Genomic DNA, 57,671 nt, shown 5'->3' with positions numbered 1-57,671 from the left:
AAATAGGAATGTTAGATTCTCATTTTGAGTCTCCACATGGTCTTGATAGTCAAAATCATTATTCAACAGCTTATGATTTAGCTATAGCAACTAAAAAAGCTAAAGAAAACCCTATTTTTCATGAAATTGTATCTTCAAAATCAATAGATAAATCAAAACATGGATTTACAAGGGATTATCAAAATATAAATAAACTTTTATATCAAATGCCTAACGCTAATGGCGTAAAGACAGGATATACTGGAGGTGCTGGAAAATGTCTTGTTTCATCAGTAAAAATGAAAGAGGGAGATATAATAATAGTAACTTTAAATTGTACTCCTAGATGGGAAGAAACAAGAAAAATTTTTAATTATGTAGATGAAACTTATGATTATAAAAAAGTAATTTCCAAGGGCGAAGTGCTAAAGACCATAGAAGTAGAAAATGGTGATGGAAAGCTAAATCTAATAAGTAGAAAAGATGTAATTCTTCCAGTTAAAGAAGATGAAAAATTAAACATAGAAGTAGATGTGCCCCAAAATTTAAAAGCGCCAATAAATAAAGAAGAAAAAATAGGAACTGTTAGAGTAAGTGATGAAAATGGAAAAATAGTTTATGAATATATGTTATCTCAAAATGAAATAGAGAAAAAACCTATATATAAAATAATAAAAGAAAAATTATTAAACTAAAATTATTAAATTGCCTTATATAAGGCAATTTTTTATTTTGTGGTTTTAGTTATAAAATGTAACAAAATACTTATGATGTAAATATTCTAATAGTAGAGTATTATAGGAGGTTTTGAAATGAGTTATGAACCTTATACTTGCATAGACTGCGGCAGTGAATTTTGTCCCTGTCATTTGGCGGAGTCTGGTAATTGTATACTATGTTCACATCTAGATGGCAAAGACTTTTGTGACTGTTGCAATTGGAATGGGGTTTGCATCTACCAAGAATTTGTTACAAATAATTTTAAAAGTAAACCGGGAAGAAAATATCAAAGATGCAAAGTTTTATATAAAGAAATATTAGAAGATAAAATATTGATATTAAAAATATCTGCTAGTGATAAACTTGTTAGTGAGCTTGCTAGTCCAGGAAGTTTTGTATTTTTACGAAGAGAAGATACAGAAAGCAATTATGACACACCTATTTCTATCATGGAGAATGATGGAGAAAATAGTACTTTAACTTTTGCAGTTGAATTAAAGGGATTAAAGACAAAAGAACTAGCAAAAGCTAATAAAGATGATTATTTATTGGTTAAAGGACCTTTTTGGAATGGTATTTTAGGTGTGAAATCAATTTTAGAAACTAAGAAAAAGCAATGTTTACTTATTGCAAGGGGCATAGGACAGGCACCTATGATTCCAGTTATAGAGTGGTTGCATCATAATGAAAACAAAATTATAACTATAATAGATAAAAGTCCATTTGAAAATATATTTATAAAAGATAAACTGACAAAATATTCAGATAAAGTTATAGAAAGTACCAGCATAATACCTGGTGGATTATTAAGTGGGAAATTTAAAAAAGTTTTAGAGAATATATTAAATGAAAATGATATTTCAATAGTACATTGCGATGCAGCAGATATTTTGAATTACCAGATTATGAGAATTGTAGAAGCCCATGACAAGGATATTAAGTTTTCTTGCAGTAATAATGAAAAAATGTGTTGTGGTGAAGGGGTTTGTGGTTGTTGTACAAGAATAAATAATGATGACAAACTAAGAAGATTGTGCAAAATACAAACTGAACCTAAGTACATTTTAGAGGGGAGGAGAACACTGTGAAAGTCGTTGTAATTGGTGGTGGATGGTCTGGAGTAGCTGCTGCAATAACAGCAAAAAAAGCAGGTGCAGATGTTACATTAATAGAAAAAACAGACTTATTACTGGGACTAGGAAACGTAGGAGGAATAATGAGAAACAACGGAAGATATACAGCAGCAGAAGAATTATTAGCTTTAGGTGCTGGGGATTTAATAAATATAACAGATAGAAATACAAGGCATAAAGATATAGATTTTCCAGGGCATAAGCATGCCTGGCTTTATGATGTAAATAAAATTGAGCCAGATGTAAGAAGATATGTTGAAGGGCTTGATATAGAGATTAAAGTTGTAACTAGAGTAGTAGATGTAGAAAAAGATGGAGATAAATTAAAAGGTGTTTATATTAATGATGGCTCCTTTATAGAAGGCGATGTTTTTATTGAAACCACAGGTTCTACAGGTCCAATGGGTAATTGTTTAAGATATGGAAATGGATGTTCGATGTGTGTTTTAAGGTGTCCATCTTTTGGTCCAAGAATAAGTATAAGTTATAGAGCAGGTATTGAAGATATAAAAGGTGAAAGAGATGAAGATGTTTATGGAGCATTTAGTGGTTCTTGTAAATTAGCTAAAGAAACTCTTTCAGATGAAATAGTAAAACAATTAGATGAAACTGGTGTTGTAGTATTAACAGTACCGAAAGAAGATATAAATTTAGACAAATTAAAACAAAAGGTATGCCAACAATATGCACTAAAAGAGTTTGCGGAAAATATAGTATTACTAGATACAGGACATGCAAAACTTATGACTTCTTATTATCCATTAGAAAAATTAAGAAAAATACATGGATTAGAAAATGCCAAATTTGTAGATCCATATGCAGGAGGAAAAGGAAATTCTATAAGATATCTATCAGTAGCACCTAGAAGTGATGATATGAAAGTTGATGGACTTTCAAATTTATTCTGTGGCGGAGAGAAAAGTGGGTTATTTGTAGGTCACACAGAAGCCATATGTACAGGAAGTCTCGCAGGACACAATGCAGTAAGAAATTACCTAGGAATGCCACTGTTAATACTTCCAAGAGCATTAGCAATAGGAGACTTAATAGCCTATGCTAATGAAAAAGTGAAAACAAAAGAAGGACGAAGAAATAGATATACCTTTGCAGGTGCAGAGTACTTTAATAGAATGAAAAAATTAGGGTTATACACTATAGATAAAGATGAAATATATAATAGAGTAAATAAACTTAATTTAGATGGAATATTTAATGAAAAGTTGATATAAAAAATATTAAATAAAAAGTAATAATAAGCCATTGCATAATTAACTAAAGTTAGTTGTGTGATAGCTTATTTTTATGAAAATAATTTTTATTTTTAAAATTATATATTATAGTGTAACCATAATATACATGACATTATAAAGGAATTTTAAAATTTTTATGGAAATAAGTATTATGATAAGGAGATTAGAATATGGGTGTTGTATTTTTAATAGCTAAAATTTTTGAATTTATTCATAGAATGCTTTTAGGTAGCGAAATACCAGTAGTTATTATAACAAAGGATTTAATAAATTTCAGTTTATGGTCTGTAGGAATATTAATTATTAGTTGTTTATATGTAAGAATAGCTTTAAAGAAAAATAGAAAAATTAATTGGAGTATTGATTACATAGGTGGAACTTCAGTAGTATTTTTTATAATTTGGTCATTAGATTTTTTGGATGCATTAAGATACTTTAGCGATAATATAAATGTTATTTTAGTTAGTTTTGTTGCCTGGATATGTACTACTATTAATTTATTACAATATATATTTTATAAATATAAAATAAAATATAAAAAATGAATTTCATATATATTTTATAAATATTATATAGAGTTCCAAGCATAGGCGTAAAGCTAAGCCTAAAAATTTCAAATTTATATAGGGAAACAAGCTCAAATTTAAATTTATTCAATAACTTTAAAATATTTTCATACAAGATACAGTGTTGAATTCTAAGTGATTCTGAGCATGTCTCACTATTTTAGGTATCCAAGTTTTGGAATGGATAATTTTAAAAGTCAACTTGGAACCCTATAGTATTAAAAAGTAATAATGAAGGAATTTAAAGTGCTAATCTGTGAAATCTTTAAAGAAACTCTAAATATATTTTCATATGATTCTTATGCCTACCCGGAGAAGGAAAGTCCTTGGATTAGGTCAAAAAAATCAAACAAAAATTTAAAAAGTGTAAATGTGGTGAGATTTATGTATTTTGAAACTAAAAGATTGGCTTTAAGAAATTTTGAAATTAAGGATTTAGAAGAATTAGTAGACTATAGAAGTAATGATTTATGCTCAAAATTTCAACGAGGTCAATTTAAAGATAATAAAAATTTAACAAAGCTTATTGAAAAGAGTAAAAATGATGATTTGTTTTCTATAGGCAAAAAGCGTTTGGCTATTATTTTCAAAAAAACAAATGAAATTGTTGGAGATATTTTTATTTCTATAGAAAATCGAACTATTTCACTAGGATATACAATTTCATATAAATACCATAGGCAAGGTTTTGCTTATGAATTACTTTCAGCATTAATTAAAGAATTACATAAGCATTATGATAAACATGAATTTGTGGCTTGCGTTGAAAAAGAAAATATTGCAAGTAAAAATCTCATGTTAAAGTTGGGATTTATAAATGAAGGTTATGAAGAAAAAATTAGTTCATTAGTTTTTAGTAAATATGGTCTAAAATAAATAGGTTTGTTATGAAATTTTAAATGTTAAGGAGAAATAAAGTGAAAAATTTTAGTATAAGGTTTAGAGAACTAAGTGATGATGAATTTGATAAATTCGCTGAATGGGACATTTTAGATTATTCAAAAGATCTGATAAAATCAGGTCTATGCAGTAAGGAAGATGCACTTGAAAGTGCTAAAAAAAGTTTCCATGGATTTTTACCAGAAGGAAAATATACAAAAGATAATTTTATTTATATGGTTGTAAATAGTAATAATGAAGATGTGGGAATTATCTGGTACCAAAAGTATCAGAAAGATATAGCATTTATATGTGATTTTTTAATATATGAAAATTTCCGTAGACAAGGATATGGAAAACAGACTTTACTTTTAGTTGAAGAAGAAGCAAAAGAAAAGGGACTTAAAAAAGTATTATTTAACGTTTTTAAATATAATAAAGCTGCTTTTTCATTATATAAAAGCTTAGAATACAAAATAATAGATGAAGTAGGAGAGAATATATCTATGTTAAAAAATATTTAAAATTAAATAAAATACGGGAAAAAGCTTAATATGATAAAAGTGGTAATACAATTAAATAAGGAGGTTATAATAATGAAAATGACAAATTCTGTAATTTATAGTGAAGCTATTTTTTCAGATGATGAAAAATATAGATATAAATTAACTAGAACTTGGGACAAGGATAAAAAGAAAGCTACAATTATAATGCTAAACCCAAGCAAAGCAAGTGAATTAAAAAGTGATAGGACTGTTATAAATGTAACTAATTTTTTGATAGATAATAACTATGGAAGTATAAATATCGTAAATTTATTTGCGTATATGTCTACAGAACCTAAAGAACTTTCACAAAGAAGTAATGAATTTGAGAAGTATAATGATAAGTATATAATAGAATCCTTAGAAAAATCAGATATAGTAATAGTTGGATGGGGATCTGATAATAAAAAATATATTAGTAGAAAGAGGCAAGTTGAAGAATTATTAAAACCACATATAAATAAAATAAAATGTTTTAAGGATGATAAAGGCAAAAAATCTAGACATCCTAGAGATTTAACAGAAAAATGGATATTAGAAAATTATGAATTTACTTTTAGTAGCTAATATAAAGAATTGTTTAATACAGATTTTTTTGAGTAAAAATTTGAAAACATTACTTAATATATAATATGGTAGAGTAAAAAGTATAAAGTGAGCAATTATATATCAGCAGGAATTGATGTTTCCAATTTATAAAGAATATAATTAATAAGGATGTGCTTATAAATTGAAAAATGAGTTTAAAGACTATGACGATATGGACTATAAAAAGTTAATTGATAAATTTTTTTGCTATGGTGTTTGTCTTATAATAGCAGGTGCATTTAATATTTTAGTTGTTAGAGATATTAATTTATTAGTTGGAAAATCTTTGTTAGATAGTTTCCCGAGAATAATGAATATATATGGACTGATATATAATTTAACAAATTTACTAATCCCAATATTACTTATTATAAACTTAAAATATATTTGTAATATAATATACATATTTATATTAATATTACGTAATAAAGATATTAAAAAATAGTATATAAGACAATTTTATGTATTTAGGGTAGCTCTTAAGTGGGTACCTTTACCATTTTGTATAATAAGATAATAATTATAATTGTTATTATCTTATTATAATTAGATAAATATTAGTATATAATTTAAAGACTTGTTTAGTACAGGTCTTTTTGTGTATAAATATATAAATTAATACTAAATTTTATATAAAAAATGATATAATAGAAAATGTAAAAAATATAAAATAAGGGGAATTAAAGAAGTGAATAGGAATAAAAAAATATTAATAATTTGCATAATTGCTATCATGATTATAAGTGGAGGAGTAGGTTATGGTATCAGCAAACATATTAAGAAAATAGAGCGAGAAGCTATTGAAAAAACTAAAATAGCAATGCAGAAAGAACAACAAGAGAAAGAAAAAGTTGAAAAAGAGAAAATCGAAAAGGAAAAGAAACAAAAAGAAGAAGAACAAAAAAAGAAAGATGAAGAAGCTAAAAAACAACAAGAGATAGAAAATGTGAAACAAATAGAAGAAGAACAAGCAAGACAGCAAGAGGAGCAACAACAGGTAGAGGAGTCTCAAGAGTTAGAGCAGCAGGAAGTATCAAATCAAGAGGCAGATAGCAAATTTAATCCTAAGCCATATTTTCCATCAGATATTGAAATTGAGAGTGCTATATTAAATTCATTTTCAAACTATATGAGAAGTAACTCAGAAATTATAGTGGAGATTGCAAAGAAAGATAAGAAAATTACAACATCAAGAAGTGTTGAGGATTTAGCTATACAATTTTTAAATGAAGTTAAGTCAACAGAATATTATAAAGAAGGTAAAGGTCAAGGAATTTTAAATTATATATATGAACAAACACCTGATTTTTTGTTGAATAATCTTTTAGTAGATATTCCAAGTACATAAACGTATATTTGAATTAGTTATTTATAGAATATTCATAATTTTATTTTTGAAATAGGAGATATAAATATGTCAAGTTTAATTAATAAAAATGTATTTAAAGTCTATAATCAAGATATATTTTTAAGGGATGCATGTGTTGAAGATATAGATGATTATATAATTTGGAACACAAAAGAAGTTGAATGGCAAGATTGGGATGCTCCTTGGGAAAAAGAAGAAAATGTAAATATAGGCGAATTAAAAATTGAACTATCAAAAAAACTAAACAAAGATTTACCCAAAATACGTAGTAGATTAGAGGTATGTTATGTTAATGGGGAACACATTGGTTGGGTTTCATCATATTTTATTGATGGAAATAAAACAAAGTTTGCAATAGGAATTGATATTGTAAATAATGAATTTAGAAATAAAAAGTTGGGTGAAGCTGCATTTTCATTATTTATTTCTTATGTATTAAAATCAAAACAATCATTAGATATATACACACAAACATGGTCAGGAAATGAGAGAATGATAGGACTTGCTAAAAAATGTGGATTTAAAGAAGTAAATAGAGAAATTAATATTAGGAAAGTTAGAGGAACCCTTTATGATGGATTAACCTTCAAATTAAATAAAGAATTATTTTGGAATAGGTTCAAATATTTAAAATAAGGTTATTTGCTTTAAGATTAGAATATAAAGTTAAATATATTTTAAAGGATGCTGTTTAGCATCCTTTATTATTTATCATAGAAATAAATTTAACTTATAATAAATTAAATTTAAGATTTATATATTTACGATTGATACCTTCACAATCAGCTATAGTTTCAATGCAAAAACCTTCATAGTTATTTAATAAATTATCATCTATTAATAATTCAGCAGCAAATTTATCTGCCTCACTTTCAAATTTATTTTGATAAAAAAAAGTATTTCTTTCTAAAAATAAGACATTTAATTTATAATGAAAGATTGCATGGCCTAGTTCATGAGCACAAGTTAATAATTGTGATTTACTATCTAACCTAGAATTAATATGAATAATTTTATTTCTTGGAGCATATTGAAAAAAACCATTAATGTTTGAACCTAAGTCTCCAAAAATAACCTTTACATTTAAATAATCACATAATTCAAATGGATTATTTGTTTTATACTTATTTTTTAAATACAAAACTTTTTTCTCAATAATTCTATTCAAAACCCCTCATCCCTTCAGACGTATTACTTCTTATACTTTTTAGGAGTATATTTTTCCTTATTTACCTTTTTAGCATATTCAAGACCAGTTTTTATAGCAGTCTTGATAAACTCCCAATCATCTGCGTCAACTGGATTTCCAGAAAGCATAAGGCCATCTTCTTTTTCTAATTGAGCTAAAGTTTTTTCTAAATTTTTTTCAATATCCTTTTTATCCTTATTTGTTAATTCAACTTCAGTATCAGATTTTAGTTTATTTTTTTCATCAATTGAAGAATGAAAAAAATCATTTACTGATACATTTAAAGCTTTAGCTAATTTCTCTAATGTAGCTGTTGTAGGGTTTACATTGTCGTTTTCAATGTCGCTTATTGTGGATTTGCCAACATCACTTAGTTGAACTAAATCACGAATAGTTAAGTTTTGTTCTTTTCTAATGAATTTAAGATTTTTGCCAATACTCAAAATTAATCACCTCATTTTGCAGTGTACGATATACCGTACATATATTATAACATTTTGTACGGTAAAGTAAACATAAATTAAAGAAAATAAAAGAAAGTCCGATTAAACGGAGAATAAGCACTATATTTGTCCGGAAAACAACTATATTCTGTATTGAAAAATGTCCGATAAAAAGGTACTATAAGTGCATAGGTTAGATTATTAAATACTAAGGGGGATGTGATGTGACAACATTTAGAGTTAATAAAAAAAGTAATTATACAGTTGTTGATAACTGCTTTATAGATGATTCAAGACTAAGTCTTAAAGCAAAGGGGTTAATGGTTATGTTTTTAAGAAGACCAGATAATTGGATTTTTTATTTATCAGAGCTAATTGAGTGTTGTAAGGATGGAAAAGACAGTATGGGAAGTGCACTTAAAGAATTAGAAAAGTGGGGATATATTACAAGAAAACTTAGAAGAGATTCTCTGGGAAAATTATTGGGTGGATATGATTATGTAATAGAAGAAGATCCGAATATTAAAGGGAAAAAATCCGAAATAAAAGAAATTCCAAATGGAGAAAACCCGAAAGTGGAAAAGTACTTAATAGGGAACCTACCTAATAAGAAAAATCAGAAACTATTAAATACTAATACAAATATAAATACTGATTTTAATATAAATACTAAAATTAGTACTACTAATAGTAATGATTTAAAAAGTATTTTTGAAAGTAATATATGCTTGTTAAAAAAGACTACAGAAATTCAATTTGACAGATATTTATTTGAATATGATTATAATTTTGTGAAAGCAGTAATTCTTTATTGTGTAAGATGTAAAGGTAAAAGTTTTGCGTACTTTAAAAAAACGATAGATAAGTATATAGATATGGGAATAACTACAGGACCAGAATTTTTAAATCAAGTTGAGAAGTTCATAAAAGAAAAATATAGCAATGTTAAAAATAAAAGTGGTTTTGTCAAAAAAGATGTAAATGCAGATGCATTTAATAACTTTGAACAAAGAAAATATGACTTTGAACAATTAGAAAAAGAGTTATTGGGCTTATCATTTGGAAATATAGATAATAATTAATGTAATTAAAAAATAAAATGAATATGTAATTTTAAATTTTTTATATAAATGGATTTAAGGTGGGGTATAAAAGATGAGTATAAGTAAAAATAATATATGTAAATTAACTGAAGAAGTGTTAGCTAACTACAATTCCATAAAAGCTGAAATAAAAAATATTGAATTAGATATAGAAGAAATTGAGTCAGAGTATGAAGGTGTATCAGCAGTTTCTTTTGAGGAAAAGACAGGAAAAACAAATAAATTCAATTCTAATGTGGAAAATGAAATATTAAAAAAGAAAAATTGATAAATAAGCTTAAAAGAGAAAAGGCAAGTAAAATAAGGTTAATAACTAAAATAGATAATTCATTAGAGGTTTTAGATGAAACTGAAAGAAAGGTAATAGAATACAGGCTTATAAAAGGATATAGTTGGATAAAAGTTAGTACATTATTAAATATTAATAATGATTATTGTGGTAAAATCAAGAAAAAAGCAATAAATAAAATTTCAAATAAAATATGGGTAAAAGAACAATATATTTAATAACAAAATTTCAAAAATAAAAATAACGGAAAAATAACTGATTAAAGTCATAAAGGTGACGTGAAAAGTTATATATCCATGTGTTATGATAGTATCATAGAAAAAATAAACAATAATTAATAAAAACATAACTTTAGTAAAAGCACTTATTTAGAACTTAAGTGCTTTTTTTATGTTCAATATTAATAATATAAGTTTTCATTGTAATCATAATTAAAAAAGTAATAAAATAAGTAATTTTATTTATAATGAAAGCTTAAATAAATGTTAAAGGAGGTGATAATATGACTGGTATAAATGAATTTAAGGTTGCAATAAATCAAATGTTAAAAAAAGAATTTCCTAATATAAATATATATGATAAAGATTTAAAGCAAGGTTTTGATAAACCTTGTTTTTTTATTAAAGTTTTAAGTTCATCACAGGTTAAAGAAATTAACAGACGATATAAAAGAAGTATTTCCTTTGATATTAATTATTTTAGAGATGAAGGAAATGTAAATTTAGATTACGCATATATAGTTGATAAACTATATGAAATATATCATTACTTAAAGGTTGATGAGAGTTTGTATAGGGCAACTGATATGAAACATGAATTTATAGATGGACAATTGCATTTTTATTTTAAAATTAATTATCACATTATAAAAGAAATCGAAGAAATTTCTAAAATGAATAATTTAAAAAAGGAGATATATTTAAATGGAAAAAGTCACAATGAAATTTAATAAAGATCAAATAATAGGGTCAAACAAATTTAAAACTATAGAAAAAGATATATTGAAAGTTGTATTAGAAGATAAACAATATAGTTTAGAGGAAGCAAATAAAATTTTAAATAAATTTAGAAATGAAGAGGTGAGATAAATGGCAGGAGGAACATGGACAAAACAAAACAAAATTAGACCAGGAGCATATATTAATTTTAAATCTAAAAAAAATGATGTAAATTCAATTGGTGAAAGAGGGGTAGCAACAATGCCTCTAACATTGCCTTGGGGGATGGAAAGACAAGTGCTTGAAATTCATAGTGATGATGATTTATATAAAAAAATAGGAATCAATATAAATGATGAAAATGCATTACTTATTAGAGAAATATTTAAAAGAGCTAAAATACTTTTATTATATAGGCTTAATGAAGGTGAAAAAGCTACTGCGACATTAGAAGAATTAACAGTTACAGCTAAATATAGTGGAACTAAAGGAAATGATATTAATATAGTAATTCAAAATAATATAGATAACGTATCTAAATTTGAGTTAATAACTATATTTGAAGGAAATAAAGTTGATAGACAAATAGTAACAGACATTAGTGAGTTAAAATCAAATGATTATATATGTTTTAAAGGAACTGGTAAGTTAAAAACTACAGCAGGATTATCATTAAAAGGTGGTACTGATGGTACTGTTACTAATGAAGATTATGTAGGTTACCTATCTTCTGTAGAGCCATATGATTTTCATGCTATGGGAATAAGTACTAAAGATTCTACTATAAAGGCAGTAGCTACAACATTTATTAAACGATTAAAAAGTGAAGGCAGACAAGTGCAATTAGTATTAGAGAATTATCCAGAAGCAGATTGTGAAAATGTACTTAGTGTAAAAAATGGAGTAATTCTAAATGATGGGAGAGAAGTCCATTCAGAAAAAGCAGTAGCTTTTATTACAGGTGCTACTGCAGGAGCAAATGTAAATCAATCAAACACTTATCTTAAATACAGTGATGCCATTGATGTAGATATTAAGTATACTGACAGAGAAATAGAAGCAGCTTTATTAAATGGTGAAATAGTTTTTACTATTAATAATGGTACTGTTGTTATAGAACAAGATATAAATACATTAAAAACATTTACTGAAGATAAGAAAAAAGATTATAGAAAAAATAGAGTTATAAGAACATTGTTTGAAGTAAATAATGGCATTAAAGTGTTATGGGATAAAAACTATATAGGAAAAGGCAATAACAATGAGGATGGTAGGTCATTATTTAAAAAAGATGTAATTAAAGCATTAGAACAATTGGAAAAAATTAATGCTATAGAAAATGTAGAATCAGAAGATGTAGAGATTAAAAGAGGAGAAGATAAGGATTCTATAATAGCAAAGGTTAAAGTACAACCGATAGATGCTATGGAGAAATTATATATGGACGTGGAGGTGTAATAAAATATGTTTTTAGATTTTAAAGATACAATAAGTGGACAAGAAGCAAGGGCATATGCAACTATAGATGGAAGAAATGAAGATTTATTTTATATAAAAAAGCTTGACTCTAAAATTGAAAAAGAAAAAAGTGAAGGAAAGACATTAGGTAAGAGAGGAACTCAAACTAAGGCTAAGGGGTATAAAGGTACAGGTACATTAACAATTTATTATGTAACTTCTTTATTTAGGGAACTTATGCTTAAATACATGAAAGAGGGTATAGATACTTATTTTGATATAACAGTTATTAATGAAGATCCAACAAGTTCTGTTGGAAAACAAACAGTTGTGCTAAAAAACTGCAATTTAGATGAATGTCCTATGGCATTATTAGATGTAGACTCAGATTCCTTAGAGGAAGAAGTTGCATTTACTTTTGATGATGTAGATTTATTAAGCAAATTTAATAAGCCAGTATTAAAATAAGAGGAGGAATATAAAACATGAAAAATTTTGAAGACTTTTTAATGGAAAGTTTTGAGGAGACATTAGAGGTGGAAAAGGAAATAACAATGGGTGGTAGACTAAGAAAAATGAAATTTAAACCAATAACTGCACCATTGGGAGATGAGATTAGAAGGAAATGTAGAAAAATTACTTTTATTAAGGGTCAAAAAATATTTGAAACAGATCAAGATAAGTTTATATCAAATTTGATAATTGAAACTACAACTTATCCAGATTTAAAAAATGCTGAATTACAATCATCTTGGGGAGTAGTTGGTGCAGAAGAGTTACTTAAAGCTATGAAATTAAAAATGACTGATGGTGAGTATGCTGAATGGTCTACCATTGTGAGTGAAATAAATGGATACAATAAAGGCTTACAAGAATTAGTAGAAGAAGCAAAAAACTAATTAAGGAGGGTGACGGTGAAGCAAATTATGCTCATTATGCTCTCCATAAACTAAAAATTCTTCCTCATAAATTAATGAGTTTACCAAGACAAGAAAAAGCTTTCATTTATGCTTCAATAGATATAGTTGTTGAGAAAGAAGCAAAGGAAGCCAAGAAAATTAAGAAAAAATAAAAGTAATATTAGATAAATATATTAAATAATTAAAAGCACTTACTTTAATGTAGGTGCTTTTATTATTGGTGAAAAGAGGTGATTTAATGGAAACAGTAGCAGTTACTTTGAAAATCTTTGATCAGATGAGCCAACCAATTCAATCTATAATAGAAGAATTAAATTTAACTATATTAGTGATGGATAATTTATCTAATATTATAGGAACTAGTTTAACTATTTCTTTTAAAAAAAGTTCAAATATAATTACTGCATTAACTGAAAAAGTTAAAGGACTTATTAAAAGTTTCTTTAGCTTTGAAACTGTTAAACAAGGAATGCGGATTACTGATGATTATATAAATCAAAATTCAAAATTAGGATTTGCTAATGATGGAATGCAAAGTCAAGCTAAACTTCAAGATAATGTATATCAAGCAGCTCAACGTTCTAGGGTATCTTATGGTGAAATGGCATCTTCAGTTTCAAAGTTGGATTCATTACCAAAAGATACATTTTCAAATAATACAGAAGCAATAACTTTTGCAGAACTAATGAATAAATCATTAAGAATGAGTGGTGCAACTTCATCAGAATCTAATAGTAGTATGGATAAAATTACAGAGATAATGGCTAAAGGGAATTTACAAGGAAGTGATTTTGATGCAATAGCTCAAAATAATCCCATAGCAGCTAAAGCAATTGAAGAGTATACAGGTACATCTATAACTGAATTAAGCAAGATGGAATCAAGTGGAACTTTAACGGCAGATATTATAAAAAATGCATTATTTACTGCATCAGATGATATTAATGCTAAGTTTCAAACTATGCCACAGACATTTGATGATATATGGAATAGTATAAAAAACAAAGCTATAACACAATTTGGAGACATAATGAATAAAGTTAGTCAATTTATTAACAGTGATGTTGGAATAGGGATAGTTGATGGAATAGTCAATGCAATAGGTATATTATCCGTCATCATTAGTGGAGCGATTGATTTGGTTATTGCATTTGCAACATTTTTTATAGAAAATTGGAGCATGATAGTACCTATTATTTTAGGTGTAATAGCAGCTCTACTTGTTTATAACGCAACTATGGGGATTGCCTGGTTAACAACACTAAAAGATGTAGCTGTAAAGATTATGAGAGCAATAGCCTCAGGGATAGAAACAGCAGCTATAATCGCGCTTATAATTGCACAAGATGGTTTAAATGCAGCAATAGCAGCATGTCCTATCACATGGATTATTATATGTATAATAATATTAATAACCCTTTTTTATGTAGCAATAGCAGCTATTAATCATTTTGCAGGTACTTCAATAAGTGCTACAGGTTTAATTGCAGGAGCATTTATGGCTGCAATCGCATTTATAGGAAACTTATTTGTAACATTTTATAATTTAGTTATAGATATAATAGTTTTAATCTGTAACCAATTAGCGGTATTTGCAGAGTTCTTTGCTAATGTATTTAATGATCCAATAGGTTCCATAATTAGACTATTTGCAGGAATGGCAGATACTGTGCTAGGTATACTTAGCGGAATTGCATCGGCAATTGATACAATATTTGGTTCTAATCTTGCTAGTGCTGTAAATAGTTGGAGAAGTGGACTTAGCAATGTAGTTAATAAGTTTGTAGGAAATCCTAAAGTTAAAGTTTCTAGAATGGATTCACAATCAATGCATTTAGATAGATTTGAATATAAACAGTTTTTTAATGCCGGATATAATGCAGGAGAAAAATTTGAATCTAGTATTTCTGATAAATTTAATGGATTAGGCGAAATAGGGAAAATGCCAGATGTTTTAGGAAAAGAGTTTTTAAACGGTGAAACTATGCCACAAATTTCCCCAATAGCCCAATCACCAGTAAGTGGATTAAATGATAATGCAGGAAAAGGTATAAATCAAGCCAATGATCATCTTAAGAATATTGATGATAAAATAGATATTTCTAATGAATATTTAGAAATGATGAGAGATTTAGCAGAAGAAAAAAGTATTTCTAATTTTGTTACATTAACACCTACAGTTCAAGTAACTACTGGAGATGTAAAAGAGCAAGCTGATATAAATAAAATAATTTCAGCAATAGAAAATTATATGGAACAAGAATTAGAAAATAGTGCAGAAGGGTTGTATGCATAATGTATAAAATGTATATTGGAATTCAAAATGGAGAAGAAGGCTTTATAATTCCAGTGCTCCCAGAAAAAATAGAAATAAATGAAGATGGTGACAACAAAACATATGATGTAATAAACTTAGGAGAAGTAAGTAAAATTAATAGTCCTAAATTGACAGAAATAAATTTTGAAAGTTATTTTCCATTAAATAATGGACCATATGTAAGCTCGGAACAAGTATTTGAACCGAGTTTTTATATTACTAAAATTAAAGAGTGGAGAGAGAAAAAACAAAAGTTAAGATTTATTTTAGTTGGTGGACAGTTAGAAATAAATGATTTATTTACAATAGAAAATTTTAAATATGAAGAACATGGTGGAGAAATTGGAGATATTTATTATTCAATAGAGCTTAAAAGATATAAAAATCATGTAGCTAGAAAAGTAGTAATAGTAAATAATAATTTATCTAAAGCTAAATCAAATAAAGTTAAAACAAAGTCTATTAGAAATACAGATAATAAAAAAGTAAAAACATACACAGTAGTTAATGGAGATACACTATGGCATATATCTAAAAAATTTTTAGGTGATGGTAATAGATATAAAGAAATAGCAAAGTTAAATAACATCTCTAACCCTAATTTAATATATGTTGGACAAGTTTTAAAACTTCCATAGGAGGCAAAATTGATATGCAAATACAACTATTAATTGATGATAAAAAAGGAAATATATTTGATATATCTGAACTTGTTAAAGAAGTTATATGGAAGACTAAGCGAAAAGACGGGCCATCAAGTTTAGACATAGAATTTATAGAAGATAGTTTATTTAAAATATCCAATGGTGATGTTGTAAGATTTAAAGTAGATAATAACAATGTATTTTATGGTTATATATTTAAAAGTAAAGGAAATAGTAGTCCTGAAATAAAAATAACAGCTTATGATCAAATTAAATATTTAATGTACAATGATGTATATGTTGGAGTAAATAAAAAAGCTAGTGATATAGCAAAAGAAATATTTAAAAATCTTAGCCTAAAGGTTGGGACTATTGAGGATACAGGCTATATAATACCAACTATTCAAGAAGATGATAAAAAGTATTTAGATGTTATTTATAGTGCATTGGATAAGACAGTTTCAGCTAATACTAAGACATTTGTATTATATGATGAATTTGGAACCTTGAACTTAAGGGATATAAATAATATGAAACAAAAGCTTGTTATTAGTGATGATAGTAATCTTGGAGATTACGATTGGGAGAATTCTATTGAAGAGAGCTACAATAGAATAAAGTTTGTAAAAGATAATGAAAAAAAAGGTGGAAGAGATGTTTATATTGCACAAGATAGCAATAATATAGCTAAATGGGGAAGATTACAATTATTTAAAAAAGTTGATGATAAGTTAAATAAAGCACAAATAGAAGAAATGGTTAATGGAAATTTAAAGCTTAAAAATAAAGAAACTAAAAAATTAAGCCTTAAAGATGTAATAGGTACTGATACAACTTTAGATTTGAAACTTAGAGGAGGATCAGGTGTATATGTAGATATTAAAAAAAGAGATATAAAACAATACTACTTAATTGAAGAAGCAACTCATAAATTTTCAAAGGATGGTCATATAATGGATTTTGATTTAAAGGTGGTGTAATTATGGGAATGATACAAACCATAAAAAAAGCTGGAGTAGATGCAATAAATGCAAGTAATCCTCTTAATATTGAGTTTGGCATAATACTAGATTCTGATAATTTAATCATAAAAGTAGAACAGAAAAAGACTTTATCTAAAGAATTTTTTATAGTTCCAGAAAACTTACAAAGATATGAGATAAATTTAAATCATAACCACACATATAGTAATGGTACAACATCTAATAGTCTAGAGAAAGTAGTAATAAGAGAAGGATTAAAAAATGGAGATAAAGTTGTATTACTTAGAATAAAGCAGGGAACTCAATATTTAATATTAGATAAGGTGGTGTAATATGAGTGAAGTAAGTATATTACCACAGGAATCAATTATATATGATTTTATTAATATAGAAGATGAAAATAGTATATCAACAAAAACATATAAAATAAAAGATGAAAGAATAGTTGGTTTTTGTGATGGAATAGAGGCATTAAAACAAGCTATAGAATTAATATTAAATACTGAGAGGTATGAATACACAATCTATAGTTGGAATTATGGAAGTGAGCTTAAAGAAATTATTGGACAGGATAAATTAATAATAGAAAGCGAATTTAAACGTAGAATAAAAGAAGCTTTACTTGAAGATGATAGAATAAAAAATGTAGATAATTTTGAATTTAACTATGAAAAAGACAGTGCTTTAATAAAGTTCACTGTCTTTTCTATTTATGGAGAGTTTATAGAAAGTGTGGTGAAAAAACCAATTGTTTGAGGCGAATACAGAAGAGATTATATTAAACAATATGTTAAATAAAATACCAGACGATTTTGATAAGAGCGAAGGCTCAATAATATATAATGCCTTAGCTCCTGCAGCTCAAGAATTAGGAAGAATGTATTCAGATATGGATAGATTTTTAGACTATACATTTGCAAGTGTAGATATGCCAATAGAGTTTTTAAATTTAAGGGTTGCAGAAGAGGGAATGAAAAGAGAAGTAGCAACATGCTCTATAAAGAAGGGGTATTTTTATAATGATGAAAATATTTTAATAGATATACCTTTAAATAGTAGGTTTTTTATAGATGATTTTATTTTTATTGCTACAGAAAAAATATCTACTGGAATTTATAAAATGAAATGTGAAAGTACAGGGGAAGATAGCAATTCTATATGTGGAACAATGTTACCAATAGAATATATAGAAAATCTAGCTATATGTAATTTAGGCGAATTAATTATTCCAGGAGAGAATGTTGAAACAAATGAAAAATTATTTAAAAGATATATTACACATTTAAATGAAAAAGCTTTTGGTGGGAATGTAGCGGATTATAAAGTTAAAGTTAAATCAATTGAAGGTGTTGGACCAGTTAAAGTTTTTCCAGTCTGGAATGGTGGGGGTACTGTAAAAATAGTGTTTTTAGATAGTGCTTATAATACACCAACTGTTGAATTAATAGATATAGTGCAAACTACTTTAGATCCAATAGAAAATCAGGGAAAAGGATTAGGAATTGCACCGGTTGGACATGTAGTAAAAGTTTTAGGCAGCAAAGATGTAGAGATAACTATTGAAACAAAGCTGTTACTTAAAAGGGATGTTAATATAGGACAAGTAGAGGAAGAAATAAAGACTACTATAAAAGATTACTTCTTACAATTAAAAAAACAATGGGAAGATGAAGAAAATATAATAATTAGAATCAATCAAATAGAAGCTAGAATATTAAATATAGATGGTGTTGCAGATTTATTTAATACAAAAATAAATGGAAAAGAAGAGAACTTAACTTTAGATGAAGAATCTATTCCTAATTTTAAAGAGGTGGTACTAAGTGAAAAAGAAATTAATTGATTTTTTACCATCAAAAATAGCAAATATAGCAGAGTTTAAAGAAATTATGAATGCTGAGGATATAGAGTTTGATTCAATAGAAAGTATGCAGCTTAAGATTTTAAAAGAAAACTTTATAGATACAGCTACTGATTATGGAATCAGTAAAAGAGAAAGCTTATATAAAATAAAACCAGACAAGAAAAATGAAAGTTTAGATTTTAGAAGGCTTAGACTTAAAAATAGAAAAATGGATAAAATGCCTATAACTCACAGAGCTCTTGAACAAAAGTTGGAGACTTTATTTGGTGAAGATAATTATAAAGTTGAAGTACAAAATGATGATTATCTTGTTAAAGTGTTTATAAATACTTTTGACTGGAATGCCTTTAATGAAATAACTGATAACTTTAGAAATATAATTCCCTGCAATATGATATTGAAATCATCATTAGTACAAAAAATTAAATCAAATATATATTTTGGAGCTTGTACAACTATAGGTGAAGAATTAACGATTTATCCTTGGAGTCCTAAAAGTATTGAAAGCAAGGGAACTGTTAAATTCGCACTTGGAAGTAATACTGGTGTAGAGAATATAACTATATATCCAAAGGAGTGATAATTAATGTCAGAACAGTTTTATACAATACTCACAAAAGTGGGAAAAGCTAAAATAGCAAATGCAACTGCACTTGGAACAAAGGTTAACTTTTGTAAATTTCAAGTAGGGGATAGTAATGGAGCATATTATAATCCAACAGAGGAACAAACAGAACTTAAGCATAAGGTATGGGAAGGAAATATAAATAATATTAGGGTAGATGATAAAAATCCTAATTGGATAATTATAGAGGTAATACTTCCTAGTGAAATTGGTGGTTTTACGATAAGAGAAGCAGCAATACTTGATGATGAAGATAACGTAATAGCTGTGGCAAAATATCCAGAAACATATAAACCACAAACAAAGGATGGAAGCAGTAAAGACATACTTATAAGAACAATCTTAGAAGTAAGCAATGCTAACTCTGTAACACTTAAGGTAGATCCTACTGTTATATTAGCTACTAAAAAAGATATAGAAGTATTAGAGCAAAAAATTAAAAATATTAAAGTTCCAGTTACTAGTGTAAACACTAAAACTGGAGATATAGTTCTAAAAGCAGAGGATATAAATTGCAATAATGGTAAGTCAGTTGAGTCGCATTTGGATGAAATAACGAAAAAACAAGAAGAGGTTTTTCAATCTGTCAGTAGTGGAAAAATTAAAGTAGCGGGTGCCATTACTGACAAGGGCATAAGTACGCTAGCTAACGATACATTTGATGTAATGGCAACTAATATAAGAAAAATAAAAACAGGGTATAACAGTGGGGACAATATACCATTAGATAAATTAAATATAGAATATACCAGAGATTCTGATCCGTTATTAATAAAACAGAAAGGAATTGGTTCTAGTATAAGAAATTTAACTGAAGTGCAAATATCTCAAGATAGACAATATGCATATTTTCGTTATTATGATACCTGGGGTTATTGTAATTTATTAATATATGATATAAAAGAGAATAGTGTTGTATATAGCATAACAAAAGATGATGGTATGTATTTTACAGTGGTAGATACTTTTATATTAATAGCTTATTATGATAGGAAATCAAAAACACCATATATAGAGAAACGTAGTCTTAGCGGTTCTTCAATATGGAATAAAAAATTAGAATATCCATCTGAGAAAATGTTTGTAGATTATTATAATGATAAAATTTATTCACCAAGATGTCTATCTGGCGGTCAGGTGCAGTATATAGATGTATTAAATCCTTCTGGTGCATTAATTTCTACGATAGAGGTTATTAATGCAAAACCTAGTTTAAGTTCAAGTGGAATCTGTGCTGTTTATAATAATAAACTTTATTATAATAGATTTACTGAAATATATAATTTAAATAACGATAATATTATTAAAGAACCTAATGAATTATTAGATTATGGATTAGACATTATAAGAGAAATTGAACAAGGAAAATATTTATGTAAAAAATTTGATAAAAAATTATATGAATATAATTTAAAAAATAATACATTGGTAAAATCTTATGATATGGGTGATTATTCATATAAACATGCAGATATTGATAAAAAAAATGAATATATTTATTTTTTACCTACTAATAATAATGGTTACACTAGTGCAATTGCAAAATATTCTATTAAAACAAATTCTTTGATTTATAGAAAAAGTTTAATAGGTAGTGAATCAGAATCATGTGCTATAGTTGTAGAAAATGAAGGAGATATATATAAATTTACTCATTATACCTCAGATCCTGTTATTATGCAATATGCGGAAGAAAGAAAAATTTTATCTTCTATATCAGTAAAACAACTCTTAATCTAATGTCTACAAGTTTATACGCAACTTATTATGAAGAAGATAAAGTTATTAAATCGGTATCTATAAAATAACACAAAAATAATTTAAAAATGTAGGAGGAATGAATAAAGATGAATTCAAATAAAATTTTTATAAGTCAATTTAAATCGACAGATGAAGAAAATATATTTATAATAGGGTTCACACACTATTGTCCTTTTCATGAGGAAGATGGATTAAATAAAACTGAAGAAGAATTATTACAAGAAGGTGTCTTAATAAACAAAGAAGACGTTCCAGAACCAGAAAATAGAGAAGGTTACAGAGCTGAATTACTTTATGATAAGAGAAACAATAATCTTGTATACAAATACTTTGAAATTAATGAAAAGGACTTACTTCATCCTGAATCAGTAGAACAAAAGGAAATTAGAGAATTGAGGCAAAAAATTGAAGAGCAAGAACAAGCTATCTTAGAATTAACTTCAATGATAACAGGAGGTAATGCTAATGCTTAAACTTAATGAAAATAGTGGATTAGTAAAAATTTGGGCAAGAAATATAAAGGAAGGAAATATTACAAGAGAAGATGTACCCAATTTAAGCAATTTAAGAGAAATGGTATTTAAGGTTTTGGATAATGATGTTACATCTTAGATAACTAAGACGAACTAAAAAATAATAATTAAAAGGCAATATATAAGGACCAACAAGGTTCTTTTTTATTGCCTATTTCTATATAGAAATAGCACTAAATGCAGTAAAAGGGGTAAATAAAATTAATAATAGAGATAAAATATTAAAAATTCAATCAAAAAGTTTAAGTTTGCTATTTATATAAAAATCTGGGATAATATGATAACTTGGACAATAAAAATAAGGAGGAAAAATAGTGAACTTAGGAAAAAATTAATGAACTTGGAGAGCTGGAAAATGAACTATAAAAATTAGAGAAAATTTACAATGCTAAATTCGGAAATAAAAAATTAAAAAATAGATAATTTGTCAATTGACTATAATTAATAGTCTTTATATGGGGGATGTAAAATGAACTGTAAAATGTGTGAAATGCAAAAAAATATTAAGGATGATCCATATTTTATTATGGAACTTGAAACAGGATATGTAGTTTTAGGATGGTTTCAAAGGTTCAAGGGCTATACCCTTTTCATTTGTAAAGAGCATGGTCCTGAATTACATAATTTAGAACTATCTTTTAAAATTAAACATCTTGAAGAAATGTCTATAGTAGCTGAAGCTGTTTCTAATATGTTTAAACCTGACAAGATGAACTACGAACTACTTGGAAATGGGTGTCCTCATATTCATTGGCATTTATATCCAAGGGTAAAAGGTGATACACCTATAGTTAGCTCAGTATATCAATTGTCAAATGAGGAATTGTTTGATGAATCTACAAGACCTGATGAGGAGCAAAGAAAAGAATTGAAGGAAAAGATTAAAAATGAAATTATGCGTATATGTTCAAAATAAGCATTAAGTAAATTAATTGTGTGATATGTAATAATTAAAATAGAAATATGTTTTATGTAATATTTATTATTAAATTATGTATGCTCAGGTAATATTGCTTAAATAGTATGTATAATACAAAAGTGTAATAGCAATGTTACTTCACATGATCCGAGAAACCTTAACTTGGATAATAGAAAAAGAGATTACTTTTCTATTGTCCATTTTTTATATAAAAATTAAGACAAAGTAGGGACTAGGTGATAGTCTTTTTATTTTGTCTATTTTTAAATGTTATATTGTAGCATTTAGGATTATAACTGATGTAACTAATCCAGATTATAGGCAAGTAGTAGAGGACTATATATTGATGCATAGTAGTATAATAAAAAAAGTTACAAAATAGTAAATTGTGTATACTATTTTATTTAAATGGTGTGGTTTTGATGATAATAAGTAAGGCTTTATTAGATGGTATAATAATTTCAATTGTTATATGTGTTTGGATTTCAGTGATACTAAAAGTTAATCCAAGGTTTGAAATGAAAAGTTATCCTTTAAAGATTGTTAATAGTGTTGAAAAACAAACAAAGAATGAGAAAAAGGGATTCTTAATGATGGCTCTTCCAATGTTGATATTAGTAATGCTTTACCTTATATTTTCTACTTTTTTTTCATATAAGTATGTCAGTATATCTTATTTAATATTATTTTTACATTTGTTTATTGTTTTTATGATATGGAATGCCTTTGATTTAATTATTTTTGATTGGTTAATTTTTTGCAAAATTAATCCTAATTTTATGATATTACCTGGTACTAAAGGACATCCTGCTTATAAGGATTATATGTATCATTTTATAGGATTTTTAAAGGGGATAGTCTTATCAATAGCTGGATCAGCAATAATAGCTGGAATAGTTTTCTTAATAAAATTTATTGTGTAGTATATTTTCATTTAACGATGTAAACTTAATTTATGTCGCTTTTGATAACTAATACGTATTTATAAGTATATATTTATACTTATAAATGGTTGTGAAAAAGGTATATGGAAAATATTGTAGTATAATATCCTTGAAAGGGGATTGTTTTTTTATGATTAAAAAGAAATTTAAAATTGTTATAATTACTCTACTTGTAATTGCTTCTCTTGCTAGCTATGGAAGTTTAACAACTCAAGCATCTGTAAATAAGAGATTTGACACACAGTATAATTCAGAATTTTCACAACTTGAAAATGACTATGATGTTAAATTGGGTGTATATGCTTTAGATACAGAAACAGGTAAAGAAGTTATATATCGTGCAGATGATAGGTTCGCATATTGTTCTACTTTTAAGGTTTTAGTAGCAGGTTCTGTTTTGAAACAAGATACATTAGAGCAACTTAATCAAGTAATTAAATATAACGAAGAAGATGTTATTTCTTATTCTCCAATTACTAAAAATAATGTTGAGGAGGGTATGACAATTGAGGAGATATGCAAAGCAGCATTACAATTTAGTGATAATACAGCTGCAAATCTCTTGTTAAATCACATAGGTGGAGTTAGTGGTTTTAAATTAGCACTTAATCAATTAGGGGATAATGTTACACAACCAGTGCGTATAGAACCAGAATTGAATGAAGCTATACCTGGAGATACTAAAGATACTAGTACACCAAGACAGTTGGCAATAGATTTGCAAGCATATACAATTGGAAATGTATTAACGGATGATAAGAAAAAAATTCTTATTGATTGGATGACAGGAAATACAACAGGTGATACATTAATTCGTGCAGGTGCACCAGAGAATTGGGTAGTCGCTGACAAGAGTGGAACTGGTCCTTATGGAATAAGAAATGATATAGCGGTAGTGATGCCACCAAGTAAAAAACCTATAATTGTTGCAATATTATCAACCCATGATACAAAAGAAGCTAAGCATGATGACAAATTAATTGCTCAAGCTTCTAAAATTGTATTTGATTTTTTTACAACAATTGAAGATAAGAATTAAGACAAATTTGTTTATATGACAAAGAAAGAGCACTACTTAATAGTGCTTTTTCTTTTAAAAATAATTCACATTGCTAATTGATAACCATTGTGTATAATTGATAACCATTGAGAAAAGTTAAAAACACAGGTTTTTAAATATTTATACATATTTTAACAATTACATAACTAATATTAAATAACAATAAGTAGTTAAGGCAATAGATTGGAACCAAAAAGGTTCTTTTTTATTGCCTATTTTTTCTTATATAAAAGGTGGTGTAATATGGATGAATTAATTAAAGCAGCATTAAGTCAAGGATTAGGATATGGGCTATTTGTTTTTCTACTATTGTATGTACTCAAAACAACAGGGGATAGGGAAAAAAACTATCAAAATACAATTGATAAACTTGCAGATAAATTTGGAGTAGTTGAAGATATAAAACAGGATGTTGAGGATATAAAAAATAAAATATTTAAATAGGGAAGTGGTGTAGATGGAGCAATTAAAAAACATGTTGCAGATTAAGAAAATTATAGCATTATTAACTACTGTAGTATTTTGTATATTGGTACTTAAAGGTGGAATAAGTAGCAATGAATTTTTAACTATATTTTTAATGATAATAGCATTTTATTTTGGACAAAGTTCCACTAGACAAGCTATAAAAGAAAATAATAGGGACGGTGAATAAATATGAAAATAGGAATTGATTGTGGTCATACCCAATATATAGGAAGTTATGATTATGGAGCAGTTGGGATAAGACCAGAAAGTGATTTAACTAGAGAAGCTGGTAATTTAGTAATATCAAGACTTAAACAATTAGGACATACAGTTATTAATTGTACAGTAGATACTTGTACATCGCTAAATGATAGTTTAAGTAGAAGAGTATCAGTAGCAAATAATAATAATTTAGATTTTTATGTATCTATTCATTTTAATTGTTTTAATAAAAATGCTCATGGAACAGAGGTTTTCACATATGGTGGGAAAAGTTATAAGCAAGCCAATGACATATTAAATAATTTAGTTGTACTAGGATTTACTAATCGTGGCATAAAAGATGGTAGTGATTTATATGTAATAGGTAATACAAGCTGTGAAGCTATGTTAGTTGAGGTATGTTTTTGTGATAATTCAAAAGATATGTCAATATTTAATGCTGAAAAAGTAGCTAATGCAATAGTAAAAGGATTAACAGGTCAAATGGTTGAAAATAATCCAATAAAATCTCATAGAAATGTAGTTGTATATGGTAATGATGTAGATAAAAGAGCAGCAGAATATTTAAATGATTGGTTGAATGTAAATAAACAAGATTCTATTTTAGCCCATAAAAAGGATTATAAAGTTGGAATGGGAAGAAGTGTTTATGCAGTTGGTGGTGGATTAGATGATATAAAGGCAAATTTATATTTAAAAGGTTCAGATAGATTTGATACATTAAAAAAGGTTATCAAAAGAATAGGTTTATAATTATTGAAGGTAGTTCTTAGGAGCTACCTTTATTTTTATATCTTAACATATAATTTGGAGAGAGTATTATATGTATTGGATTTACTTTCCTTAAAAAGACTGAAATTGATTTGCCACACAGTTATTATAGATGATAGAATTATTAAAAAAGGCTATAAATAAGAGGAGTGTAATTGTGGGATTTTTGAGTAATTTATTTGGTAAAGATAAAACTGAAAGTTTAAAATATGACAGAGATTTTATTATAGATTATTTAAATATAGATTATAATACAACATTAAAGGATGCAAAAGTTTTGTTTCCTTCAGATAGTAATCAAATAATAATTAATAATGAAAGTATGTATTTAGATTCAAGTTACATAGAAGAAGTTGGATATAGTAAAGATGGTTTATATAGGAAGATATTTACTAGAAAATTTGCATTTTGGATAACTCCAAGTGATTATAAACATTTCCTAAATATAATTAAAGACCGTGAAAAGCAATATAAAAAGAAAAAGAGGAAGATTTAATAAAATTGAAGCAAATATATGAAGAAGAGCTTGAGTATGATAGTATTGACAACGATATATATAGATGTTGTATTGTAAATAAAAGTGAAAATGATTTGGGAAACATTAATTGTGGAGGAAATAGGAAAAAGTTTTTAGAAATAGAAGAACGTATTTCAAATATATGCAGTGAGAATGATGGAAGATACTATAAAACTCAAGCGAAAAATGTTAAGTTTGCAATAATATTCGCTTGCAATTCAAGAACAGCACAAAATGTAAAATATCTTAGAGAAAAAGGTTATAAAGTAACTAGTTTTGACAATGTTTTAAAATTTTTAAAATTAACAGAACTATGGGATATAAATAAAATGAATGATGAAATCAAGCGAATAAATGAAGAAATAAAGTTGTTATAAATTATATATTAAATATAATAAATACAATAAATTATTAATAGGTGATGTAGAAATTTAAATATAGTATTATAGATATGGAATAGATAGTGTAATATAATTACTAATTTCATATCTTTTTTTATATACTATAAGTATAAATTATGTAGAGGAGAGTAAGTATTGAGAGTACAAGATGTAAAGTTAGAGAAGAAGCAAAGAAGATACTTGTTAGTTGATAATACTGGACTACCTATAATACCAGTAGCAAAATATTTAAAGTATATTTATAATAACGAAAAGACATATTGCTATTTTAAAAAACTATATTTTGAATATCTTAGAGAAACAGGTGTAGATTATAAAAGTGTGAATATAACATATTATCTGACTTTGAAGGATGGCTTAGAAACCCTTATGAGAGTAATAAAGTAGTTAATATAAATCCAATCAAAGCAAAGAGAACTTAAAGAACAAGTGAAAATTAATTATGCTGATATCTATAAAAAATTATGATTTCATGGGAATTATGTTATAATTATACATTATAATTAATTCGCAATTGTAAATTTATACGAAATAAATAAAAAAATAATGGAGGTAAAAATGTGTGGATAGTATTTGGTGGGATTGCCCTAATATCTACTTTTGTAAATCTTTATATGTATAAAGTAGGAAAGAATTATAAACTTGCTATGGCAATAGGATTATCATTTACGGCATTGACACTTTGTTCAGAATATACACTTGTATCTGGATGGGTAAAAGTGAATGACTGGACGGCTTTATTAGATGTAGTTCCTTATATGGAAACTGCATTATGGATTTTAACTATTATATCTATTGTACTTAATATAACACCTATACTTTTAGAATTGAAAAATAAAGAATAATCGCTTTTAAATTATATATACTATACATGTGTAATATATTATAAATATTATTTTTTCAAGTTTCTTTAAAATTACTCTTGATAAAAAAATACCTTGCCTGTTTTTCTTTTTTGGAGACATTAAGAATAAAAGAATATATTTATGAAAATAGTTTTTTATATTTAGTAGTATAATCTAAATTACGATGCTATTAGACGCATTAAGCGCAGTAATTATGGCACAAAAAAACAGTGTCCTATGATGAATTTGATTTTATAAACAGTGGATTAAAAGCAGAGAAGGTAATTACTATAGGATGAAAGGTTGGGTTTAATAGATATACAAGTTTTAAAGATGCAGCAAGTTTAGTCTGATTTAAAGGTAGTTCTTAGGAGCTACCTTTATTTTTTATATGTAAAATTAAAAAATGTCAAATCACGTTAGATTTATTCTAAGTTTGTCGAATTTATGTACAAGAACTATTTAATAAGTTAAAATTTTATATGAAATATAAATTTTTACATAAAAGGAGACAATATGGAAGGTTATATAATTTTATTTATTATAATTGATGGAGTGTTAGCAATTTTGCCAGCTAATGTTGCCAAAAGAAAAGGAAAGGATTTTGCTGCTTGGTATATATATGGATTTTTTCTTTGGATTATAGCTATGCTTCATGCTATATCATTACCAGAACAGAATATTTATAACTCCAATATAAGTAGTAACGATACCACAAATAATTTAGAATTTAAAGTTTTAAGTCATGGAAATTTAGAAAATAATATTGATTTAAATTCACCAGTTGAAGTTTTAGAATGGGATATTCTATCAAAAAATGATGGTAATATATATTTTAATATTTTATTTAGAAATTTACATCAAGGAATAATTTCAGCTATAAAATTAGAGCTACAAGGTTTAAATTCATTCAATGAGGTAGTAAAAGTTGAGGGAAAGGATACTTTTACATGCTATATACAAGATCTTGATGGACAATTAGGATGTAAATTTAATAATAGAAATCCTGTACTGTTACCAGAAAAAGATATCAGAAAATTAAATATTTCAATAAAAGAAATTGCTTTTATTGATGGAAATTTTATTTACAAAAACAAGAAAAATGAAATAGAAAGAGAAATTGGATGTATAACTGAAAATGAAGAATTGATGATATTAAAGAAACATACTAAAACAGGGGTTTGTTATGCTAAAGAAGAGAATAATTTATGGATTTGCGTATGTGGAAGACCTAATTATGAGAATGTAAAAAAGTGTGTACGTTGTAATTTAGATAAAGAATATGTATTTACGGAATTATCTAGGGAAAAAATTCTTGAAGAGATTGAAGAACAGAAAAAAATTGAGGCAGAGGAAGAAAAAAATAAAATTTTAAAAGAGCAAGAGTTTGTAGAGAAACAAAAAAAATTTAGAAAAAGAAAAGTTATATATATGAGCAGTTTTATAGTAGTATTAGTTATAGTTGCACTATGTTCTAGATTTTATAATAAATTAGAGACTACACCATTAACAAAGTTTGTTAAAGATGGAAATATGAAAAAGACAGAAATGTCTATAAAACTTGGAAATGATATTAATGAAGTTGATGACAATGGTGATACACCACTAAATATAGCGATAAAAACTAAAAATATTGGAATTGTTAAGAAGATTATATTAAATGGGGCAGATGTAAACAAAGAGGATGGTAACGGATATACTCCTTTTAGTATTGCTAATAAATTAAAAGAAAAAGATATAGAAAAAATACTGATAGATAATGGTGCAAATGGGTTTATAGAAGAAGATATTAAATTAATTATTAGCGATGGAATATATAAACAAGACAATGAAGATTATTTTAAATCTATTGTATCAAATAAATGTGAGATAACTTCAAAAGTAAGAAATTATTATGAAAAAGGAAAGGATACAAATAAAAAACAATATTATTTCCCGTTAAATGGAAACGAGTATATGTATGATGGGGAAATTACGGATAATTCGTTGAATGGAAAAGGAATATTGTATAGTAGATCATATGGTAAACATGGAGGATTTACTAAACAATATGAAGGAGAGTTTAAAAATGGAATATTCAATGGAAAAGGAAAAGTTTATTGGTCTTTAAATTATACAAATGGAAAGGACATAGTAGCAATAGAAGCAGATTTTGTTGAAGGTAATATCTATGGAGATTATAAAAGGTTTGATAGTTCTGGGAATGAATATGATACAGGAGTAGCTTATAATGGTGAAGTAACAAGCTATAATGCAAAAGAAAATGTTAAAGAAATAAGTGTAAGTAATCAAGAAGAAACAACACAAGCAAATACTAATCAAGCAATCTTAATTAGTAGAGAAGAAGCTATGGATATTGCAAATACTAAACTAGGAGGGTATATGTATATAGCCAAAGAAGGAATTATAAGCTCAGATTATTTTATTGTAGATGAAAATATATATGGACACTTAGGTTATTTTATGGTAGGAGAAGGTGGAAATGCAATATTGTATGTTATTGATGCAAATACAGGGAATGTATATAGTGCTGGTTTGAAAACGGATGATTGGAAACAAACATTAAAATTATATAAATAGATAGCTAATATGATTGCTTTACAACTAAATTTAGATATTTTTTTATTCTAAAGTTTATTAATTAAGTCTGATAGTTTTATAATCTTAGAATTATTTTTAATGTAAATAGAAATATTATGTTTCAAATCCAAAACTCCTTTTTATTTAGATAGTATTAAATATTAATATTTTTAGTTAAAAATAGTCTAAAAATTAATTGATAGGATATTTTTATTGTAAAAATAATTCTATATTTGTCGAAAATATGGAATTATAAGCATTGTTAATATATAGTTTATATGTAAATATAATATATATGAGTGAGAGAGTTGAAAAGAAAAAATATAAAAGGGCTATTGTCTCTTTTAATAGCATATACTTTAGATTTTAGTTCAACATCAATAGGGACTAATGCAGAGCAAGATGTTGAGAGTATATGGGGTATAGATATAAAAATTACTTAGTATGATAGTCATCTTAAATAATTTTTCAGTATGAGATTATAAAACATATGATATACACATGAGAAAAGAGGAAGAATATGATAGAAAGTATTAAGTCAATGATAACTAATGACAGTATACAAGTAATTTCAATAATTATGCCAGTATGGATAACATTTAGTATATACTTATTTAACTATTCATTAAAATGGAGTTTTGGGAAAATAGAAATAGAAAATAACGCAAATGATAAGTTAATACCCTTATTAATTAGCATTATATTTATATTTTTTACATTTTTAGGAGGAAGATATGCTTATAGTTTAAATAATAATTCAACAACAGATTTAATAGCAATATGTTCTTTACTAGTAATGTTAATAATATTATTAGTAATATATTTTAATAAACTGAATAAATCAAATAAAATTTTAGTATGTAAAAAAACGTTAGGATGTAATCATATATGTAAAATTGCATTTATATTTATAATGAATATTATCGTAGGAATTTTTATAGGGTTTGATGCTATATGTATAATTAAAAGTTCAAAAGATTTACATAGTATAATTTTTTGTATAGGTTCATTTATTTGGATATATTATTTGACTTTAATGACATCAGGATTAATATTTTGTGAAACTATTTTAAGTACATTAAAATTATACGAATTAGAATATAATGAAGAAAGTATACAATGTTATTAATTGGGGTATTTAATGATTTTTTAAAAATTAAAGATAGTAAGTACAATATAAGATTTATTAATAAAGATCAAATAAAAGAAATTAGGGAAATAAGTACTGTGGATGTAAAAGATAATCAAAAATTTAAATGGTTTAAAAAGTTCATTTGGGGTAATGAATATGAAATGCAAAAAGAAATAAAAAAATTATCCAAAGGTAATAAAGAGAATATTAGGATAACTTATAATAAAATATATAATCATTATAATAATAGCGAATATGAATTAGAACAGTATATTTGTAGAAGACAAAAATTAGATATTAAATCTAATGGAAAATATAATTTAATTTATGGAATAATGGGTGGTTTGATGGTGACTATAGGAACTGGAATAAAGAATAAAAGTAATATAGTAATTGTTGTTACTATACTTACAGGACTTATTATGAATTTTATATTTTTTAGACCGCGTTATAAATGTATAAGAAAAGATTTTTTAATTACTAAAGAGAAAGAAATATTAGATAAAAAAATAGATGAACTATTGAATTTGAATACTTCTTTGATATGTAAAGAAGTTGAAGAAAATGGGCATTTGGTAAAAGATAAAAATGAATTATCTAATAATAAAGAAAATATAAATTAATATATAGTATATATTTAATAAATATATACTATATATTAATTTATATAAAGGAAACTAAACCCATATTATAGATACAAAAAGTGATATTGTAGCTGTTAAAAATGAGCTTAAACAAATTCCTATACGAGATTATATGATGTATTAAAAAGAATTTTATACAATGCTAGGAATAAGTAAAAATACTTATAGTCAAATAGAAAATAACAAACAAAAAGGTAATATAGAAACAGTATTAAAAATATCTAAAGCTCTTAATCCACCAGTTGAACAAATATAGTTCATTGGAGAATAAGAGTTTTTTATTTAGAAATTATATAGAGGGAACCATTATGGATACTTTTGTAATTAGAAATGTAATAAAAAGGACTATATAGATTATTATTGAATAATAACTGTAAGTGTAAAAATTACAACAATGAGAAGAAAATTTAAAATTATAGATTGTTTTGGAGGGGGAAGATGATGAAAGACATTAAATTTTATACCATCTTACAAGAAGAGGTTAGTAATGAGAAATACAATAAATATCGTAGACGTATTGATGATATAAAAGATAAATATAAAAATGAGCTAAGTTTTGATTTGGAAAGAATACAAAAGGAAAAAAGAAGGATAGAAATGAAAAAACAATACGAAGAAAATCAAACAGTAATGGGATATTTAATTACAATAGTTGTATTTGTAGTTGGAATTGTTTTAAGTAATATTCCAAAAGGAAACAATGAAAAGTTTTTCTTTGGAATAATTATAATATATGGGTTAGCTATAATTTTATTTTTTGGATATTTCTTTATTAAAATAAATGAAAAAATTAAAATATATAGTATAATAATAGAAGCACTTATTGAATTAGAACAAGAGACGCAATCTATACAGAATGATTAAGGTAAAGAAAAGAATAATATTTAGGGAATTATTAAAGGTAAATTATAATTAATGTTGAAAAAATATTATTAGATGTAGAGGTATAAAGGAATGAGAAAAATAAGAAAAAAATGTTCTATTATTTTATTAATAGTTTTAATTAGTTGTGTTACTGGTTGTAGTAAAGTAAATTCAGATATTGAAAGTTATCTTAATACAGGTAGTAACATTGATTCAAATGCAAAGGATTTCATGCCTAAGTTAGATGACTTGCCTACATATAAAGATATAACATATAAGTACACTAATAAATCAATGGTTATATTTCAAGCTCATTCAGTTGTTCTTGTTGTAAGTTATGATGATGAAACATATAAAAATGAAAAAGCTAAACTAGAAGAAAAATATACTTTTTTAGATTCAAAAGTTAGTTTAGATCCAATGTATAATGTAGATGATGGTGAAGATAAATATGTTATACCAGAACATGAATTTTTGATAAATAGCTATAATTTTAGAGTTGTAGATGAAAATGAAAAAAATAATAGAAAATTTCCAAAAGCTTTTGGTATTATTGGAACATCTGATAAAGAAAAAAGTATAGCATACTTATATTTTTATGATCAAGACTTAGATTATATTGGAGATAAAGATGAAAAACAGCCTATGGCTAATTTCGTTAAAACTTATTTTAAATATAATTTTTAGTGATAGTACTTTTAGTAATGGTATTACTACAGATATATATTTTAGGAATAAACATGTAGTAAGATTTTAAATTAATTAAAATAGGTAATTAAAAAGACAAGCTGTATTAATTATTTTGATACAGCTTTCTTTTGATTCATAGAGTTCCAATTTGACTTTTAAAATTATCCATTCCAAAACTTCCTAAAATAGTTACACATATTCTGAATCACTTAGAATGCAACATTACATCTTGTATAACAATAGTTTAAGGTTATTGAATAAATTTAAATTGGAGCTTGTTTCTCTATACTAATAACCTATGCCTTGAACAATCCATTTTGTTTTATTTTTATCATTAGACCTTATTAATGTTATATATGGACCAACAACTTCATCAATATTAGTGCTTATACCATATATATTGTAAAATAATATATCATTCTCTGTGTAATCTATAAGAGTTTTTTTATATCTTTTTACCTCATACATTTTATATTTTAAAGTTTCTTCATTCATTTTAGTAGGTTTAACAAAAAAATATAACATTTATCATTTGATTTATTTCTCTCCTTAAAAAGATTTTCATCATGAGAAAGAAATTCAGTAGTAACTTTTTCATATAATTTAAAATTATTTGTATTAGTACTCTTAAAATATAATCTTATTGTATATTGTGGCATAAAAGGCATATAAAATGGAATTATAAAAAATAATATTATGAAAATTAAAAATATTAAAGATAATAATTTTAATTTTTTATAATTCTTTAATATACTCGTGATTGTGAATGGGGTTAATCTTTTCATAATACATATCTCCTAACTTAATTATCATATTCTAACTGGTTAATTATGAAGAAAATTTATGTAATTAGCTATTGTAAAGAATAGCAAAATTAATCGTTTATCATAAATTTTTTAATCAAAGGAATTTAGTTTTATTATAGTAAATAAATCTATATAAATAATTAAATTTTTATTGTGTTTCCATAAAGTTAACATATAATTAATTTTAGATTATTAAATAGATTTATACATTCAATCATAATAGTAGGAGTTTTAAGATGTTCTATTGAATTAATAGAAATGTTTATTGAAAAAAGCATAAAAAATGATATTAACTTTTTTCAATATTCTTATTAAATGATTCAAGTTTCTGATAAAAGATAAAAAAGGAAAAAAATGAGTAAAAAGAAAAAAATGGGGTGGAAATTATTTAGATGATTCAGAAGAGCAAAACTTAAAATATCCACTATTAAAGGAGTAGTATTTAATATTACATATTAGAATAAGTAAAATATCATATAAAAAATGGTCTGTATTAGAATAGAGTTTTATAACTTTATTCTAATACAGACCATTCTTTGTTTTAGCAATAAATTTAAAATATTCTCCTCTATAGGGTTCCAAGTTGACTTTTAAAATTATCCATTCCAAAACTTGGATACCTAAAATAGTGAGATATGCTCTGAATCCCTTAGAATTCAACACTACATTTTGTATGAAAAATTTTAAAGTTATTGAATAAATTTAAATTGGAGCTTGTTTCCCTATATAATGATAAAATCTTAAATAAAATTTACATTAAAAAATAGAAAAATAAATGTTTAGAATTATTAAAATGGGAATAATTCTAGATATATGGTTATAAATAGAAAAATATAAACTGATTTATGAATAGCTAATAAATTTTATGTTATATACTTTGGTAGCAATGGAGGATACATACTATGAATATGTTAAAACAAATTGATAAGAAGAGAAAAAGAATAGTTGAAGTTTTTCAAATAGTAGAAATTATATTTTATATGGGAATAATGCTTATAAAAGAGTTACTGCTTATATTTGTAAATGGCTCAATACAAAGAGTGAAGATGCTATTTTAATACATAGGAAAAATCATAAAATTGGGATGGGGAGGAGTACCTATGAAGATGGTGATGAATTATATAATGTAGAACTTAATGTATATTTAAATGGTACTAAAAAATTAATTAAAAGATAAGATTCTAATTATTGCAGGTGGTTTTTTGATACCTCCTTTATTTTTATTTTAAATTTAAAGATTAGCGAGCAAAGTACTAATTAAAGCATAGTTTATATTATAACACTTTAAAAAATAAGTCTAATAATTATTATACAAAGATATTTAGAATGAAAAATAAAACTATATATAGAATATTATCTTTTATTTTTAGTAGTTTTTTACTTATTTTAAAATTAAAATTTTTTAATAATCTATTTAAAATAATAGATAATATCATCACAATTGAACCAATGAATAGGCTAAAGGAGGAAGAACGACTTGAAATTAAAAGGAATAGATGTAAGTGAACATCAAGGAATTATAAATTGGGACAAGATAAAAGGTCAAATAGATTTTGCTATTATTAGGGTTGGCTATGGAGATAACATGACTAGTCAAGACGATAGTCAATTTAAAAGAAATATACAAGAATGTGCTCGTTTAGGTATTCCTGTAGGGGTTTATATATACTCTTATGCAGTTACAATAGACCATGCCAAAAGTGAAGCAGAACACGTTTTAAGAAATATAAAAGGTTACAAGTTAGATTATCCAGTATACCTTGATTTAGAGGATGATGGAACTACAGGAACTTTGGACAATAGTGTCATAGCATCTATAGCTAAAACATTTTGCGATATTATAGAAGCTGCTGGATATCATGTTGGAATTTATGCTAACACTTATTGGTTTAATAATAAACTTACAAGTGATATATTTAATAGATATGATAAATGGGTAGCAGAATATAATTCTAATTGTAATTATAGAGGTAATTATGGTATATGGCAGTTTACAGATAGTGGAACTTTTGATGGGATTAATGGACAAGTTGATACAAATTATTGCTATGTAGACTATCAATCTATTATAAAAAAATCTAGCTTGAATGGAAGTGAAAAAAATTTGAAAGTTTATAGAAATGTTGTTGTTTATGCTAAAGGATCAGACGCAGATGAATGTATAGCTAAAATTCTATCATGGAAACTAGAAGATTGCATTGTGGTTAATCATGAAGAATATGTAAAAGGTATGGGTAAAAGTGTTTATAGTGTTGGAGCATTAACCGGTGTAGAGGCTAATGTTTATATACGCGGTAAAAATAGAGAAGAAACTCTTAAGATTGCTGAGGAAAGGGTAGGGTTAAGATAAGATTAACTCTTAATTAAAAGTTACTAATATAGAATAAATAATATAAAAATACCCACATATTAAGCTTGTCTAGTTTAATATGTGGGTGTTATATTAAAACTTAATATTATATTAGATGATTTTTAGTTAGTGTAGAAAATATAAAATTATATTTATAATTATTTAACACCAAAATATCCAGTCAAATAGGCCACAGCCACAATCATCACAACAGCCATTGTTCCAATTATCACAACAGTTATTGTTCCAATCAGTTAAACAGTGGTCAATCCAATTGTTATTACAATCATTGTTGCAGTCATCCCAATTATCACAGCAGTTATTGTTACAATTATTATTACAGTTGTTGTTACAATCATTGCAGCAGTTATTATTCCAATTGTTACATGACATAAAAATCCCCCCAAAAATTAATATATATTTATATATTATAATATGAGATTATAATGCATCTGATATTCAAATTATGGGAGTAGATTAAATAGAAAGAGGGATAATTAAATAAATATAGAACATTTTAATGGACATTATGAAAAAATCCATTCAATTATTATAGTAAATGCAACTCCGGAAAAAACTTATTAATATAAAGTAATAGCATTAAAAAATCACAATAAATTTTATGTTATGTGGGAGGGATGATAATATGATATATAGATTAGCAACAGAAAAAGATATTCCGACACTTTCAGAAATGAGGTGGCAACACGAATATGAAGAAGAAGGAAATTTTCAGACTTCAAAAGAAGATTTTATTAAAGAGTGTAATTTATTTTTAATAAATGGTTTAAAAACTGGAAGTTGGGAATATTGGATAGCTAAAGATAATAATAAAATTGTTTCCAATATATATATAAATAGAATAAGAAAGGTACCTAAACCACAAAAGTTATTTGCAGAAATAGGATATGTAACAAATGTTTATACAAAAATAGAATTTAGAAACAAAGGTATAGGATCGAAGCTTATAAAAAAAGTGAAACAATGGGCATTAGATAATAAAATAGAATTGTTATTTGTTTGGCCAAGTGAAAGGTCGATAAACTTTTATAAACGTCATGGGTTTTTAATAGAAAATGAAGTTATGGAATTAGAAATATAAATAAAATATTGGTTTTTATAAAGTCAGTGAAAATATTGTAAAAATTGAGAAAAATTTGACAATTAAACAAAAAATAGTTAAAATAGTGTATGAAAATGATTACAGGCTTATTCTATTATAATAAATATATTTTTTATAAATATGTTTGTTAACTATGATTACAGGGGGAAGAAATAATAGTGGATACATCTATAATTGAAAAAACGGAAATATCATCAAAAAGGGGATTATCAGGAAGTACATTAAAAATTATGGCAATAATTTTAATGTTTATTGACCATCTTGCAGCAATGTTAATATTAATGGGTATATATTCTAAAAAAATACCTTATACCGGAGATATGAATACATTAAATGGCATATATTTAATGATGAGAGCTGTAGGACGTATATGTTTTCCAATATTTTGTTTTTTGCTTGTTGAAGGATATGTTCATACAAGTAATAAAAAGAAATATGCATTTAGACTTTTTATATTTGCCTTAGTTTCTGAAATACCTTTCAATTTAGCATTTGGTGATAAAATGTTTATACCAATTTCTAGATTAAATAATGTGTTTTTTACATTGTTTTTAGGAGTATGTGTAATGTATATAATTGAAGTCATTAATAGTAAAAAAATGAATAAAGTAGTTAATATAGTTTGTATTATAGCTACTATAGTGTTATTTGGAATAATAGCTAAATTTATAAAATGTGATTTTACTTATTACGGAATACTTTGCATAGCTCTTTTTTATATATTTAGACAAAAGAGATTGTTACAAATATTATCAGGAGCTATTGTATTTTTATATGAGGTACCATCAAGTTTGGGAATAGTATATCTCTCATTACTTGCAATCTATTTTTACAATGGAGAAAGAGGCTTGAAAATAAAATACTTTTTTTATCTTTTTTATCCAGCACATTTACTAATACTATATTTTGTAAGATTATATTTGACAACAAGGTAAATGAAGTTAATTTATAAGAATGTTTAATGAAAAACTAATATAAATTTAAAATAAAATATAAAAAATAATAGGGAAATGTCTTAAAATATAAACTTATTTTGGGACAATTCCTTTTGTATTTTAAAATAAAAACAAATAAAGGAATTTTAATCACTTTTTAGTGTTATGAACTGGAAATATGAAAATACTGGTGGTTTATTATTTGTAAAATGTTTAGTACAATTTAAATGTGTAAAAATAATACAATTTAACAATTAAATACTAAACATAATCAATACATAAAATATAATAAAGAGGTGTTAACAATGATAAAAAAGAAAAAAATTATGATTGGATGTATACTAGTTTGTTTGTTTTGTATTGTTGGTGGGTATTCATATGTAAATATTAATCAAAATAAGAATTTTAGTATAAATGAAATAGGTTGGAGTGCCCAAACAATAATGTGGACTGATAAAACTAAAAATAATGTTTATGATATTAAATTTCAAGAATTTGATGGAACAGAGTTAAAAGAAATAAGCTCTTTAAAGAATTCTTATAAAATGAAAATTGACTCTAATGTTGAACATGGAGATTTAAACATTAAAATTTATAATAATAGTGAAGTGTTATTTGAGGAAGATGGTACTGTTGATAAAACTATTTCAATTCCAAATAACAATGAAAAATTAAAAGTAGAAATTAATGGTGATAATGCTAAAGGTCATATTAAAATTAAATTAACATAAAAGTATCACTATGCATTATTTTACTGCAAAATAAATTTTAAGGGGATTTGTTTTGATGTGGGGGATATTGTTATGAACAATTTTGAAAAATTAATTTTTGTTTTTGTAGGGGGAATACTAATTTTAGCTTTAATAGGAAAAATAGAAGAAAAAGATATGGAGAAAAAAGAAGAGTTAGAAATAAAAGCTGAAATTAAAAGAAATAATAAAAATTATATAATGAAATTTACTGATTCACTTAGATATATATCAGGGTTTAAAGATAAAGGAAAAGCTATGCTACAATCAATGATTTTAATGGATAATGAAATTCAATTTGTATTTTCAGAAATAACTAAAATCATTAAGGCAGATAATATAAAAAATATATATGTAAGTAATGAAGAAGATATTAGTGAAAAAATGCCTTGGCAAAAAGCTATAATATTTAATGAAAAAGAATCAGCGACGAAACATGAAAAGAAAATGTTGAGAGAGTTTATTATGATTGAGTGTATATATAATAACTATGAAACTACTGTTATAATAGAAGGTATTGATGTAGAAAGTAAAGTTTATTCATTAAGATTTGTATATATGTAATTTGAAGAAAATTATGTTTTCAATAATTTCATACTTTTCTTATATAGGTTGAAAATAAGAACATTAATAAATATTGACTATTTTAATAAATTTTGATATATTAGGACACATAAAAATATATATGTCTTAAAAGTTTTATAGGGTTCCGCAATTTTAAATTAGAAATTGGTCTGGTCCAAGATAAAACGTACAGTTTAACTGTATTCACGGAAGGATAAAAGCCTGGGAGATATTTTACGTATCCACCTTGGCTTTTTTTATTTGTCATTAAAAGGAGGGGAATAGGTTTAAATTTTAAAAGAAATAGAGGAGATGTAAATTACATTTAATTACTTAATATTAGAAAGGAATGAAAATTATGCAATGGTTATTTTTAGTTTTAGCAGGTTTATTTGAAGTAGGATGGGCTTTAGGCTTGAAATATTCAGAAGGGTTTACAAAATTTATGCCAAGTGCATTTACTGTATTGGGAATGATAGCAAGTTTTTATTTTTATCATTATCATTAAAAAATCTTCCATTGGGTACTGCATATGCAATTTGGACAGGAATTGGTACTGTTGGTACTGTAATTTTAGGGATAATATTATTTAAGGAACCAATAAGTATTACTAGACTAATTTGTATTGGATTTATAGTAGTTGGAATTGTGGGATTGAAGTTAGTATCATCTCATTAATTGAAATCTTAACATATTTGAGATAGCTCGTGATTAAATTTGAATATTTACTCTTTAAACAATATTTAGTAAAATTATAATAAATATGTTAAAAGTTCAAATCAGTATAGGAGGAATATAGATGAGTGATGCAATTGATAGTGAAATTGTAAATAGTTAAGATGACATACTTATTATGTTGGATAGCTTAATGGAAAAAAGAGAGAACAAATGGTGGAATGATTTTTATTCTAATAAGGATAAGTCTGTACCGTTTTTTGAAAATATTCCAGATGAAAATCTTATTTCGTATTTTGAGTCAGGTATATTGAATAAAGGAAAGGCACTTGATATAGGTTGTGGAAATGGAAGAAATTCATTATATCTTGCACAAAATGGGTGGAATGTTATAGAAATAGATTTTTCCAATACTACTATTGAATGGGCTATTGAAACAGCTAAAGCAAGTTCTATAAATGTAGACTTTTTATGTAAATCCATATTTGAATTTGAGAATGAATTAGATAGCTTTGATTTTATATATGATAGTGGATGTTTTCATCATATAAAGCCACATAGAAGAAATCAATATTTAAATATTATATTAAAACATCTAAAAAAAGATGGATATTTTGCAATGACTTGTTTCAATTTGAAAGGTGGAGCAAATATTTCCGATTATGATGTATATAGAGATTATTCAATGCATGGGGGCCTTGGGTTTACTGAATATAAATTGAAAAAAATTTTGGAACCATATTTTGAAATAATTGAATTTAGGGAAATGAAAGAATCATATAATGATGATGTTTTTGGAAAAAGCTTTCTATGGACAATACTAATGAAGAAAAAATAAAGAGGTTTTTGGGAAAACTTATTTTAAAATTTGATAAAACAAATTAAAAATCATAATGTTTTTCATTGGTTTTGCTGCTATAGTGAAATAAGCCCTCATTTAAGTTTATTTTATACAAGATAGAATGTTCAATTCTAAGTGATTCAGAGTATATTTCACTATTTTAGGGATCCAAGTTTTAGAATGAATAATTTTAAAAGTCAATTTGGAATTCTATAACAGGGGGTGAGTAAGGTTGTGTTAAAACATAAGGGAACAGAAAAACTAGAAACTGAAAGACTTATTTTAAGAAAATTTAAAGAAGCGGATGCGTTAGACATGTTTAATAATTGGGCATCTGATTCGGAAGTAACTAAATATCTTTCATGGTCTGCACATAAAAGTGTTGAAATAAGTAAACAACTCATAGAAATGTGGATAAATAATTATAAAAATATGGAACAATATCAATGGGCTATTGAGTTAAAAGAAACTGGACATGCAATTGGTAATATTAGCTTACTAGAGATTAATAATAATGATGAAAACTGTGAGGTAGGATATTGTATAGGTAAAGCATTTTGGAATAAAGGTATTATGACAGAAGCATTATTAAAAGTAATTGAATTTGGTTTTAATGAAATAGGTTTTCAACGTATAGGAGCACGTTTTGATGTAAATAACCTTGCATCAGGACGAGTAATGGAAAAGTGTAATTTAATTTATGAGGGAACTTTAAGAAAGTTTATTAAGGATAATAGTTGTAACTTAGTTGATTGCAAGTATTATTCAATATTAAGAGATGAATATTATAAATGATACTAAAACTTAATAAAGTAGTCATATTTTATGAAATAAAGCTACTCATTAATTTTTTGAGTAGCTTTATATATTATCTTTCTATAAAATCCACATTCTCTGTTTTATAACTAAGCGTAGAATTACGTAATGAAGTTTCAATAAAGCCGGTTTACTAGGTAAAACATATAATTTAAGATACATAAGTTGCAAACTATTGTAAATGGCTGTAAAATATTGTTATACATCCCTAAACAGTTATTCTAAAATGTATGTCATCCATTTCATACTAAAAACAGATTTATAGAAAAAATTAATTTCTATTATAAAGTTGACTTTTGTATGGAAATAAAAGGGGGTAGAGATATGGAATATCATATTATTGAAAAACAAGAAATTAAGATTGTAGGAGCTATTAGAAATTTTGAAAAATGTACTACAAATGCTAAAATTAATAATTGGCAAGAAAAAAATATAGATATATGGTTATTTTGGGATGAATTTCTTAATAAGGGAATGGATAAGAAAATTGGAAACGAGTATAAGCTTTATCGTCCACCATTTTGGCGAATGTGTGCAACGCAAACATTAGACAATGGAGAAAATGTTATAGCTATTGGTGCAGAAGCTGATGGTAAGGATTATAAAGATTTAGATACATTTAAAATTCCAGCAAGTACATGGGTTGTATTCGAGACTAAGGAATTTTTAAGTAAGGACAACAACACTATAGAAAGTTTAATGAAGGTGATTAATACAGAGTGGTTACCTACAAATGGTTATGAAAAGTCAATGAATTATGAAATTCAAGTATATTGTCCAGAAGAAGAAAAATCAAATAAATGTGGTTTTGAAGTGTGGATTCCTGTAATAAAGAGGAAAATAATTAATTAAAAGTAATTTATTTAAACATAGAAAATGACATAAGGTTAGAACTTATGTCATTTTCTATGTTTAAACGGATTTAAGTATGAAAAAAATATTATTAATAATTACTTCAAAATTATATAAACTTAAATAAGATTTATAACAAAAGTTTTAAAGTAATTTGAAAAAATATTAAACTTAATATTTTGTATTTAAATTATTTATAGATGAACATATTTTAAAAAAAATGAAGATTTATCACATTTTTAATATGATATAATATTACATAATATTAAAAAAATGTAAAAGGGTGAGATTATGAAAAAATACTTAAAAACAATTAGCATTACGTTTATTGTATTAATAGTTATATATTCAATTAATATAAATACAGTTAATGCAATGCCAAATTATAAAAGAATATTTGGAGCGAATAGATATGAAACTTCAAAAGAAATATCTAAGAATGGATGGGAAAAAGCAGATTATGCTATTATAGCTAGTGGAGAAGGATTTGCAGATGCATTATCAGCTGCACCGCTGGCTAAAAAATATGATGCGCCTATAATTTTAACTGAATGTAAAGGATTAAATAAAAATGCAAAAGAAGAATTAGAAAGATTAAAAGTGAAAGAAGTAATTATAGTTGGAGGAATAGGGGCAATATCATCTAATATAGAAAATGAAATAAAAAATTTGAATATAAAAACAAGGAGAATTGCAGGAAACTCAAGATTTGATACAAGCTTACAAGTTGCAAAGGAAATAGGTTCAGAAAATGGAATAGTAGTGGTTAATGGATACAATTTTGGAGATGCTTTATCTATATCATCTATAGCTGCAAATAAAGGGATGCCTATATTGCTAACTAAACAGGAGAATTTATCAAATGATATTAAAACTTTTATTAATAACAGTGGATATAGTAAAAGTTATATTATAGGTGGTAATTCTGCAGTAGGAAAAAATGTTGAATATAATTTAAAAAATTGTAAAAGAATATGTGGGTATGATAGGTATGCTACTAATGCAGCTATATTAAATGAATTTGTAGATGAAATTAATTTAGAAGGTGTATATGTAGTGTCTGGAAGTAACTATCCAGATGCGTTATCAGTAAGTTCATTGGCTGCAAAAATTAATGCACCTTTAATGTTAGCTTCAAGTCAAGTTGATATGTCTATGTTAAATTTCATGAATAAAAACATAGATAATATAAAAAATGTTAATGTTATAGGAGGAAAGTCTGTAGTAAATAATGATATGGTGAACATAATACTAAATGGTAAAATAGATATTTCTAATAATAACAATTATTATGTAAAGTATGAGGAATATTCAGATGTAAATGGAGATGGAAAAGATGAAAAGATTCAGGTAGTATGTAGCAAAGAGTACACACCATATTCTATTAAAGAAATAAATATTTTAATAAAGGATGTTAGTACAGGTATAGTTTTAGAAGAATTTAAACCTAGACCTGGATTTCATATTGAATCAATAAAAATATCTGATTTTGATAAAGATGGAAGTATGGATATTTTTGTTGAAATGCCATGTGGTGGAAGTGGGGGCTATATAGATGTAGAAATTTATTCTTTTAAAGATAATAAATTGAAAATTATTTATAATCGTGATAATGATAATGGAATAATCCATCCAAGTGAATATATATCTGTTAATCATTTTACTGATGAAAAAGAAATAGAATTTAGAAATATAGATTTTGATAAAGTATTTATAATTAATTATTTAGATTATCTTAAAAATAATACTTCTATAGATGATTCAAAAGGATATTTTGGTTGGCTTTATATAGATGCATTTGATATCGAAAAAAATGGTGAAAATGATATAAAAACAACAAGTTGGTATGTGTTTGATTATAAAAAGTATGTATGTAAAGTTGAAACTATATATACTTGGGATATTGATAGTAAAAAGTTTATTATGAAAGATATAAATTTTAAACCTAGTGAAAATATAAGTGTAGTCTATGAAGAATAGTTATGTAAAAAATATTTGAATGACTTTAATATAAATATAATAAATTTCATTTTAAAATCTAACTTTAATCTAACTTTAACTTATGTATAATAAAGCCATGATATAGAACATCAATAAAAAAACAAGGAGGATTTTAATATGAAAATGAAAAAATTAGGTATTCAACTTTTAACAGTAGCTATGTTAGTAGGTACAACAACAAGTGTTTTTGCATCAAGTCAAGGTGGGGAAAATATTGTTGATAAAATTTCAGCAAAAATAGGTACTTATGCAGAAGGGAAGGCACCTGAGATGCCAAAGGATGCGATACAATTAGAGAAAAGTGATGTTAATAGTGATAATGAAGAAATTTTAAATGGTGAAGTTAAAACTTATAAGCAAGGAGAAATGCCTGAGAAGCCAGAAGGTGCCGTAGAAATGAACAAACAAATCATTGAAAATTAAATAGGAAATAAATAAGTATTATATATATGGTTAAAATATATCATAAAAAAGCCACACAAATTTGTGTGGCTTTGAATATTTAGGAGGTGTTTTATGAAACTTTTGCTTGTTGAAGATGAAAAAATGTTATCGAAAGTTATAACGAAGGGGCTAAAAAAACATGGATATGCAGTTGATAATGCATATGATGGTGAAGAGGCACTACAGTTTTTAGAAATAAATGATTATGATTTGGTTATATTAGATTTAAATTTACCTAAAATAGATGGCATTGATGTATTAAAAGACATAAGGAAAACTGATAATGAATTAAAAGTAATTATCTTGTCTGCAAGGAGCGATGTTGAGGATAAAATTATAGGTTTAGATAGTGGGGCCAATGATTATCTTGCTAAGCCCTTTGAGTTTGCAGAATTAGAAGCAAGAATAAGAAATTTATTAAGACGTGCTTTTGTGCAACAAAATGTAAAACTTTCTTGTGGAGAAGTAACAATTGATACTGCTAGCAAAATAGTAAAAGTTAAGGATATAATAGTAGAACTTACTAAAAAAGAATATTCTATTTTAGAGTATTTAATGTACAATAAAAATAAAGTTATAAGCGCAGAAAAGGTCATTGAACATGTTTGGGATAGTGACGTAGATTTGTTTTCAAACTCATTTAAGTTTCACATTCATTCTTTAAAGAAAAAACTATCAGTATCTGAAGGTGATGTGATTAGAAATATTAGAGGTCAGGGATATATTCTTACAGATAAGAAGGTGTGATTATATGAAAAGAATAATTACTTTAAAAACTAGAATTACTCTTTTGGTAGGTATTATTATAATACTGATTGCCATATCTCTAACTGGTATATCTATTAGTAGTGCAAATTATTATTTTTTGAAAAATAATATGGATAGGGAAATTATTGAAAATGAAAACAGCGATTATATAAATAGAGAAAAAATTATTGAATCGGTTAATAAGGAAAATAATGTTGAAAATCTAGATGTACGGATTAAGGCTGTAGAGGCTCAAAAAAATTTTTCTATTCAAAGTATAATTGTAATGATAGGAATTATAATTGCTGGTATTTCTGGTGCATATATTATGGTTGGTAAAGCATTAAAACCACTTTCACAGCTTAGTGATACAGTTCATAATATTAATGATCAAAATCTAAATAAAAGGATTGATGTAAAAGATAGTAAGGATGAAATAAGTAGTCTTGCTAAATCTTTTAACTCAATGCTAGAAAGATTAGAAAAATCATTTGCAAATCAAAAAAGATTTTCAGCAAATGCTGCTCATGAATTAAAAACACCTCTTACTACAATTAAAGCATCACTAGAAGTTTTAAAAATTGATGATATGCCCAATATAGAAGATTATAAAGAAAATGCAGATATTGTTGAAGAAAGCACTAATAGACTTATTAAAATAGTAGATGATTTATTAAAGCTTACATCTTCTGAATTATTAGATTTTAATGATGAAATACATTTAAAAAATTTATTCAAAGAAATTTTAAGTGAATTATCATTTAGAATAGAGAGTAAAGGAATAAAAATAAATTTAGATATACAAGAGAATAATATACATGGAAATAAAACTTTATTATATAGAGCTTTTTTTAATATAATAGAAAATTCTATAAAATATGGAAAGAGCAATGGATATATTAATATTTCATCAATGCGAGATAAAGATAAAATTATTATAAATGTAAAAGATAACGGTATTGGAATTTCACAAGATGACAGGGAACATATTTTCGAACCATTTTTTCGCTCTGATAAGTCACATTCACAGCAAATTAAAGGTTCAGGATTAGGGCTATCAATTGTAAAAACTATTATTGATAAACATGATGGTAAACTATCAGTTAATAGTGAAATTAACAAAGGAACAGAATTTAAAATTGTTTTTAATAAAAAAACTATACTAAGCATGGAAGATTTTAAATTAAAATAATAAGAATAGTGTAGAAACTATAGAGTAAATGAAGTTACTTATTCTAACTTAAACTACATTTTAATTGATTTTAAATTATTAAGATTGACCTTTACGCCACGTAATAACTTATAATTAAAGTATAATTTATTGGAAGGTATTTAAAAATGGTTAAACTTGAATATTTAAAAGAAGAAGATTTAGAAAAAATTGTAGAATGGAATAAGAATAAGTCATCAGATTATTTATTGCAATGGGCTGGACCTAGTTATACGTATCCTTTAACTATTAATCAAGTTAAAGATTACTATTTTAACGATGTTAAAAAGCATAATTCTAATATATTTCTTTATAAAATAATTATAGTTTCTACAAATGAAATTATAGGAACCATTGAACTTCGTGAAGTAGATAAAACTAATAAAATAGGTAGAGTATGTAGATTTTTAATTGGAGAAGAAAATATTAGGTATAAAGGGATTGGAACACAGGCATTAAAAGAATTATTAAGGATTGGATTTGAAAATTTCAATTTTGAAAAAATAACTCTTGGAGTGTTTGATTTTAATGAGAGTGCAATTAAATGCTATGAGAAGTCTGAATTTTCAAAAGAAAAATTTATAAAAAATGCAAGAAAAGCAAAAGATGGATATTGGAATTTATATGAAATGACCATTTTAAAAAGTAAATGGAGAATAATGAATAAGTAAGCTATTTTAAAAACTAAAAATATAATCAAATGAATTTATTATAAAATTATTCAAAAGTGAATTGCTGTATTTTTAGCATATATAGTATTAACTTTTACAAAATGTAATATATAGTGTATAATAATATAGTGATTTTAAAATAATAAAGAAAGGTTAAAGAGGTTATAACAGCTAATGATTTTAAAAAGTATATAGAGTTAATAGGAAAACTAAGTAATGTAGAAGTACGAATATGGTACAATAGGAAAGATAAAAATATAATTAATAAGATAGATAAGTCACTATCAATAAAGAAACAAGCTCAACAAGCTCATTTTTTAAGAAATAAATATAGAATGCAAGCTAGGAAGTTAATGAAAGATAAAGAACTAGCAAACCATTTAAATTATAATAACACTAACAAGCCATTTGAATATTATGAAAGCAAATATATGAAAAAAGGATATGATGGTGATAGACTTTATCAGAAAATAATAGATGCTTCTACCAGATCTAACAAACAAGTGAATAAGCAATTAGGATTAAGTTAATTGCCTTAGTTTTTGAAGCGCCCATTAAGGGGCCTTTTTTTTTATTGAAAAAATTCAATATAGAGAACTGAATTTGAAATTATTATTAATTAATTGTAAGATTAATTCTTATGAATATTAAAATACATTATTTAGTTAATATTACTTTTATTTTCTACGAAAACATTACAAAATGAAATGGAGAATGGAAATATATTTTTAAAAGGATAATTATAAATCAAGAAGAATTAATATAAATATGTGATGAAATTTTTAGAAGAACCGTATTGAAAGTTCTTATTATACATTTCATAGCAATTAAATTTGAGTTTTTATATGAAAAAATTGGGGTGGTTATAATAATGGTACAAAGCATTAAAAAATTAATAATTAGAGAAGCAAAAATAGGGGATGCTAATGAAATTATAAAATTAGTAAAAAAAGTAATGAGAGAAGTACAGTTTTTTACTAAAGAGTCAGAAGAATTTAATTTAACAATTGAACAGGAAATAGAATATATTAAAAAAACATCATTATTTTTAATTGCGGAAATGGAAGGAAAAATAGTTGGATGTACTACATTACAAAAAGGGAATTCAATTAGGACAAGACATGTTTCAACATTTGGAATAACAATTTTAAAAGAATATAGTGGGTTAAAAATAGGAAGTGCTTTAATTAAGCGTGTAATAGAATGGGCAAAAGTAAATGAAATAGAAAAAATTGAATTAGAAGTTTTCAGTAAAAATGTTGTTGCAATTGGACTTTATAAAAAGTTTGGTTTTATAGTTGAAGGTGTTCGTAATAAAAATATAAAAATTAATGGAAATTATGAAGATACATTGCTTCTAGCTAAGTTTTTATGAGAATTAGATTTAAATTAAAGAGTATTGTATATTAAAAAAAAGATTTGGTATTGTAAAGGATGTATATAAAAACCATGCAAAGAGCTTTTGTATAGGATTTTATTGGAAACAAATCAATATGGTATAATATGTTTAAAATATAAGTTATTATAAATAATATATAAATTTTATTATTAAAGAGGTGAAAAAATGATAGATGTTAAGGGGATCAAAAAAAACTTTGGTAAAGTTGAAGCATTAAAGGGGATAAGCTTTAATGTTCAAAAGGGTGAGATTGTAGGTTTGCTAGGTGAAAATGGAGCAGGAAAAACTACGACTTTAAGGATGATAGCTACAATGTTAAAACCTACAGAAGGAACTTGTCTTGTAAATGGTCATGATATATTTAAAGATGCTGACAAAGTAAGAGGTGAAATTGGAATTTTATTTGGCGGAGAGGTAGGACTTTATGATAGACTTACTGCTAGAGAAAATATAAGATATTTTGCACTACTTAATGGTATGAACAAAATAGAAGCGGATAAAAATATAGAGGAACTTGTAAGAATTCTTAATATGGAAGAATATATAGATAGGAAAGTTGGGAAATTCTCCAGGGGTATGAAACAAAAGGTTGCTATTGCAAGGTCTATTGTACATAATCCTTCAGTTATGCTATTTGATGAGCCTACTATTGGTCTAGATGTAATTTCAACGCGAATAATTCAAAAGTTTATATTAAAATGTAAAAAAGAAAATAAAGCTATAATATTTTCAAGCCATAGTATGAATGAAGTTGAAAAATTATGTGATAGAATAGTTATCATAAATAAGGGGGAGGTTGTTGAGAGTGGCACAATAAAAGGACTTAAAGAAAAATACAACAATGAAGATTTAGAAGAAGTGTTTGTAAGTCTAATTGGAGGTGACGGTATTGAGTTTTAAAACAGTTGGACTAATATTTAAAAAGGAATTATCAGATTTATTTAGAGATAAAAAAACAGTATTAGTAGGAATTTTAATTCCGCTATTACTATTGCCTATAATGTTTTACTTTATGAGTGCAGGTATAGAAAAAACTGCAAAAAAGGAAAATTTCAATATAGCTATAGAAGACAAAGGTAAAAGCTCTTTAGATAAATTTTTAAAAGAAAAAAATGATCTTAATATAAAAACTATAGAATTTGATAAAGCAGAAGATAAGGTTAAAGATGGTGATATTGCAGTAGTTATAACAATACCAGATAATTTTGAAGAAAATATAAAAAATGGAGTTCAAACAGATATTGATGTTATATATGATGATTCAAGTCAAACTTCTAGTATGGTATTTTCTAAGGTTAATCAATATATAGGTGAGTTTTCACAAAATGTGGTTAAAACAACACTTATCAATAAAGGTATTGATCCTAGTGTATTACTTCCTGTAAATATAAATGAAAAAACTATCGTTGAAGAAGATAATGGGGTAAGCAAGATGATTATGTCTATGATTATACCTTTGTTTATAGTTTTATATTGTGTTACAGGACCACTACCGGCTGCTACAGATTTAGGTGCTGGAGAAAAGGAAAGAGGCACTTTAGAGCCACTTTTGACAACAAAAGCAAGCAGATTATCTATACTTTATGGAAAAGTTTTTGCTATAACTGTACTTGGAATTATTACTGCTATTGCAGCAATTGCTGGACTTATAATTTCATTTAAAATAAGCCCTGGTGTTTTTGGTGGAGGAGTAGAAAATTTTGATATAGGACTATCTCCGTTAACAATACTTATAATATTCCTATTTACAGTACTAACATCTATGGCTTTTGGAGCTTTAGAGTTAGCTATAAGCATATATGCCAGGTCCTTTAAAGAGGCTCAAACTTATACTACACCATTAACTATTTTAGCTTTTGTACCAACTTTTTTAATGTATACAGTTGATGGAAAAAATATAGATAATATCTACTTTCACATACCAATAGCAAATGTTATGTCTATATTAAAAGAGGTAACACTAGGAGTTATAAATATTCAACATATTCTTGTTGTTTTAGGGTGGATGATTGCGTATATAGTAATATCAGTAGCTATAGCTAGATATATGTTTAATAAGGAAAATGTAATTTTTAGAACTTAAAATTAAAAGTTAAGGGAGCTTAGAAAAAATAAGCTCTCTTATTTTTTTACTTTTTATTTTTATTTATAGAAATTGTTGAAACTTATCTTGTTATCAATAGAGTTTTCACGTATTTAAGAGAAAAAAACAGATTTTAGATAATAAATGTTAAATTTTATTAAAAAACTTTCAAAAATAAGTTGACAATGATAATGAATTTCATTATCATATATTTATTGATAATAATTATTAATAGTTATAAATTGAAAATTATAGAAAGGAGAAGTTACAATAAATCATTAATAGATTTTTGTAACACAAATTAAAGCAATATTTTAAGCTTTATTAAATTCAAAGTATGAAAGATAAATATTTAGTAGTTATATTAGTACTATTGTCAATGGTATCTTTATTTGTTGGAGTTCATGAATTAAATATCTCAAACTTGTTAAATGGAGATACTATGCAATTAGAAATAATATACTTATCAAGAATACCACGGTTAATAAGTATCATACTTTCAGCAGTAGGTATGAGTATAAGTGGAGTTATTATGCAACAAATAAGCAATAATAAGTTTGTATCACCTACTACAGCAGCAACAGTAGATTCTGCAAAGTTAGGAGTTTTAATATCAGTTATGTTTTTCTCGACTACTACACTGACAGAGAAAATGATTATGGCATTTATATTTTCTATAATTGGAACTTTTATATTTATGAAAGTTTTAAGAAAAATAAAATATAAAAACGCAGTATTTATACCATTGGTAGGAATAATGATAGGAAATGTAATTAGTTCAATTACTGATTTTATAGCTTATAAATATAATTTAGTTCAAAATGTAAATTCTTTTATGCAGGGGAATTTTTCTATGATTATTAAAGGTAATTATGAGCTATTATTTTTAACTGTTCCTTTATTAACTGTAGCATATATATATGCATATAAATTTACGGTTATAGGAATGGGTGAGGATATATCTAAAAATTTAGGTTTAAATTTCAATAAAGTAGTTACTATAGGTATGGTTATAGTTGCATTAATATCATCATTAGTTGTGATAACCATTGGGAATATACCCTTTTTAGGTTTAGTAGTTCCTAATATAGTTTCTATATATAAAGGAGACAACCTATCTGAAAATATTAGTACTACAGCATTGGTTGGAGCTATTTTTGTATTATGTTGTGATGTAGTTGGAAGATTAATAATATTTCCATATGAAATACCAATAAGTGTTACTGTAGGGTCAGTAGGATCTATAATATTTCTTTGGTTAATTTTTAGGAGAAATAATAATGAAAAGTAGAAATATAAATGTAAAAAGTAAAATTTATTTACTAGCTATTATAAATTTAATATTAATTATGCTATTTATATTTTTAGGATTAAATGAAAGTAATTTTAATTACAATATTTCAAAGAGAATACCTAAAATTATAGCAATAATAATTTCTGGTTCGTCTATAGCTTTTTCATCATTAGTATTTCAAACAATGACTAATAATAGAATTCTAACTCCTAGTATTTTAGGACTTGATTCATTATACATATTTTTTCAGACAGTTATTGTACTTATGTTTGGGTCTTCTTCCATATTTATGTTGAATAAAAATATAAATTTTATATTTTCTACTATGCTTATGATAATTGGAACATTAACTTTATACAAATTAGTAGTACTTAGAAAAAGAAATATATTCTTTTTATTATTAGTAGGAACGGTTATGGGCACGTTATTAAAAACATCAGCAACTTTTATGCAAGTTATAATAGATCCCAATGAATTTGAGGCTTTACAGACAGTATTATATGCGAGCTTTAACAATGTAAATATTAATATATTATTTTTTAGTCTGATAATTACGGTAGTTATTGCTGGAGTTGTGTATGATGATATTAAAAAATTTGATGTGATGTTACTAGGAAGAGAGAATGCAATAAATTTAAGTATTAATTATGATAAATTATCTTATAAAATAATTATTATAGTTTCAATATTAATATCTGTATCAACAGCTTTAGTAGGACCGTTAACATTTTTAGGTATATTGATTGTGAACTTGTCGTATCAATGGCTTAAAACATATAAACACAATCTACTTATAATAGGATCAATTTTAATAAGTATCCTAGCATTAGTAGGTGGACAATTTATTGTTGAAAGAATTTTAAATTATAGTAGTACAGTTAGCATAATAATAAATTTTATAGGAGGAGTGTATTTTATATATTTATTATTAAAGGAGAGCAATATATGATAGAGGTAAAAGGCATATGTAAAAGTTATGGTAATAAAAAAATTGTGGATAATGTATCTTTTGATATAGAAAAAGGAAAAATAACATCTTTTATTGGTCCTAATGGAGCAGGAAAAAGTACTGTTTTATCCATGTTAAGTAGAATAACTAGTATAGATTCAGGAGAAGTTTATATCGATGGTAAAGAAATCTCTAAGTGGGATACTGTTGAATTATCTAAAAAAATATCAATATTAAAACAAAGTAATAATATTAATGTGAGGCTTACAATAAAAGAATTAGTATCATTTGGAAGATTTCCATATTCACAGGGAAAACTTACAAATGAAGATAAAAAAATTATAAATAAAGCCATAAAATATATGGAACTTTCGGATATAGAAAATAAGTATTTAGATGAATTAAGTGGAGGTCAGAGACAAAGGGCATATATAGCTATGATTATAGCTCAAAATACAGACTATATACTTTTGGATGAACCATTGAATAATCTAGATATGAAACATTCAGTTCAAATGATGAAAGTTTTAAAAAGATTAACAGAAGATTTGAAAAAAACAGTGATTATAGTTATACATGATATTAACTTTGCGTCTTGTTATTCAGACAATATGGTAGTTTTAAAAGATGGAAAATTAATAAAAAATGGATTGAAGGAGGAGGTTATAAATAAGGAGTTATTAGAAGATATTTATAAAATAAATTTTAATATAAAAGATATAAATGGAAATAAAATATGTGTTTATTTTTAAGGAATAATTGATAATGAAATTCAAAATCAAGGAGGAAGAAATGAGTAAAAAGGTTTTAATAAGTATTTTAATAATAATTTTATTTTTAATAGGGGGATACAGTTTTTTAAAATTTTCCAATGAAGGTAAAGGTGAAGGCTTAGTTGGAGATATGGTAATAGAACATAGATATGGGCAAACACAGGTTAAAAGTAATCCAGAAAAAATTGTAGTTTTAGACTATGGTTCTTTAGATATATTAGACAAAATGGAAATAGAGCCAATTGCATTACCTAAATCTAATTTGCCAGAATATTTATCAAAGTATAATGATGAAAAATATTCTGATTTAGGAGCTTTATTAGAGTTTGACATGGAAAAAATAAATGAACTAAAACCAGATTTAATAATAATAGAAGGAAGACAAGGTAAATATTACGAAGAACTTTCTAAGATTGCACCAACTATTGGCCTTGGAACAGTTAATAATGATCATTTTAAATCTTTAGAAGATAATATATTTATATTGTCAAAAATATTTGGAAAAGATGCGTTTGGAAAAAAAGAAGTTGAAAAGATTAATAAAGAGTTAGACGAAATAAATAATAAGACTACAAGTTCAGAAAATAATGCTTTAATATTTATGGTAAATAAAGGATCTATTAGTGTGTTCGGACAAGGATCTAGATTTGGTATGATATATGATAAATTCGGATTTAAGTGTGCAGATGAAAACTTAAGTGGTGAAAATAATCATGGTGAAAATGTTTCTTATGAGTATATATTATCTAAAAACCCAGAATATATATTTGTAATAGATAAAAGTGTAATTGTTGGAGGAGAACAAAAATCAGCTAAAGAAATAATGGAAACAGATATAGTTAAAAATACAAATGCATATAAAAATGGAAAGATAATATATCTTGATCCTAAAGCATGGTACTTAGGAGGAAGTGGAATTAGCTCTACAGAAATAATGATATCTGAAATAAAAAAATCTTTATAGTTAAGAGGTTATTGCCAAATGGCAATAACCTTTTTAGTTTTATTTATAAGTTTATAAAAATTTGATGAAAATATTTATAATGTATGTATCGTATAGAAAAATATTAAAATTAATAAATTAAAAGTACGTTATCAATAGCAATATTATATACAATAATAAAAAAATAGTTTAGCATATAACGAATGTTAATAAATTTTAAAAAAAATTTACATTATGATAAAATCCTCAATAGCATGAAAAGAAAAGAGGTTCAATATGAATAAAAAAATGATCTTATCAAAAAGTATTTTATTTATTATGATAGTGGCATTTATAGGTTTATTCAAAATTATATTTGGAAAAGAAAACACTCTTATAGGTGTTACAGTAATAACTTTAGCATTAATGATAATAGAAAAAAACCTAGTGAAAAATTTGTTGTAAGTTTTTCAAAAATATTATTTATGAATGTATTTTTAGGATTATGTTCATTCTTAGCATATAAGTCATTAATATTAGGTTTGATTTTAAACACTACAGTTATGTTTATTGTTGCATATGTTTGCTCATATAATTTAAATGAGGGATTATATATACCTTTTGGACTTCAATATATGTTTATGTTAAATACTCCTGTTGATGATAAAAAGTTTATTATAAGGTTAGTAGCATTAATTTTTGGTGCTTTATTTTCAGTAACACTACAATATATAATAAATAGAAAAAATGATGTAAGTATAAATAAATTTAAATTAGAGAATGAAGTTTTAAATATAAGAAAAATTTCACAAAGAAAAGTTTAATGTTTTCATATGGAGTTAGAATGGCATTAGTTATGGGAATTTCTACATTTATTATGGAGAAAATTGATTTACCAGAAGTAAGATGGATAATGTATACTGTATTTTCTCTTACAAAGCCATATAAAGATAATTGTAATGAAAGAATATCTAAAAGAATAGAGGGAACATTAATTGGAAGTATAATATTTATAGTGTTATTTACCATTATAGAATCGTCAGTATTAAGAAGTTTAGTATTAATGGGGGTAGGATATGCTAACACTTATATAACTGAGTATAAAAAAATGATAATTTGTGTTACCATATCAGCATTAGGAACAGTTGCTATAGGGCAACAACTTTTTTTTATAACTTTAGAAAGAATTATATTTATAATCATAGGCACTATTATATCAAAAGTAATTAATAATTATGTATTACCGTTTAGTACAATTACTGATGAAAAGTGTAATTTGAAATTGAAGTGTTAATATATAATAAAAAAAGCGTG

The 57,671-nt window shown here is 25.5% G+C and carries 75 protein-coding genes, 1 pseudogene and 1 riboswitch (1 of these 77 only partly in view); of the genes and pseudogenes, 72 read left to right on the top strand and 4 right to left on the bottom strand.

Annotation, left to right across the window (positions count from 1 at the left end; translation table 11 throughout):
- From CSGHG_RS02050 to CSGHG_RS02005, 10 genes are all read left to right on the top strand, one after another.
- Positions 1 to 674 carry the 3' portion of a D-alanyl-D-alanine carboxypeptidase family protein gene (locus CSGHG_RS02050; RefSeq protein ID WP_010292233.1) on the top strand. Its footprint begins 442 nt before the window's first position, so the window shows 674 of its 1,116 coding nt (coding positions 443-1,116); its start codon lies off the left edge, out of view; its stop codon occupies positions 672 to 674.
- 117 nt (positions 675 to 791) lie between these two features.
- Positions 792 to 1,787: a sulfide/dihydroorotate dehydrogenase-like FAD/NAD-binding protein gene (locus tag CSGHG_RS02045; protein WP_010292229.1), complete on the top strand. Its 996-nt coding sequence runs from the start codon at positions 792 to 794 to the stop codon at positions 1,785 to 1,787.
- Positions 1,784 to 3,061, top strand: coding sequence for an FAD-dependent oxidoreductase (locus CSGHG_RS02040; RefSeq protein ID WP_010292227.1), 1,278 nt, complete (start codon positions 1,784 to 1,786; stop codon positions 3,059 to 3,061). Before CSGHG_RS02045 ends, CSGHG_RS02040 begins: the two co-directional genes overlap by 4 nt.
- Positions 3,062 to 3,252: 191 nt before the next feature.
- Positions 3,253 to 3,627: a hypothetical protein gene (locus CSGHG_RS02035; RefSeq protein WP_010292226.1), complete on the top strand. Its 375-nt coding sequence runs from the start codon at positions 3,253 to 3,255 to the stop codon at positions 3,625 to 3,627.
- Positions 3,628 to 4,032: 405 nt separating this feature from the next.
- Positions 4,033 to 4,524 carry a GNAT family N-acetyltransferase gene (locus tag CSGHG_RS19615; protein ID WP_042315989.1) on the top strand — a complete coding sequence of 164 codons (492 nt, stop codon included), beginning with the start codon at positions 4,033 to 4,035 and terminating at the stop codon, positions 4,522 to 4,524.
- Positions 4,525 to 4,565: 41 nt separating this feature from the next.
- A complete protein-coding gene (locus CSGHG_RS02025; RefSeq protein WP_010292224.1) occupies positions 4,566 to 5,051 on the top strand; it encodes a GNAT family N-acetyltransferase in 486 nt (161 codons plus the stop codon).
- A gap of 72 nt (positions 5,052 to 5,123) precedes the next feature.
- Positions 5,124 to 5,639, top strand: a complete 516-nt coding sequence (locus CSGHG_RS19610) for a DUF1643 domain-containing protein (RefSeq protein ID WP_010292223.1) — start codon at positions 5,124 to 5,126, stop codon at positions 5,637 to 5,639.
- Between the two features lie 163 nt (positions 5,640 to 5,802).
- Positions 5,803 to 6,105: a hypothetical protein gene (locus tag CSGHG_RS02015; protein ID WP_010292221.1), complete on the top strand. Its 303-nt coding sequence runs from the start codon at positions 5,803 to 5,805 to the stop codon at positions 6,103 to 6,105.
- A gap of 243 nt (positions 6,106 to 6,348) precedes the next feature.
- Positions 6,349 to 7,008 (top strand): hypothetical protein, encoded by a 660-nt coding sequence (locus tag CSGHG_RS22980; protein ID WP_010292220.1) that lies wholly within the window; start codon positions 6,349 to 6,351, stop codon positions 7,006 to 7,008.
- A gap of 66 nt (positions 7,009 to 7,074) precedes the next feature.
- Positions 7,075 to 7,665, top strand: coding sequence for a GNAT family N-acetyltransferase (locus CSGHG_RS02005; RefSeq protein WP_010292218.1), 591 nt, complete (start codon positions 7,075 to 7,077; stop codon positions 7,663 to 7,665).
- 94 nt (positions 7,666 to 7,759) lie between these two features.
- Here the strand turns inward: CSGHG_RS02005 and CSGHG_RS02000 are convergent, their stop codons facing one another.
- Complete coding sequence (locus tag CSGHG_RS02000; RefSeq protein ID WP_010292216.1) at positions 7,760 to 8,197, bottom strand: ImmA/IrrE family metallo-endopeptidase; 438 nt, start codon at positions 8,195 to 8,197, stop codon at positions 7,760 to 7,762.
- Positions 8,198 to 8,220: 23 nt separating this feature from the next.
- Positions 8,221 to 8,661 carry a helix-turn-helix domain-containing protein gene (locus CSGHG_RS01995; RefSeq protein WP_010292214.1) on the bottom strand — a complete coding sequence of 147 codons (441 nt, stop codon included), beginning with the start codon at positions 8,659 to 8,661 and terminating at the stop codon, positions 8,221 to 8,223.
- Positions 8,662 to 8,885: 224 nt separating this feature from the next.
- On the opposite strand from CSGHG_RS01995, the gene CSGHG_RS21640 reads away from it, so the two are divergent.
- The 36 genes from CSGHG_RS21640 (at position 8,886) to CSGHG_RS01820 (ending at position 34,150) form a co-directional block, all read left to right on the top strand.
- Positions 8,886 to 9,743, top strand: coding sequence for a helix-turn-helix domain-containing protein (locus CSGHG_RS21640; protein ID WP_010292213.1), 858 nt, complete (start codon positions 8,886 to 8,888; stop codon positions 9,741 to 9,743).
- Positions 9,744 to 9,816: 73 nt separating this feature from the next.
- Positions 9,817 to 10,032, top strand: coding sequence for a hypothetical protein (locus CSGHG_RS24035; RefSeq protein WP_010292211.1), 216 nt, complete (start codon positions 9,817 to 9,819; stop codon positions 10,030 to 10,032).
- Complete coding sequence (locus CSGHG_RS24030) at positions 10,029 to 10,271, top strand: hypothetical protein (RefSeq protein WP_010292209.1); 243 nt, start codon at positions 10,029 to 10,031, stop codon at positions 10,269 to 10,271. The genes CSGHG_RS24035 and CSGHG_RS24030 overlap by 4 nt, the downstream gene beginning before the upstream one ends.
- A 284-nt stretch (positions 10,272 to 10,555) precedes the next feature.
- A complete protein-coding gene (locus CSGHG_RS01980) occupies positions 10,556 to 11,002 on the top strand; it encodes a phage tail terminator family protein (protein WP_010292208.1) in 447 nt (148 codons plus the stop codon).
- Positions 10,977 to 11,141 carry a hypothetical protein gene (locus CSGHG_RS23690; protein ID WP_010292206.1) on the top strand — a complete coding sequence of 55 codons (165 nt, stop codon included), beginning with the start codon at positions 10,977 to 10,979 and terminating at the stop codon, positions 11,139 to 11,141. Before CSGHG_RS01980 ends, CSGHG_RS23690 begins: the two co-directional genes overlap by 26 nt.
- The gene (locus CSGHG_RS01970; RefSeq protein WP_010292205.1) at positions 11,142 to 12,449 is read left to right on the top strand and encodes a phage tail sheath family protein; all 1,308 of its coding nucleotides are present in this window, start codon (positions 11,142 to 11,144) and stop codon (positions 12,447 to 12,449) included. It abuts the gene before it with no gap.
- 6 nt (positions 12,450 to 12,455) lie between these two features.
- Positions 12,456 to 12,917, top strand: coding sequence for a phage tail tube protein (locus tag CSGHG_RS01965; RefSeq protein ID WP_010292204.1), 462 nt, complete (start codon positions 12,456 to 12,458; stop codon positions 12,915 to 12,917).
- A 17-nt stretch (positions 12,918 to 12,934) separates the two neighbouring features.
- Positions 12,935 to 13,348: a phage tail assembly chaperone gene (locus CSGHG_RS01960; protein ID WP_010292203.1), complete on the top strand. Its 414-nt coding sequence runs from the start codon at positions 12,935 to 12,937 to the stop codon at positions 13,346 to 13,348.
- A gap of 259 nt (positions 13,349 to 13,607) precedes the next feature.
- Entirely contained in the window at positions 13,608 to 15,665 is a 2,058-nt protein-coding gene (locus CSGHG_RS01955) for a tape measure protein (RefSeq protein WP_010292202.1), read from the top strand.
- Positions 15,665 to 16,324, top strand: a complete 660-nt coding sequence (locus CSGHG_RS01950; protein ID WP_010292201.1) for a LysM peptidoglycan-binding domain-containing protein — start codon at positions 15,665 to 15,667, stop codon at positions 16,322 to 16,324. The genes CSGHG_RS01955 and CSGHG_RS01950 overlap by 1 nt, the downstream gene beginning before the upstream one ends.
- 14 nt (positions 16,325 to 16,338) lie before the next feature.
- Positions 16,339 to 17,310: an XkdQ/YqbQ family protein gene (locus CSGHG_RS01945; protein WP_010292199.1), complete on the top strand. Its 972-nt coding sequence runs from the start codon at positions 16,339 to 16,341 to the stop codon at positions 17,308 to 17,310.
- A 2-nt stretch (positions 17,311 to 17,312) separates the two neighbouring features.
- Positions 17,313 to 17,645, top strand: coding sequence for a DUF2577 domain-containing protein (locus CSGHG_RS01940; RefSeq protein ID WP_010292197.1), 333 nt, complete (start codon positions 17,313 to 17,315; stop codon positions 17,643 to 17,645).
- Position 17,646: 1 nt separating this feature from the next.
- Positions 17,647 to 18,069, top strand: a complete 423-nt coding sequence (locus CSGHG_RS01935; protein ID WP_010292194.1) for a DUF2634 domain-containing protein — start codon at positions 17,647 to 17,649, stop codon at positions 18,067 to 18,069.
- Positions 18,062 to 19,156, top strand: a complete 1,095-nt coding sequence (locus CSGHG_RS01930; protein ID WP_010292191.1) for a baseplate J/gp47 family protein — start codon at positions 18,062 to 18,064, stop codon at positions 19,154 to 19,156. The genes CSGHG_RS01935 and CSGHG_RS01930 overlap by 8 nt, the downstream gene beginning before the upstream one ends.
- A complete protein-coding gene (locus tag CSGHG_RS01925; protein ID WP_010292188.1) occupies positions 19,137 to 19,757 on the top strand; it encodes a putative phage tail protein in 621 nt (206 codons plus the stop codon). Before CSGHG_RS01930 ends, CSGHG_RS01925 begins: the two co-directional genes overlap by 20 nt.
- A gap of 6 nt (positions 19,758 to 19,763) precedes the next feature.
- Positions 19,764 to 21,542, top strand: a complete 1,779-nt coding sequence (locus tag CSGHG_RS21635) for a phage tail protein (protein WP_010292186.1) — start codon at positions 19,764 to 19,766, stop codon at positions 21,540 to 21,542.
- A 107-nt stretch (positions 21,543 to 21,649) separates the two neighbouring features.
- Positions 21,650 to 22,036, top strand: a complete 387-nt coding sequence (locus CSGHG_RS01915; protein ID WP_010292184.1) for a hypothetical protein — start codon at positions 21,650 to 21,652, stop codon at positions 22,034 to 22,036.
- Positions 22,029 to 22,175, top strand: a complete 147-nt coding sequence (locus CSGHG_RS23685; protein ID WP_162829340.1) for a hypothetical protein — start codon at positions 22,029 to 22,031, stop codon at positions 22,173 to 22,175. Before CSGHG_RS01915 ends, CSGHG_RS23685 begins: the two co-directional genes overlap by 8 nt.
- Before the next feature lie 390 nt (positions 22,176 to 22,565).
- The gene (locus CSGHG_RS01905) at positions 22,566 to 23,012 is read left to right on the top strand and encodes an HIT family protein (protein WP_010292182.1); all 447 of its coding nucleotides are present in this window, start codon (positions 22,566 to 22,568) and stop codon (positions 23,010 to 23,012) included.
- Positions 23,013 to 23,268: 256 nt separating this feature from the next.
- Positions 23,269 to 23,397, top strand: coding sequence for a hypothetical protein (locus CSGHG_RS24530; RefSeq protein ID WP_268869833.1), 129 nt, complete (start codon positions 23,269 to 23,271; stop codon positions 23,395 to 23,397).
- Between the two features lie 40 nt (positions 23,398 to 23,437).
- A complete protein-coding gene (locus CSGHG_RS01895) occupies positions 23,438 to 23,938 on the top strand; it encodes a hypothetical protein (protein WP_010292179.1) in 501 nt (166 codons plus the stop codon).
- A gap of 151 nt (positions 23,939 to 24,089) precedes the next feature.
- Complete coding sequence (gene bla, locus CSGHG_RS01890) at positions 24,090 to 24,998, top strand: class A beta-lactamase (protein ID WP_010292176.1); 909 nt, start codon at positions 24,090 to 24,092, stop codon at positions 24,996 to 24,998.
- A gap of 264 nt (positions 24,999 to 25,262) precedes the next feature.
- The gene (locus CSGHG_RS01885; protein ID WP_010292172.1) at positions 25,263 to 25,463 is read left to right on the top strand and encodes a BhlA/UviB family holin-like peptide; all 201 of its coding nucleotides are present in this window, start codon (positions 25,263 to 25,265) and stop codon (positions 25,461 to 25,463) included.
- Between the two features lie 13 nt (positions 25,464 to 25,476).
- Positions 25,477 to 25,674, top strand: a complete 198-nt coding sequence (locus CSGHG_RS01880) for a hypothetical protein (protein ID WP_010292171.1) — start codon at positions 25,477 to 25,479, stop codon at positions 25,672 to 25,674.
- 2 nt (positions 25,675 to 25,676) lie between these two features.
- Entirely contained in the window at positions 25,677 to 26,462 is a 786-nt protein-coding gene (locus tag CSGHG_RS19585; RefSeq protein WP_010292169.1) for an N-acetylmuramoyl-L-alanine amidase, read from the top strand.
- Positions 26,463 to 26,637: 175 nt separating this feature from the next.
- Positions 26,638 to 26,976, top strand: a complete 339-nt coding sequence (locus tag CSGHG_RS01870; RefSeq protein ID WP_026022186.1) for a hypothetical protein — start codon at positions 26,638 to 26,640, stop codon at positions 26,974 to 26,976.
- A gap of 5 nt (positions 26,977 to 26,981) precedes the next feature.
- The gene (locus tag CSGHG_RS01865) at positions 26,982 to 27,374 is read left to right on the top strand and encodes a hypothetical protein (protein ID WP_026022185.1); all 393 of its coding nucleotides are present in this window, start codon (positions 26,982 to 26,984) and stop codon (positions 27,372 to 27,374) included.
- A gap of 159 nt (positions 27,375 to 27,533) precedes the next feature.
- Positions 27,534 to 27,785 (top strand): hypothetical protein, encoded by a 252-nt coding sequence (locus tag CSGHG_RS19580; protein WP_010292167.1) that lies wholly within the window; start codon positions 27,534 to 27,536, stop codon positions 27,783 to 27,785.
- A gap of 173 nt (positions 27,786 to 27,958) precedes the next feature.
- Entirely contained in the window at positions 27,959 to 28,243 is a 285-nt protein-coding gene (locus CSGHG_RS01855; RefSeq protein ID WP_010292164.1) for a hypothetical protein, read from the top strand.
- A gap of 516 nt (positions 28,244 to 28,759) precedes the next feature.
- Positions 28,760 to 30,823, top strand: coding sequence for an ankyrin repeat domain-containing protein (locus tag CSGHG_RS01850; protein ID WP_010292162.1), 2,064 nt, complete (start codon positions 28,760 to 28,762; stop codon positions 30,821 to 30,823).
- A 308-nt stretch (positions 30,824 to 31,131) separates the two neighbouring features.
- On the top strand, positions 31,132 to 31,266 hold the full coding sequence (locus CSGHG_RS24525) for a hypothetical protein (protein WP_268869832.1): 135 nt from the start codon (positions 31,132 to 31,134) through the stop codon (positions 31,264 to 31,266).
- A gap of 77 nt (positions 31,267 to 31,343) precedes the next feature.
- Positions 31,344 to 31,952 (top strand): hypothetical protein, encoded by a 609-nt coding sequence (locus CSGHG_RS01840; RefSeq protein WP_010292160.1) that lies wholly within the window; start codon positions 31,344 to 31,346, stop codon positions 31,950 to 31,952.
- Positions 31,943 to 32,578, top strand: coding sequence for a hypothetical protein (locus tag CSGHG_RS01835; RefSeq protein ID WP_010292156.1), 636 nt, complete (start codon positions 31,943 to 31,945; stop codon positions 32,576 to 32,578). Before CSGHG_RS01840 ends, CSGHG_RS01835 begins: the two co-directional genes overlap by 10 nt.
- Before the next feature lie 160 nt (positions 32,579 to 32,738).
- Positions 32,739 to 32,855, top strand: coding sequence for a helix-turn-helix transcriptional regulator (locus CSGHG_RS19575; protein WP_010292153.1), 117 nt, complete (start codon positions 32,739 to 32,741; stop codon positions 32,853 to 32,855).
- Between the two features lie 182 nt (positions 32,856 to 33,037).
- Positions 33,038 to 33,463, top strand: a complete 426-nt coding sequence (locus CSGHG_RS01825) for a hypothetical protein (protein ID WP_147582075.1) — start codon at positions 33,038 to 33,040, stop codon at positions 33,461 to 33,463.
- Between the two features lie 90 nt (positions 33,464 to 33,553).
- Positions 33,554 to 34,150 carry a hypothetical protein gene (locus CSGHG_RS01820; RefSeq protein WP_010292148.1) on the top strand — a complete coding sequence of 199 codons (597 nt, stop codon included), beginning with the start codon at positions 33,554 to 33,556 and terminating at the stop codon, positions 34,148 to 34,150.
- 291 nt (positions 34,151 to 34,441) lie between these two features.
- On the opposite strand, the gene CSGHG_RS01815 is transcribed toward CSGHG_RS01820, so the two are convergent.
- Positions 34,442 to 34,678 carry a hypothetical protein gene (locus CSGHG_RS01815; protein WP_147582073.1) on the bottom strand — a complete coding sequence of 79 codons (237 nt, stop codon included), beginning with the start codon at positions 34,676 to 34,678 and terminating at the stop codon, positions 34,442 to 34,444.
- Positions 34,679 to 35,861: 1,183 nt separating this feature from the next.
- Between CSGHG_RS01815 and CSGHG_RS22975 the strand changes: the two genes are divergently transcribed.
- Positions 35,862 to 36,017 carry a hypothetical protein gene (locus CSGHG_RS22975; RefSeq protein WP_155844720.1) on the top strand — a complete coding sequence of 52 codons (156 nt, stop codon included), beginning with the start codon at positions 35,862 to 35,864 and terminating at the stop codon, positions 36,015 to 36,017.
- Between the two features lie 419 nt (positions 36,018 to 36,436).
- On the top strand, positions 36,437 to 37,309 hold the full coding sequence (locus tag CSGHG_RS19570; RefSeq protein WP_010292141.1) for a glycoside hydrolase family 25 protein: 873 nt from the start codon (positions 36,437 to 36,439) through the stop codon (positions 37,307 to 37,309).
- 162 nt (positions 37,310 to 37,471) lie between these two features.
- Here CSGHG_RS19570 and CSGHG_RS22970 read toward each other — a convergent pair whose 3' ends face one another.
- Complete coding sequence (locus tag CSGHG_RS22970) at positions 37,472 to 37,702, bottom strand: hypothetical protein (protein ID WP_147582071.1); 231 nt, start codon at positions 37,700 to 37,702, stop codon at positions 37,472 to 37,474.
- 253 nt (positions 37,703 to 37,955) lie between these two features.
- Between CSGHG_RS22970 and CSGHG_RS01790 the strand changes: the two genes are divergently transcribed.
- The 24 genes and pseudogenes from CSGHG_RS01790 (at position 37,956) to CSGHG_RS01675 (ending at position 57,651) form a co-directional block, all read left to right on the top strand.
- Complete coding sequence (locus tag CSGHG_RS01790) at positions 37,956 to 38,411, top strand: GNAT family N-acetyltransferase (protein WP_010292139.1); 456 nt, start codon at positions 37,956 to 37,958, stop codon at positions 38,409 to 38,411.
- A gap of 179 nt (positions 38,412 to 38,590) precedes the next feature.
- Positions 38,591 to 39,367 (top strand): TraX family protein, encoded by a 777-nt coding sequence (locus tag CSGHG_RS01785; RefSeq protein ID WP_010292137.1) that lies wholly within the window; start codon positions 38,591 to 38,593, stop codon positions 39,365 to 39,367.
- Between the two features lie 305 nt (positions 39,368 to 39,672).
- On the top strand, positions 39,673 to 40,098 hold the full coding sequence (locus CSGHG_RS01780) for a hypothetical protein (protein WP_010292134.1): 426 nt from the start codon (positions 39,673 to 39,675) through the stop codon (positions 40,096 to 40,098).
- Between the two features lie 72 nt (positions 40,099 to 40,170).
- Positions 40,171 to 40,680, top strand: coding sequence for a hypothetical protein (locus tag CSGHG_RS01775; RefSeq protein WP_010292133.1), 510 nt, complete (start codon positions 40,171 to 40,173; stop codon positions 40,678 to 40,680).
- A 126-nt stretch (positions 40,681 to 40,806) separates the two neighbouring features.
- Positions 40,807 to 40,911, top strand: a riboswitch (guanidine-I (ykkC/yxkD leader).
- Between the two features lie 127 nt (positions 40,912 to 41,038).
- Positions 41,039 to 41,358, top strand: a pseudogene (locus CSGHG_RS19565) (DMT family transporter).
- A gap of 175 nt (positions 41,359 to 41,533) precedes the next feature.
- The gene (locus CSGHG_RS01765) at positions 41,534 to 42,193 is read left to right on the top strand and encodes a class I SAM-dependent methyltransferase (RefSeq protein WP_026022183.1); all 660 of its coding nucleotides are present in this window, start codon (positions 41,534 to 41,536) and stop codon (positions 42,191 to 42,193) included.
- Between the two features lie 237 nt (positions 42,194 to 42,430).
- Positions 42,431 to 42,991, top strand: coding sequence for a GNAT family N-acetyltransferase (locus CSGHG_RS01760; RefSeq protein WP_010292130.1), 561 nt, complete (start codon positions 42,431 to 42,433; stop codon positions 42,989 to 42,991).
- Between the two features lie 345 nt (positions 42,992 to 43,336).
- Positions 43,337 to 43,864, top strand: coding sequence for a GyrI-like domain-containing protein (locus CSGHG_RS01755; protein ID WP_010292128.1), 528 nt, complete (start codon positions 43,337 to 43,339; stop codon positions 43,862 to 43,864).
- 291 nt (positions 43,865 to 44,155) lie between these two features.
- The gene (locus CSGHG_RS21630) at positions 44,156 to 45,844 is read left to right on the top strand and encodes a cell wall-binding repeat-containing protein (protein WP_010292127.1); all 1,689 of its coding nucleotides are present in this window, start codon (positions 44,156 to 44,158) and stop codon (positions 45,842 to 45,844) included.
- Positions 45,845 to 45,982: 138 nt separating this feature from the next.
- The gene (locus CSGHG_RS01745) at positions 45,983 to 46,288 is read left to right on the top strand and encodes a hypothetical protein (RefSeq protein WP_010292125.1); all 306 of its coding nucleotides are present in this window, start codon (positions 45,983 to 45,985) and stop codon (positions 46,286 to 46,288) included.
- A gap of 93 nt (positions 46,289 to 46,381) precedes the next feature.
- Positions 46,382 to 47,056 (top strand): response regulator transcription factor, encoded by a 675-nt coding sequence (locus CSGHG_RS01740; RefSeq protein WP_010292124.1) that lies wholly within the window; start codon positions 46,382 to 46,384, stop codon positions 47,054 to 47,056.
- A 4-nt stretch (positions 47,057 to 47,060) separates the two neighbouring features.
- Complete coding sequence (locus tag CSGHG_RS19555; protein WP_010292122.1) at positions 47,061 to 48,248, top strand: sensor histidine kinase; 1,188 nt, start codon at positions 47,061 to 47,063, stop codon at positions 48,246 to 48,248.
- Between the two features lie 146 nt (positions 48,249 to 48,394).
- Positions 48,395 to 48,937, top strand: coding sequence for a GNAT family N-acetyltransferase (locus CSGHG_RS01730; RefSeq protein ID WP_010292120.1), 543 nt, complete (start codon positions 48,395 to 48,397; stop codon positions 48,935 to 48,937).
- Between the two features lie 335 nt (positions 48,938 to 49,272).
- Positions 49,273 to 49,467 (top strand): hypothetical protein, encoded by a 195-nt coding sequence (locus tag CSGHG_RS01725; protein WP_010292118.1) that lies wholly within the window; start codon positions 49,273 to 49,275, stop codon positions 49,465 to 49,467.
- Positions 49,468 to 49,808: 341 nt separating this feature from the next.
- On the top strand, positions 49,809 to 50,312 hold the full coding sequence (locus CSGHG_RS01720) for a GNAT family N-acetyltransferase (protein ID WP_010292116.1): 504 nt from the start codon (positions 49,809 to 49,811) through the stop codon (positions 50,310 to 50,312).
- A gap of 189 nt (positions 50,313 to 50,501) precedes the next feature.
- Positions 50,502 to 51,236, top strand: coding sequence for an ABC transporter ATP-binding protein (locus CSGHG_RS01715; RefSeq protein WP_010292114.1), 735 nt, complete (start codon positions 50,502 to 50,504; stop codon positions 51,234 to 51,236).
- Positions 51,226 to 52,419 (top strand): ABC transporter permease, encoded by a 1,194-nt coding sequence (locus CSGHG_RS01710; protein ID WP_010292113.1) that lies wholly within the window; start codon positions 51,226 to 51,228, stop codon positions 52,417 to 52,419. The genes CSGHG_RS01715 and CSGHG_RS01710 overlap by 11 nt, the downstream gene beginning before the upstream one ends.
- A 337-nt stretch (positions 52,420 to 52,756) precedes the next feature.
- Entirely contained in the window at positions 52,757 to 53,710 is a 954-nt protein-coding gene (locus CSGHG_RS01705; protein WP_026022182.1) for an ABC transporter permease, read from the top strand.
- Positions 53,700 to 54,662: an iron chelate uptake ABC transporter family permease subunit gene (locus tag CSGHG_RS01700; RefSeq protein ID WP_010292110.1), complete on the top strand. Its 963-nt coding sequence runs from the start codon at positions 53,700 to 53,702 to the stop codon at positions 54,660 to 54,662. Before CSGHG_RS01705 ends, CSGHG_RS01700 begins: the two co-directional genes overlap by 11 nt.
- Positions 54,659 to 55,414 (top strand): iron ABC transporter ATP-binding protein, encoded by a 756-nt coding sequence (locus CSGHG_RS01695; protein ID WP_010292108.1) that lies wholly within the window; start codon positions 54,659 to 54,661, stop codon positions 55,412 to 55,414. Before CSGHG_RS01700 ends, CSGHG_RS01695 begins: the two co-directional genes overlap by 4 nt.
- Before the next feature lie 40 nt (positions 55,415 to 55,454).
- On the top strand, positions 55,455 to 56,399 hold the full coding sequence (locus CSGHG_RS01690; RefSeq protein ID WP_010292107.1) for a siderophore ABC transporter substrate-binding protein: 945 nt from the start codon (positions 55,455 to 55,457) through the stop codon (positions 56,397 to 56,399).
- Positions 56,400 to 56,654: 255 nt separating this feature from the next.
- Positions 56,655 to 56,822, top strand: a complete 168-nt coding sequence (locus tag CSGHG_RS22965; RefSeq protein ID WP_010292105.1) for a hypothetical protein — start codon at positions 56,655 to 56,657, stop codon at positions 56,820 to 56,822.
- Positions 56,823 to 56,842: 20 nt separating this feature from the next.
- Positions 56,843 to 57,181: a hypothetical protein gene (locus tag CSGHG_RS01680; protein WP_026022181.1), complete on the top strand. Its 339-nt coding sequence runs from the start codon at positions 56,843 to 56,845 to the stop codon at positions 57,179 to 57,181.
- 20 nt (positions 57,182 to 57,201) lie between these two features.
- The gene (locus tag CSGHG_RS01675; RefSeq protein WP_162130904.1) at positions 57,202 to 57,651 is read left to right on the top strand and encodes an FUSC family protein; all 450 of its coding nucleotides are present in this window, start codon (positions 57,202 to 57,204) and stop codon (positions 57,649 to 57,651) included.
- Positions 57,652 to 57,671: the final 20 nt, after the last annotated feature.

This window comes from Clostridium senegalense JC122 (assembly GCF_000285575.1).
Classification (GTDB): domain Bacteria; phylum Bacillota; class Clostridia; order Clostridiales; family Clostridiaceae; genus Clostridium_J; species Clostridium_J senegalense.
The sequence above is the reverse complement of the archived record's forward strand: the minus strand, read 5'-3'. Positions and strand labels throughout refer to the sequence as shown.

Coding starts and splice junctions, on each gene's coding strand:
- CSGHG_RS22970 (WP_147582071.1), bottom strand. CDS start 37,702: ATGTCATGTAACAATTGGAATAATAACTGCTGCAATGATTGTAACAAC.
- CSGHG_RS01675 (WP_162130904.1), top strand. CDS start 57,202: ATGGCATTAGTTATGGGAATTTCTACATTTATTATGGAGAAAATTGAT.
- CSGHG_RS02045 (WP_010292229.1), top strand. CDS start 792: ATGAGTTATGAACCTTATACTTGCATAGACTGCGGCAGTGAATTTTGT.
- CSGHG_RS19585 (WP_010292169.1), top strand. CDS start 25,677: ATGAAAATAGGAATTGATTGTGGTCATACCCAATATATAGGAAGTTAT.
- CSGHG_RS01835 (WP_010292156.1), top strand. CDS start 31,943: ATGTTATTAATTGGGGTATTTAATGATTTTTTAAAAATTAAAGATAGT.
- CSGHG_RS01720 (WP_010292116.1), top strand. CDS start 49,809: ATGGTACAAAGCATTAAAAAATTAATAATTAGAGAAGCAAAAATAGGG.
- CSGHG_RS19610 (WP_010292223.1), top strand. CDS start 5,124: ATGAAAATGACAAATTCTGTAATTTATAGTGAAGCTATTTTTTCAGAT.
- CSGHG_RS01690 (WP_010292107.1), top strand. CDS start 55,455: ATGAGTAAAAAGGTTTTAATAAGTATTTTAATAATAATTTTATTTTTA.
- CSGHG_RS01905 (WP_010292182.1), top strand. CDS start 22,566: ATGAACTGTAAAATGTGTGAAATGCAAAAAAATATTAAGGATGATCCA.
- CSGHG_RS23685 (WP_162829340.1), top strand. CDS start 22,029: ATGCTTAAACTTAATGAAAATAGTGGATTAGTAAAAATTTGGGCAAGA.
- CSGHG_RS01850 (WP_010292162.1), top strand. CDS start 28,760: ATGGAAGGTTATATAATTTTATTTATTATAATTGATGGAGTGTTAGCA.
- CSGHG_RS19555 (WP_010292122.1), top strand. CDS start 47,061: ATGAAAAGAATAATTACTTTAAAAACTAGAATTACTCTTTTGGTAGGT.
- CSGHG_RS01790 (WP_010292139.1), top strand. CDS start 37,956: ATGATATATAGATTAGCAACAGAAAAAGATATTCCGACACTTTCAGAA.
- CSGHG_RS01755 (WP_010292128.1), top strand. CDS start 43,337: ATGGAATATCATATTATTGAAAAACAAGAAATTAAGATTGTAGGAGCT.
- CSGHG_RS01820 (WP_010292148.1), top strand. CDS start 33,554: ATGAGAAAAATAAGAAAAAAATGTTCTATTATTTTATTAATAGTTTTA.
- CSGHG_RS21635 (WP_010292186.1), top strand. CDS start 19,764: ATGTCAGAACAGTTTTATACAATACTCACAAAAGTGGGAAAAGCTAAA.
- CSGHG_RS01970 (WP_010292205.1), top strand. CDS start 11,142: ATGGCAGGAGGAACATGGACAAAACAAAACAAAATTAGACCAGGAGCA.
- CSGHG_RS01945 (WP_010292199.1), top strand. CDS start 16,339: ATGCAAATACAACTATTAATTGATGATAAAAAAGGAAATATATTTGAT.
- CSGHG_RS01950 (WP_010292201.1), top strand. CDS start 15,665: ATGTATAAAATGTATATTGGAATTCAAAATGGAGAAGAAGGCTTTATA.
- CSGHG_RS01880 (WP_010292171.1), top strand. CDS start 25,477: ATGGAGCAATTAAAAAACATGTTGCAGATTAAGAAAATTATAGCATTA.
- CSGHG_RS01715 (WP_010292114.1), top strand. CDS start 50,502: ATGATAGATGTTAAGGGGATCAAAAAAAACTTTGGTAAAGTTGAAGCA.
- CSGHG_RS01765 (WP_026022183.1), top strand. CDS start 41,534: ATGTTGGATAGCTTAATGGAAAAAAGAGAGAACAAATGGTGGAATGAT.
- CSGHG_RS23690 (WP_010292206.1), top strand. CDS start 10,977: ATGGAAAAAGTCACAATGAAATTTAATAAAGATCAAATAATAGGGTCA.
- CSGHG_RS01700 (WP_010292110.1), top strand. CDS start 53,700: ATGAAAAGTAGAAATATAAATGTAAAAAGTAAAATTTATTTACTAGCT.
- CSGHG_RS01815 (WP_147582073.1), bottom strand. CDS start 34,678: ATGTTATATTTTTTTGTTAAACCTACTAAAATGAATGAAGAAACTTTA.
- CSGHG_RS01955 (WP_010292202.1), top strand. CDS start 13,608: ATGGAAACAGTAGCAGTTACTTTGAAAATCTTTGATCAGATGAGCCAA.
- CSGHG_RS19615 (WP_042315989.1), top strand. CDS start 4,033: ATGTATTTTGAAACTAAAAGATTGGCTTTAAGAAATTTTGAAATTAAG.
- CSGHG_RS01935 (WP_010292194.1), top strand. CDS start 17,647: ATGAGTGAAGTAAGTATATTACCACAGGAATCAATTATATATGATTTT.
- CSGHG_RS24035 (WP_010292211.1), top strand. CDS start 9,817: ATGAGTATAAGTAAAAATAATATATGTAAATTAACTGAAGAAGTGTTA.
- CSGHG_RS01940 (WP_010292197.1), top strand. CDS start 17,313: ATGGGAATGATACAAACCATAAAAAAAGCTGGAGTAGATGCAATAAAT.
- CSGHG_RS01725 (WP_010292118.1), top strand. CDS start 49,273: ATGCAAGCTAGGAAGTTAATGAAAGATAAAGAACTAGCAAACCATTTA.
- CSGHG_RS21630 (WP_010292127.1), top strand. CDS start 44,156: ATGAAAAAATACTTAAAAACAATTAGCATTACGTTTATTGTATTAATA.
- CSGHG_RS01775 (WP_010292133.1), top strand. CDS start 40,171: ATGAACAATTTTGAAAAATTAATTTTTGTTTTTGTAGGGGGAATACTA.
- CSGHG_RS01885 (WP_010292172.1), top strand. CDS start 25,263: ATGGATGAATTAATTAAAGCAGCATTAAGTCAAGGATTAGGATATGGG.
- CSGHG_RS01840 (WP_010292160.1), top strand. CDS start 31,344: ATGATAGAAAGTATTAAGTCAATGATAACTAATGACAGTATACAAGTA.
- bla (WP_010292176.1), top strand. CDS start 24,090: ATGATTAAAAAGAAATTTAAAATTGTTATAATTACTCTACTTGTAATT.
- CSGHG_RS01895 (WP_010292179.1), top strand. CDS start 23,438: ATGATAATAAGTAAGGCTTTATTAGATGGTATAATAATTTCAATTGTT.
- CSGHG_RS22965 (WP_010292105.1), top strand. CDS start 56,655: ATGAATAAAAAAATGATCTTATCAAAAAGTATTTTATTTATTATGATA.
- CSGHG_RS02035 (WP_010292226.1), top strand. CDS start 3,253: ATGGGTGTTGTATTTTTAATAGCTAAAATTTTTGAATTTATTCATAGA.
- CSGHG_RS01825 (WP_147582075.1), top strand. CDS start 33,038: ATGATGAAAGACATTAAATTTTATACCATCTTACAAGAAGAGGTTAGT.
- CSGHG_RS19575 (WP_010292153.1), top strand. CDS start 32,739: ATGCTAGGAATAAGTAAAAATACTTATAGTCAAATAGAAAATAACAAA.
- CSGHG_RS01740 (WP_010292124.1), top strand. CDS start 46,382: ATGAAACTTTTGCTTGTTGAAGATGAAAAAATGTTATCGAAAGTTATA.
- CSGHG_RS01680 (WP_026022181.1), top strand. CDS start 56,843: ATGAATGTATTTTTAGGATTATGTTCATTCTTAGCATATAAGTCATTA.
- CSGHG_RS01695 (WP_010292108.1), top strand. CDS start 54,659: ATGATAGAGGTAAAAGGCATATGTAAAAGTTATGGTAATAAAAAAATT.
- CSGHG_RS01730 (WP_010292120.1), top strand. CDS start 48,395: ATGGTTAAACTTGAATATTTAAAAGAAGAAGATTTAGAAAAAATTGTA.
- CSGHG_RS01965 (WP_010292204.1), top strand. CDS start 12,456: ATGTTTTTAGATTTTAAAGATACAATAAGTGGACAAGAAGCAAGGGCA.
- CSGHG_RS01780 (WP_010292134.1), top strand. CDS start 39,673: ATGATAAAAAAGAAAAAAATTATGATTGGATGTATACTAGTTTGTTTG.
- CSGHG_RS01745 (WP_010292125.1), top strand. CDS start 45,983: ATGAAAATGAAAAAATTAGGTATTCAACTTTTAACAGTAGCTATGTTA.
- CSGHG_RS01705 (WP_026022182.1), top strand. CDS start 52,757: ATGAAAGATAAATATTTAGTAGTTATATTAGTACTATTGTCAATGGTA.
- CSGHG_RS22975 (WP_155844720.1), top strand. CDS start 35,862: ATGAATATGTTAAAACAAATTGATAAGAAGAGAAAAAGAATAGTTGAA.
- CSGHG_RS01960 (WP_010292203.1), top strand. CDS start 12,935: ATGAAAAATTTTGAAGACTTTTTAATGGAAAGTTTTGAGGAGACATTA.
- CSGHG_RS02005 (WP_010292218.1), top strand. CDS start 7,075: ATGTCAAGTTTAATTAATAAAAATGTATTTAAAGTCTATAATCAAGAT.
- CSGHG_RS01915 (WP_010292184.1), top strand. CDS start 21,650: ATGAATTCAAATAAAATTTTTATAAGTCAATTTAAATCGACAGATGAA.
- CSGHG_RS01980 (WP_010292208.1), top strand. CDS start 10,556: ATGACTGGTATAAATGAATTTAAGGTTGCAATAAATCAAATGTTAAAA.